This window comes from Bacillus sp. M5A3_1b (assembly GCF_053345335.1).
Genome location: NZ_JBKEZY010000011.1, coordinates 1 through 57,671 on the forward strand (window position 1 = coordinate 1; position 57,671 = coordinate 57,671).

The 57,671-nt window shown below is 34.5% G+C and carries 44 protein-coding genes, 11 tRNA genes and 3 pseudogenes (1 of these 58 running past the window's edge); 51 read left to right on the forward strand and 7 right to left on the reverse strand.

The window, feature by feature from the left end; all coding sequences use genetic code 11:
- Window positions 1–17: 17 nt before the first annotated feature.
- The 10 genes from ACLBWW_RS23695 to ACLBWW_RS23740 all read left to right on the forward strand — a co-directional run bounded on the left by ACLBWW_RS23695 (window position 18) and on the right by ACLBWW_RS23740 (window position 935).
- A tRNA-Asp gene (locus ACLBWW_RS23695) sits at window positions 18–93 on the forward strand.
- A 9-nt stretch (window positions 94–102) separates the two neighbouring features.
- Window positions 103–178 (forward strand) — tRNA-Phe (locus tag ACLBWW_RS23700).
- Window positions 179–196: 18 nt separating this feature from the next.
- Window positions 197–272 (forward strand) — tRNA-Thr (locus ACLBWW_RS23705).
- Window positions 273–282: 10 nt separating this feature from the next.
- A tRNA-Tyr gene (locus tag ACLBWW_RS23710) sits at window positions 283–366 on the forward strand.
- 7 nt (window positions 367–373) lie between these two features.
- Window positions 374–447 (forward strand) — tRNA-Trp (locus ACLBWW_RS23715).
- Window positions 448–466: 19 nt separating this feature from the next.
- Window positions 467–542 (forward strand) — tRNA-His (locus ACLBWW_RS23720).
- Between the two features lie 63 nt (window positions 543–605).
- Window positions 606–680: transfer RNA gene (locus ACLBWW_RS23725), tRNA-Gln, on the forward strand.
- A gap of 4 nt (window positions 681–684) precedes the next feature.
- Window positions 685–759 (forward strand) — tRNA-Gly (locus ACLBWW_RS23730).
- 14 nt (window positions 760–773) lie between these two features.
- Window positions 774–844 (forward strand) — tRNA-Cys (locus tag ACLBWW_RS23735).
- Window positions 845–853: 9 nt separating this feature from the next.
- Window positions 854–935: transfer RNA gene (locus ACLBWW_RS23740), tRNA-Leu, on the forward strand.
- Window positions 936–1,147: 212 nt separating this feature from the next.
- Here ACLBWW_RS23740 and ACLBWW_RS23745 read toward each other — a convergent pair.
- Window positions 1,148–1,468, reverse strand: a pseudogene (locus ACLBWW_RS23745) (DUF3884 family protein).
- A 350-nt stretch (window positions 1,469–1,818) separates the two neighbouring features.
- Here ACLBWW_RS23745 and ACLBWW_RS23750 point away from each other — a divergent pair.
- From ACLBWW_RS23750 to ACLBWW_RS23810, 13 genes are all read left to right on the forward strand, one after another.
- Window positions 1,819–2,538 (forward strand): YebC/PmpR family DNA-binding transcriptional regulator, encoded by a 720-nt coding sequence (locus ACLBWW_RS23750; protein WP_048541853.1) that lies wholly within the window; start codon window positions 1,819–1,821, stop codon window positions 2,536–2,538.
- 147 nt (window positions 2,539–2,685) lie between these two features.
- A complete protein-coding gene (locus tag ACLBWW_RS23755) occupies window positions 2,686–3,147 on the forward strand; it encodes an NUDIX hydrolase (RefSeq protein ID WP_048541851.1) in 462 nt (153 codons plus the stop codon).
- A 427-nt stretch (window positions 3,148–3,574) separates the two neighbouring features.
- Window positions 3,575–4,351, forward strand: a complete 777-nt coding sequence (locus ACLBWW_RS23760; protein ID WP_048541849.1) for a transglycosylase domain-containing protein — start codon at window positions 3,575–3,577, stop codon at window positions 4,349–4,351.
- Between the two features lie 188 nt (window positions 4,352–4,539).
- Window positions 4,540–5,190: a DsbA family protein gene (locus tag ACLBWW_RS23765; protein ID WP_000841323.1), complete on the forward strand. Its 651-nt coding sequence runs from the start codon at window positions 4,540–4,542 to the stop codon at window positions 5,188–5,190.
- 114 nt (window positions 5,191–5,304) lie between these two features.
- A tRNA-Gly gene (locus ACLBWW_RS23770) sits at window positions 5,305–5,378 on the forward strand.
- 198 nt (window positions 5,379–5,576) lie between these two features.
- Complete coding sequence (gene queG, locus ACLBWW_RS23775; protein WP_048541846.1) at window positions 5,577–6,719, forward strand: tRNA epoxyqueuosine(34) reductase QueG; 1,143 nt, start codon at window positions 5,577–5,579, stop codon at window positions 6,717–6,719.
- 44 nt (window positions 6,720–6,763) lie between these two features.
- Complete coding sequence (locus tag ACLBWW_RS23780; protein ID WP_048541844.1) at window positions 6,764–7,651, forward strand: amidase domain-containing protein; 888 nt, start codon at window positions 6,764–6,766, stop codon at window positions 7,649–7,651.
- 58 nt (window positions 7,652–7,709) lie between these two features.
- A complete protein-coding gene (gene trmL / locus ACLBWW_RS23785) occupies window positions 7,710–8,198 on the forward strand; it encodes a tRNA (uridine(34)/cytosine(34)/5-carboxymethylaminomethyluridine(34)-2'-O)-methyltransferase TrmL (RefSeq protein ID WP_000538149.1) in 489 nt (162 codons plus the stop codon).
- Between the two features lie 127 nt (window positions 8,199–8,325).
- Entirely contained in the window at window positions 8,326–10,395 is a 2,070-nt protein-coding gene (locus ACLBWW_RS23790) for a sensor domain-containing protein (protein WP_098132837.1), read from the forward strand.
- Window positions 10,396–10,787: 392 nt separating this feature from the next.
- A complete protein-coding gene (locus tag ACLBWW_RS23795) occupies window positions 10,788–12,683 on the forward strand; it encodes a PrkA family serine protein kinase (protein WP_000353275.1) in 1,896 nt (631 codons plus the stop codon).
- Between the two features lie 446 nt (window positions 12,684–13,129).
- Complete coding sequence (yhbH, locus tag ACLBWW_RS23800; protein WP_046957378.1) at window positions 13,130–14,305, forward strand: sporulation protein YhbH; 1,176 nt, start codon at window positions 13,130–13,132, stop codon at window positions 14,303–14,305.
- Window positions 14,306–14,434: 129 nt separating this feature from the next.
- A complete protein-coding gene (locus tag ACLBWW_RS23805) occupies window positions 14,435–17,425 on the forward strand; it encodes a leucine-rich repeat domain-containing protein (protein WP_447614278.1) in 2,991 nt (996 codons plus the stop codon).
- A 143-nt stretch (window positions 17,426–17,568) separates the two neighbouring features.
- Window positions 17,569–18,435 carry a GNAT family N-acetyltransferase gene (locus ACLBWW_RS23810; protein WP_048541583.1) on the forward strand — a complete coding sequence of 289 codons (867 nt, stop codon included), beginning with the start codon at window positions 17,569–17,571 and terminating at the stop codon, window positions 18,433–18,435.
- Between the two features lie 102 nt (window positions 18,436–18,537).
- Here ACLBWW_RS23810 and opuD read toward each other — a convergent pair whose 3' ends face one another.
- Window positions 18,538–20,088, reverse strand: coding sequence for a glycine betaine transporter OpuD (gene opuD, locus ACLBWW_RS23815; RefSeq protein WP_098641756.1), 1,551 nt, complete (start codon window positions 20,086–20,088; stop codon window positions 18,538–18,540).
- Between the two features lie 268 nt (window positions 20,089–20,356).
- Here opuD and colA point away from each other — a divergent pair, with 268 nt between their 5' ends.
- The 7 genes and pseudogenes from colA (at window position 20,357) to ACLBWW_RS23850 (ending at window position 30,499) form a co-directional block, all read left to right on the forward strand.
- Window positions 20,357–23,254, forward strand: a complete 2,898-nt coding sequence (gene colA, locus ACLBWW_RS23820) for a collagenase ColA (RefSeq protein ID WP_098641755.1) — start codon at window positions 20,357–20,359, stop codon at window positions 23,252–23,254.
- A gap of 399 nt (window positions 23,255–23,653) precedes the next feature.
- Window positions 23,654–24,202, forward strand: a complete 549-nt coding sequence (locus ACLBWW_RS23825; protein ID WP_048541589.1) for an NfeD family protein — start codon at window positions 23,654–23,656, stop codon at window positions 24,200–24,202.
- Between the two features lie 12 nt (window positions 24,203–24,214).
- Window positions 24,215–25,789 carry a flotillin family protein gene (locus tag ACLBWW_RS23830; protein WP_048541591.1) on the forward strand — a complete coding sequence of 525 codons (1,575 nt, stop codon included), beginning with the start codon at window positions 24,215–24,217 and terminating at the stop codon, window positions 25,787–25,789.
- Window positions 25,790–26,036: 247 nt separating this feature from the next.
- Window positions 26,037–27,071: pseudogene (locus ACLBWW_RS23835) on the forward strand (HAMP domain-containing protein); the annotation flags it as partial.
- 81 nt (window positions 27,072–27,152) lie between these two features.
- A complete protein-coding gene (locus ACLBWW_RS23840; RefSeq protein ID WP_438285517.1) occupies window positions 27,153–28,013 on the forward strand; it encodes a methyl-accepting chemotaxis protein in 861 nt (286 codons plus the stop codon).
- A 183-nt stretch (window positions 28,014–28,196) separates the two neighbouring features.
- Complete coding sequence (locus tag ACLBWW_RS23845) at window positions 28,197–29,807, forward strand: ATP-binding protein (RefSeq protein WP_088110137.1); 1,611 nt, start codon at window positions 28,197–28,199, stop codon at window positions 29,805–29,807.
- A complete protein-coding gene (locus ACLBWW_RS23850; RefSeq protein ID WP_048541596.1) occupies window positions 29,807–30,499 on the forward strand; it encodes a response regulator in 693 nt (230 codons plus the stop codon). Before ACLBWW_RS23845 ends, ACLBWW_RS23850 begins: the two co-directional genes overlap by 1 nt.
- Window positions 30,500–30,545: 46 nt before the next feature.
- Here the strand turns inward: ACLBWW_RS23850 and ACLBWW_RS23855 are convergent, their stop codons facing one another.
- On the reverse strand, window positions 30,546–31,850 hold the full coding sequence (locus tag ACLBWW_RS23855) for a CitMHS family transporter (protein WP_098221280.1): 1,305 nt from the start codon (window positions 31,848–31,850) through the stop codon (window positions 30,546–30,548).
- A gap of 254 nt (window positions 31,851–32,104) precedes the next feature.
- Here ACLBWW_RS23855 and ACLBWW_RS23860 point away from each other — a divergent pair, with 254 nt between their 5' ends.
- The 20 genes and pseudogenes from ACLBWW_RS23860 to ACLBWW_RS23955 all read left to right on the forward strand — a co-directional run bounded on the left by ACLBWW_RS23860 (window position 32,105) and on the right by ACLBWW_RS23955 (window position 52,600).
- Window positions 32,105–32,359, forward strand: a complete 255-nt coding sequence (locus tag ACLBWW_RS23860) for a hypothetical protein (protein WP_048541598.1) — start codon at window positions 32,105–32,107, stop codon at window positions 32,357–32,359.
- 131 nt (window positions 32,360–32,490) lie between these two features.
- Entirely contained in the window at window positions 32,491–32,994 is a 504-nt protein-coding gene (locus ACLBWW_RS23865; protein ID WP_048541600.1) for a nitrous oxide reductase accessory protein NosL, read from the forward strand.
- 439 nt (window positions 32,995–33,433) lie between these two features.
- The gene (locus tag ACLBWW_RS23870) at window positions 33,434–34,306 is read left to right on the forward strand and encodes an ankyrin repeat domain-containing protein (RefSeq protein ID WP_098047484.1); all 873 of its coding nucleotides are present in this window, start codon (window positions 33,434–33,436) and stop codon (window positions 34,304–34,306) included.
- Between the two features lie 163 nt (window positions 34,307–34,469).
- A complete protein-coding gene (locus ACLBWW_RS23875) occupies window positions 34,470–35,150 on the forward strand; it encodes a GNAT family N-acetyltransferase (RefSeq protein ID WP_048541602.1) in 681 nt (226 codons plus the stop codon).
- Window positions 35,151–35,457: 307 nt separating this feature from the next.
- Window positions 35,458–36,024 (forward strand): glycerol-3-phosphate responsive antiterminator, encoded by a 567-nt coding sequence (locus tag ACLBWW_RS23880; protein ID WP_447614279.1) that lies wholly within the window; start codon window positions 35,458–35,460, stop codon window positions 36,022–36,024.
- Window positions 36,021–37,118: an ABC transporter ATP-binding protein gene (locus ACLBWW_RS23885; RefSeq protein ID WP_141538758.1), complete on the forward strand. Its 1,098-nt coding sequence runs from the start codon at window positions 36,021–36,023 to the stop codon at window positions 37,116–37,118. Before ACLBWW_RS23880 ends, ACLBWW_RS23885 begins: the two co-directional genes overlap by 4 nt.
- Window positions 37,118–38,050, forward strand: a complete 933-nt coding sequence (locus tag ACLBWW_RS23890; RefSeq protein WP_048541607.1) for a carbohydrate ABC transporter permease — start codon at window positions 37,118–37,120, stop codon at window positions 38,048–38,050. The genes ACLBWW_RS23885 and ACLBWW_RS23890 overlap by 1 nt, the downstream gene beginning before the upstream one ends.
- A complete protein-coding gene (locus ACLBWW_RS23895; protein ID WP_048541609.1) occupies window positions 38,047–38,868 on the forward strand; it encodes a carbohydrate ABC transporter permease in 822 nt (273 codons plus the stop codon). The genes ACLBWW_RS23890 and ACLBWW_RS23895 overlap by 4 nt, the downstream gene beginning before the upstream one ends.
- A 21-nt stretch (window positions 38,869–38,889) precedes the next feature.
- Window positions 38,890–40,266, forward strand: coding sequence for an ABC transporter substrate-binding protein (locus tag ACLBWW_RS23900; protein ID WP_048541611.1), 1,377 nt, complete (start codon window positions 38,890–38,892; stop codon window positions 40,264–40,266).
- 419 nt (window positions 40,267–40,685) lie between these two features.
- Window positions 40,686–41,390: a metallophosphoesterase family protein gene (locus ACLBWW_RS23905; RefSeq protein WP_048541617.1), complete on the forward strand. Its 705-nt coding sequence runs from the start codon at window positions 40,686–40,688 to the stop codon at window positions 41,388–41,390.
- Between the two features lie 150 nt (window positions 41,391–41,540).
- Window positions 41,541–42,212 (forward strand): response regulator transcription factor, encoded by a 672-nt coding sequence (locus tag ACLBWW_RS23910; protein WP_001238626.1) that lies wholly within the window; start codon window positions 41,541–41,543, stop codon window positions 42,210–42,212.
- Window positions 42,209–43,459: a sensor histidine kinase gene (locus ACLBWW_RS23915; RefSeq protein WP_053078503.1), complete on the forward strand. Its 1,251-nt coding sequence runs from the start codon at window positions 42,209–42,211 to the stop codon at window positions 43,457–43,459. Before ACLBWW_RS23910 ends, ACLBWW_RS23915 begins: the two co-directional genes overlap by 4 nt.
- A gap of 207 nt (window positions 43,460–43,666) precedes the next feature.
- Window positions 43,667–44,488 carry a hypothetical protein gene (locus tag ACLBWW_RS23920; RefSeq protein WP_048541620.1) on the forward strand — a complete coding sequence of 274 codons (822 nt, stop codon included), beginning with the start codon at window positions 43,667–43,669 and terminating at the stop codon, window positions 44,486–44,488.
- Between the two features lie 13 nt (window positions 44,489–44,501).
- Window positions 44,502–45,251, forward strand: a complete 750-nt coding sequence (locus ACLBWW_RS23925; protein ID WP_116442942.1) for a C39 family peptidase — start codon at window positions 44,502–44,504, stop codon at window positions 45,249–45,251.
- A 281-nt stretch (window positions 45,252–45,532) separates the two neighbouring features.
- Window positions 45,533–46,546 (forward strand): annotated as a pseudogene (locus ACLBWW_RS23930) (HAMP domain-containing protein); the annotation flags it as partial.
- Window positions 46,547–46,666: 120 nt separating this feature from the next.
- Window positions 46,667–47,485, forward strand: coding sequence for a methyl-accepting chemotaxis protein (locus tag ACLBWW_RS23935; protein ID WP_447614286.1), 819 nt, complete (start codon window positions 46,667–46,669; stop codon window positions 47,483–47,485).
- Window positions 47,486–47,563: 78 nt separating this feature from the next.
- A complete protein-coding gene (locus ACLBWW_RS23940; RefSeq protein ID WP_048541627.1) occupies window positions 47,564–49,162 on the forward strand; it encodes a sensor histidine kinase in 1,599 nt (532 codons plus the stop codon).
- A 2-nt stretch (window positions 49,163–49,164) separates the two neighbouring features.
- Window positions 49,165–49,872, forward strand: a complete 708-nt coding sequence (locus tag ACLBWW_RS23945) for a response regulator (protein WP_048541629.1) — start codon at window positions 49,165–49,167, stop codon at window positions 49,870–49,872.
- Window positions 49,873–49,994: 122 nt separating this feature from the next.
- Window positions 49,995–51,341 (forward strand): 2-hydroxycarboxylate transporter family protein, encoded by a 1,347-nt coding sequence (locus ACLBWW_RS23950; protein WP_000512729.1) that lies wholly within the window; start codon window positions 49,995–49,997, stop codon window positions 51,339–51,341.
- 59 nt (window positions 51,342–51,400) lie between these two features.
- Window positions 51,401–52,600: an NAD(P)-dependent malic enzyme gene (locus ACLBWW_RS23955; RefSeq protein ID WP_048541630.1), complete on the forward strand. Its 1,200-nt coding sequence runs from the start codon at window positions 51,401–51,403 to the stop codon at window positions 52,598–52,600.
- 297 nt (window positions 52,601–52,897) lie between these two features.
- Here ACLBWW_RS23955 and ACLBWW_RS23960 read toward each other — a convergent pair whose 3' ends face one another.
- Window positions 52,898–53,422, reverse strand: coding sequence for a DUF4871 domain-containing protein (locus ACLBWW_RS23960; protein WP_048541631.1), 525 nt, complete (start codon window positions 53,420–53,422; stop codon window positions 52,898–52,900).
- Window positions 53,423–53,537: 115 nt separating this feature from the next.
- On the reverse strand, window positions 53,538–54,464 hold the full coding sequence (locus ACLBWW_RS23965) for a DMT family transporter (RefSeq protein WP_048541633.1): 927 nt from the start codon (window positions 54,462–54,464) through the stop codon (window positions 53,538–53,540).
- A 120-nt stretch (window positions 54,465–54,584) separates the two neighbouring features.
- Between ACLBWW_RS23965 and pdxR the strand changes: the two genes are divergently transcribed.
- Complete coding sequence (gene pdxR / locus ACLBWW_RS23970) at window positions 54,585–55,985, forward strand: MocR-like pyridoxine biosynthesis transcription factor PdxR (protein ID WP_048541634.1); 1,401 nt, start codon at window positions 54,585–54,587, stop codon at window positions 55,983–55,985.
- Window positions 55,986–56,017: 32 nt separating this feature from the next.
- Here pdxR and ACLBWW_RS23975 read toward each other — a convergent pair whose 3' ends face one another.
- Both ACLBWW_RS23975 and ACLBWW_RS23980 read right to left on the reverse strand, forming a co-directional pair.
- Entirely contained in the window at window positions 56,018–56,530 is a 513-nt protein-coding gene (locus ACLBWW_RS23975; protein WP_000351216.1) for a GNAT family N-acetyltransferase, read from the reverse strand.
- A 145-nt stretch (window positions 56,531–56,675) separates the two neighbouring features.
- Window positions 56,676–57,671 carry the 3' portion of a sensor histidine kinase gene (locus ACLBWW_RS23980; protein ID WP_048541636.1) on the reverse strand. 468 nt of this gene lie beyond the right edge of the window, so 996 of the gene's 1,464 nt are visible here — the last part of the coding sequence; its start codon lies off the right edge, out of view; it ends in the stop codon at window positions 56,676–56,678.

Consider the following 57,671-nt stretch of genomic DNA (forward strand, 5'->3'; position numbering starts at 1 on the left):
TGTCCCCGCAACCAAATGGTCCCGTGGTGTAGTGGTTAACATGCCTGCCTGTCACGCAGGAGATCGCCGGTTCGACCCCGGTCGGGACCGCCATTTTAATAAGGCTCGGTAGCTCAGTCGGTAGAGCAGAGGACTGAAAATCCTCGTGTCGGCGGTTCGATTCCGTCCCGAGCCACCATTTATCTTAATAATATACGCCGGCTTAGCTCAATTGGTAGAGCAACTGACTTGTAATCAGTAGGTTGGGGGTTCAAGTCCTCTAGCCGGCACCATGTAAGTTTCGGAGGGGTAGCGAAGTGGCTAAACGCGGCGGACTGTAAATCCGCTCCTTCGGGTTCGGCAGTTCGAATCTGCCCCCCTCCACCATTTACATAGGGGCATAGTTTAAAGGTAGAACTGAGGTCTCCAAAACCTCCAGTGTGGGTTCGATTCCTACTGCCCCTGCCAAATATATTTACACAACATGGCGGTTGTGGCGAAGTGGTTAACGCACCGGATTGTGGCTCCGGCATTCGTGGGTTCGATTCCCATCAGTCGCCCCATTTTTATTTTTAAAATTACAAATAATTTAATTGATACTTACATATAATTAAGTAAGAATTCGATGGGCTATAGCCAAGCGGTAAGGCAACGGACTTTGACTCCGTCATGCGCTGGTTCGAATCCAGCTAGCCCAGCCATTTTGCGGAAGTAGTTCAGTGGTAGAATACAACCTTGCCAAGGTTGGGGTCGCGGGTTCGAATCCCGTCTTCCGCTCCAATAAAATTTAACATGGCGGCATAGCCAAGTGGTAAGGCAGAGGTCTGCAAAACCTTTACCACCGGTTCAAATCCGGTTGCCGCCTTTCTTTTGTGCCGATGTGGCGGAATTGGCAGACGCGCACGACTCAAAATCGTGTTCCTTCGGGAGTGTCGGTTCGACCCCGACCATCGGTATCATGAACGGCGTAAAAAACTCTATACAATTAGTATAGAGTTTTTTTGTATTTTCTTTTCATTACATGACAAAATAAGCACAAAAAGTGTACGGTGAGTAAACTGCGAAACATTAAAATGATAAAAACAAACATTCATTTTTATCATTTTAATTGCGGTATTCTATAAAATTCCAGCAAAATATTGTATATACAATATTCCCTTCGAGCACTCTAGAGAGAACTTCTCCATCCCGGTGACATGAAGTTAAATCCGACACCACCAGTAGATATTAGTACATTATCAACTGTTAACTTTGTAATTTCTAAAAACTTCTTTTCAAACTCTTCTCTGTTGTACTTGTACATAGTTAAGTGGCACGACCACATTGGCGTTGAAGTACTCAACTAGTCCCCTAATTCTTTTAATTGAGGAAACGACTCAAATTGAATTGGTTGATCTAATTTCATGAATCTCACTTGATAGATAGTTGGGTTTAACTTCTCTCTTATTCCTTTCAGACCATGTGCTTTTTTCTCATGTGAATGTGTCATAATTCTCCCTCCATCTTTATTCAAATTTTTTCCTTTTTTATTATACAACAATAGAAAGTAGTTATGGGAATATTATGGAAATATGTATCGGCGATATAAAAAGACTCTAACATTTCTGTTAGATTCTTTTTTGTTAAATTATACTATGTGCTTCTAAAATTCGTAATAAATGTAGAAATTCATGTATAATATAACTTGTCGAAAGAACAAAATGATAGTAATTTATATTATGTCTGTAATATGAATCAAAAATGAACTTTTTATATTTCTTTTAAAAATGTGTTGAATACACATTATATTTCATATTAATATTTTTATGTAGATTTAAAACGGGAAAGAGAGTGGAAAGTATGGGTCGTAAGTGGAATAATATTAAAGAAAAAAAAGCATCAAAAGATGCAAATACAAGCCGTATATACGCGAAATTTGGACGTGAGATTTATGTGGCAGCAAAACAAGGCGAGCCAGATCCAGAATCAAACCAAGCGCTTAGAGTTGTATTAGAACGTGCGAAAACATACAACGTTCCAAGAACAATTATTGATCGTGCAGTTGAAAAGGCAAAAGGCGGTTCAGAAGAAAATTATGACGAGCTTCGTTATGAAGGATTCGGACCAAACGGATCTATGGTAATTGTAGATACACTTACAAATAACGTAAACCGTACTGCAGCAGATGTACGAGCTGCATTTAGCAAAAACAGTGGTAACATGGGTGTAAACGGTTCTGTAGCTTACATGTTTGATGCGACAGCTGTTATCGGTCTTGAAGGTAAAACATCAGATGAAGTTCTTGAAATTTTAATGGAAGCAGATGTGGATGCACGTGACATTCTAGAAGAAGAAGATTCTGTTATCGTGTATGCTGAACCAGATCAATTCCATGCAGTACAATCCGCACTTAAAGATGCTGGTGTTGAAGAATTCACAGTTGCAGAATTAACAATGCTTGCACAAAGTGATGTAGAACTTCCTGAAGATGCTCAAGTACAATTTGAAAAAATGGTTGATGCATTAGAAGATTTAGAAGATGTGCAACAAGTTTACCACAACGTAGACTTAGGAGAATAATACGATAGAAGCCCCTGTTCATTTAACGGATAGGGGCTTTTTTTATGAAGTTAATTAAGTTGATGAATTAGTAAAGGTATTTTGTTTTAGACAGGGAATATGCTTATAGGGATATGTGAAATATTCATTATTGCTAGGAGGCTTAATATGGAACATGAAACACCAAAGCATATCGTTGCTGTAGCAGGTTATTTAACAAATGAAAAAGACGAAGTGTTATTGGCTAAAGTACATTGGCGATCGGATACGTGGGAGTTGCCAGGAGGACAGGTGGAAGAAGGAGAAGCGCTCGATCAAGCTGTTTGTAGGGAAATAAAAGAGGAAACAGGATTAACGGTGAAACCTATCGGTATTACAGGAGTTTATTATAATGCTTCCATGCACATTCTAGGTGTTGTTTTTAAAGTGGCATACGTGAGTGGTGAAATACAAATTCAGCCTGAAGAAATACAAGAGGCTAAATTTGTTGCTTTAAATGAAGAGAATATAGATGAGTATATAACGCGTCCTCATATGAAATCCAGAACGCTTGATGCGATGAGAGCAACACATTGTATTCCGTACGAAACGTGGGAAGTGCAGCCGTATAATTTAATAGGTAGATTGTAAAGAAAAGAGTAGCCGGTTTGAGATACAATCAAATCACTACTCTTTTTTGTATACTGTTTAAGAAAAAGGTCAAAATAATAATAGTGCTACTATTGATTTAAGGAACGTTTGTTCTGTATAATGTATGATATATTGTATACATTTAGATTACTAGATACTTACAAATATATATTTTTGTAGATGATATAATGAAAATAGGATGTTTTAATAGGGAAGTATAGGCTTAAGGTATACTCTGTTATTGGTTTAGCATAATCTATATTCAATATTTCAGATGAATAGTAGATAAAAAAGGACTGTGATACAATACTTTTTTATACCTTACAATGATGTAAGGTACGTGTAAGAGAAATCGATGGGATATTTTTTTGCAACAAGGTATTCTTAAAGTAAGAGTTATACGCTGTGTGGAAAAGAGGTGTTTAAGATGAAAGAACGAGTATTATCTAGGGTGAACTATCATCAAAAAGTTGCATTAAATCCAATGACTAAATTCTTTTATAAAGCCATTATTTTATTATTATTGTTAAGTTGTACGTTATTATTCATTGGAAATGTAATGATCGAGCAAAGTGATATTAGTAAATTACATGTACCTGCTAAGTTAGAGGTGCCAGAATCATTAACACATGCATTTATTGCGACAGAAGATAAAAGGTTTTATCATCATAACGGTTTAGATTATATAGCGATTGTCAGAGCGTCTGTTGAGAATATAAAAGCTGGTGGTGTTGTGCAAGGCGGAAGCACAATTACACAACAGTTATCCAAAAATGCTTTTTTAACGAATGAACGTACATTTTCTCGTAAGTGGAAAGAAATTTTTTATACGAAAAAAATTGAACGTACATTTACGAAGGATGAAATTTTAAAATTGTATGTAAGTAATATTTATTACGGAGAAGGAGCATGGGGAATTGAAAAAGCAGCAAACCTTTACTTCGGTAAAAAGGTGAGCCAATTAACGTTGGCTGAAAGTGCAATGATGGCTGCTGTAGTAAAGGCACCCGCTTATTACTCACCTGCACAAAATTATGATAAGGCCGTAGAGAGACGAAATGTCGTTTTAAGATTAATGGAGAAAGAAGGCTATATCAATCATAATGAGTATGTGCAAGCAGTTAGTGAGAAGTTAGTAATTCGTCATGATATAAAAACAGAGCAGTCGATGTTAAAGAGTGCTCGTGAAAAAGCAGTAAGCTAAAGGAAGTTCCTACATAGGAGCTTCCTTTTTTTGAATAAATTGTGACAAATTGTGACACAATATCGTCACAATTATTGTGTTTTTGTAATTTATGTGAGCGTGTTCATTGCGTGACATATATAAGTGTTGATATTATGTGTATTGTGTACAATGCTGTATACAGAATATGAATTTAAAGAGGAATGTATATGAAATCAAATAAACTCATGGCTCTTGGTGTAGTTTTTTCTATCGCAGTATTGATTGTAATCGGAACAATTGCGTATAGCATCATAAATGACAAAAAAGATAAAGGGAATGAGATGTTTGCTTATTCCACACAACAATCTTTAGGGAAAGATGATGCCCCAGTTAAGGTAGTTGAATTTGGAGACTTCAAATGTCCTGCTTGTCGTACTTGGGATGTAACAGTATTACCACGATTAAAAGAAGAGTATATCGATAAAGGTAAAGTGCAGTTATACTTTATTAACTTCCCATTTATCGGAAAAGACTCTGATTTAGGTGCAGCAGCTGGTGAAGCAATTTATAAACAAGATCAAGATTCATTCTGGATTTTCTATGATGAGATTTATCAAAGTCAAAAGAAAGACACGGAAGAATGGATTACAGAAGAATTACTTCTTAACATTGTGAAAGAGAAGCTTCCGAAAGTTGATGTAGAACAATTTAAGAAAGATTTACACAGTAAAGAAATAAAAGAAAAAGTACGTAAAGATTCAGATCGTGCTCAAAAATTAAAAGTTCAAGGTGCTCCTTCAGTATATATAAACGGAAATCTTGCCAACCCTGATTTCGATAGTATGAAGAAGGCGATTGATAAAGAATTGAAAAAGTGATGAGATACTCATCACTTTTTCGACTTTTTTCGATAAAATTCTTGCTTCCGTTTTTTTTACATGCTATACTACTTTACATAAGTTATTCTAATATCTTATATTTATTTCATATTTGCGGGTGTAGTTTAGTGGTAAAACAAGAGCCTTCCAAGCTCTGGTCGAGAGTTCGATTCTCTTCACCCGCTCCAAATTTTATTAAATGTTTTTCTATAAATTGTGATCAACGCAGTGTTTCGTTTCTAAGATAAACGAGGCATTGCGTTTTTTAATGTTTGGAAAACGTAATTGTATGCGAAAATAGAAGTAAAGAATAGTATTCCAAAAGTGAATTGCTAACCAATAGATCGTTACATAAAGGATGGATCCATCTGAGGAGGCGATTAGGAATGGATTTTGAACAATTAAAGCAAGATGTCATTGCGTATAGTAAAACAATTGGTATAGATAAAATAGGCTTTGCTAGTGCCTCACCATTTGAGGAATTAAAGCAGAGGTTAATCCAGCAACAACAATTAAATTATCAATCGGGATTTGAAGAGTCTGATATAGAAAAGAGAACGAACCCACAGCTTCTACTACCTGGTGCAAAATCAATTATTGCGATTGCATTAGCGTATCCTTCAAAATTAAAAAATGCACCATTAAGTAAGCGCGGAGAACGCCGCGGTATTTTTTGTCGTGCCTCTTGGGGACAAGATTATCATCTTGTTTTACGAGATCGTTTGCAAAAATTAGAAGCATATTTAATTGAAAAACTTCCCGATATAGAAGTTAAGTCAATGGTTGATACGGGTGAATTAAGTGATCGAGCTGTTTCGGAGCGTGCCGGTATTGGATGGAGTGGTAAGAATTGCGCTATTATTACACCTGAATTTGGTTCGTATGTATATTTAGGAGAAATAATTACAAACGTTCCCTTCCCACCAGATCAGCCGATAGAAGATCAATGTGGAAGTTGTACAAAATGTATTGATGTTTGTCCTACAGGCGCTTTAATACAAGGAGGACAGTTAGATTCGAAGAAATGTATTGCATTTTTAACACAAACGAAAGGATTCCTACCGGAAGAATACCGCGACAAAATAGGAAATCGTATTTATGGATGTGATACATGTCAGACTGTTTGTCCGAAAAATAAAGGAATGGATTTTCATAATCATCCTGAGATGGAACCAGATCCTGAGTTAGTTAAGCCGTTATTAACACCACTTTTAACAATTAGCAATCGTGATTTTAAAGAGAAATATGGAATTATGTCTGGTTCATGGAGAGGTAAAAAGCCGTTGCAACGAAATGCAATTTTGGCACTTGCGCATTTTAAAGAGGCATCAGCAATTCCAGATTTAATTGGTGTTATGAAAGACGATCCAAGACCAGTACTTCGCGGAACAGCAGCATGGGCACTTGGGAAAATTGGTGGAGATGGCGTGGGCGAAGCTATTGAAAAAGCGATGCAACGTGAGAAAGATGAAGAGGTTCTTCATGAAATGAATCGCGGACTTGAATTGTTAGCGCAGAAAAAAGAGTAGATAATATCTCCCTTCTTCATATTGTAATATGGGAGGGAGACGAAATGGTCGTAAAAATAAATATTGAAAAGCAAGTACAACAATTTTTAGCATATGTAACAGAGAAACGAACAAATGTAGATGGTATTGCTGAAGATTTATTACAAATAGCACAGAGAAAGAAAGAATTGTTTCAAAAGCGTAATGCAGAGATAGTGAAAGCAACTGCGGATGTTTCTTTCATGAGACAATTAAATAATAGCAATCATCAAGAAATTGATTATCAAATACATTTTAAATATTTAATTAAGCATAAAGAATTATTTTATATCGAAGAGGAACAACTAAAGCGAAGAGTTTGTTTAAATAATAGCCGGGTAATAGGTGATTATGCTATTGAAGTACCAGAAGCAGTTGGAATGAGTGAGACGTTAGAAAGAGAAGTTACAAAAGAGAAGTATGGTTCTTATCAGTATAACCGTTTAGAGGCAGTTAAATATGCAGAGCGTTGGTGGGATGATAGAAACCCTGTATATCGTAATTTCCCTGATAATTGTACGAATTTTATTTCTCAATGTCTTCATACTGGAGAAGTACCAATGAATGGATACCCTAATATTCGCAAAGGATGGTGGCAAAGGGAGAATCAGTGGAGTTGGAGCTGGGCTGTCGCACACTCTTTTTATTGGTATTTGTCAGGTGCTACAACTGGGCTTCGAGCAGAAGCAGTAGAAAGACCAGAGGACCTTATTCTTGGTGATGTCATCGCTTATGATTTCGAGGATGATGGTAGGTGGAATCATACGACGATTGTAGTAGCCAAAGACGCAGATGGTATGCCACTTGTGAATGCACATTCAGCGAATAGCCGTCGGCGTTATTGGAACTATGAAGATTCTAGTAAATATACACCACAAATGAAATATAAATTCTTTCATATTATTAATGGGTAGAGATTTTTCGCTCAAGTGGTATAATACGTAGTAGACAAAAAACAGAGGTGAATATCGCGTGGGAGTACATGTTGTTTTATATCAACCAGAAATTCCAGCAAATACAGGGAATATTGCTCGTACTTGTGCAGCAACTGGAACAGAATTACATTTGATTAGACCGCTTGGATTTTCAACGGATGATAAAATGTTAAAGCGTGCAGGATTAGATTATTGGCAGCACGTGAAAGTTACGTATTATGATTCAATTGAAGAATTTTATGAGAAAAATAAAGACGGTGAATTCTTCTATTTAACAAAGTATGGCGAGAAAGCTCATACAGCATTTGATTATAGCAAACGTGAGAAGGATTATTATTTTGTATTTGGAAGAGAAACAAACGGCTTACCAGCTAATGTAATTGAAGAAAATTTCGATCATTGTTTACGTATTCCAATGACTGATAAAGTGCGCTCATTAAATTTATCTAATACAGCAGCTATTTTAATTTATGAAGCATTCCGTCAACAAAATTATCCGGGATTAGATTTAGAAATTGTTTATTAAAAGTCGCCATATGGCGACTTTTTTTCTAAAAATAAAAATAATATGTAATCATACATTTAAAAAAGGGTACATATTCATATAGAATGGGATATATGAATAAAAATAGATTAGACGGGTTGAGATAAATATGAAGGAACAATATAATAATCAAAATACCTTTTTAAGTATGATAGATATGGATTTAATAAGAAGAGGACTATTACATGCCATTCAAGATTTAGTATTTATTGTGAAAGTTATGGATGAGGAAACCTTTACATATATTTATGTAAATAAGATAGGTATGGATTATGCGAAGCTAGGCGCAGAATGTTATGGAAAAACGTTTGCTGAAGTATTATCAGAAGATACGGCGGAAATATTGCAAGTGCAATATGCAAAAGTAGCGAGCGAAGCGAAAGCACATACCTTTTGTGATGTAGTTAGTTTACCAAAGGGTGAGTTACATTATGAATCTTCACTTAATCCTGTATTCGACGAAGAAGGAGTATGTCAGTTTATTATTTGTATTACGAGGGATATCACAGCTCAGATTGAGGAAAAGGCAGAGATAGAGGAAAAACAAATGTTGTTTAAGTCGTTATTAGAATATAATAATGACTCCATTATATCTATGGATTCTATAGGTAGAATTACATATGCAAATCCAGCAACGTATGAAATATTTGGATATCGATATGAAGAATTACATAATAAATTTATTTTTGAATTTATTAATAAAGAATATGAAAAAGATTTTCAAATTATATTTAAAGAAGCCCTGCAAGGAAGGGCAAAACAAATTGTTTCAAAGAAATATGTTCATAAAGAAGGGTACGAGCTCTATATTTCTTTGAGAACTATTCCGATTATTGTGAACACCGAAATTGTTGGGGTATATATTGTTACGAGGGATGTTACAAGACAAGTATTGAATGAAATGCGAACAGAATATTTAGCTTATTATGACCAATTAACAGGATTAATGAATAGAATTTCATGTGCAAATAAGTTAAATGTTTTTTTAAATGATAATACAGAGTTTGCGCTTGTTTTTATAGATTTAGATGAATTTCACCTTATTAATGATACTTTTGGTCATAAAGAAGGAGATAAAGTATTACAAAAAGTTACAGAATGTTTAAGCAGTTTTCCAATAGACGGTATGCACTTATTTAGAGAACACGATGATCAATTTGTTATGTTGATAGAAAATATAACGAAAGAACGTGTAGAGATAGTTGCAAAAAGCATACTAAAAAAGATTAGTGAACATTTTGTAATCGAAGAAGAGGACGTCTATTTAAGTGCGTCAATCGGAATTGTAATGGCTCCAACAGATGGAGAGGATGAAAAAATATTATTCCAAAGAGTTGATGCTGCTTTGGAAAAAGCAAAAGAAAAAGGAAAAGGGCATTATCAGTTTTATTGCAGTGGATTAGATTGTGAGCGTGAACAAAGATTTATAATAGAAAACCAATTGCATCGTGCTATAGAAAAAAATGAATTCTGCTTGTATTATCAGCCACAAATGAATATTGAAACGAAAAAAATAGCGAGTATGGAAGCTTTAATAAGGTGGGAGAATAAAGAATTGGGATTTGTCTCTCCCAATCAATTTATTCCGCTAGCAGAAAGAACAGGATTTATTATTAAGCTTGATGAGTGGGTAGTAAATGAAGTGTGTCGGCAAATACGTGAATGGTTAAATAAAGGATATGAAGTTGTCCCGATTGCAGTTAATATTTCAGCCAGGCACTTTCGCTCGATTATATTAATAGAGATGATTACACGGGCGTTACATAAGTACAATGTACCAGTTCATCTATTAGCGATAGAGGTTACAGAAGGAGCCCTTATGCATAAAGACATATCGAAAAGGGTATTGCTACAATTAAAAGAACAAAATTTAAAGATTCATTTAGATGATTTTGGGACGGGATATTCATCTTTAAGTTATTTAAAAACGTACCCAATTGATACGTTGAAAATCGATCGTTCTTTTATGGAAGGTATACATGTGGATGAACGTGATACGAATATTACAGCTGCAATTATTCATTTAGCTCATACTTTGGAATTGAATGTAATTGCAGAAGGAGTAGAAAAAGCGGAACAAATACAATTTTTGAAGGAAAAGAATGTGAAGTTTGTGCAAGGTTATTATTATAGCCGACCTTTATCAAAATATGATGTGGAAAATGTGTATTATAAATGATTGATAAAAAAAGTGATGTGCTAAGAAGCACATCACTTTTTTTGTGTACCAGGTTTATCATTGTAACCAGATGTGAAAATAGCTGTAAGAAATGTGAGTGATACACCTAAAATTAATAATAATTTCATACTAATATCCCTCCTATTTTTCAGTTTACGAATCTTAAATATGAATCAAAATGTATGTAAGGTTCTTGGAAGAAAAGAATTTATTTAAAACGAATAGAGGTGTAAAAACTTTAATACCTATATTATACAGAATTTTCTTTGAATTTTGGAGAGAATTTTATAGCACTACTGTATATTTCATTTTGATTTAAAGAATGTTTAAGGACATCCTAGCATACCTTTTATAATAATCCGATTGAACAAGGAGATGGGGGAGGAGCTATAATGGATATTCTAAAAAAGATTGAACAGCATCGAGCAGCAGAAGAACGGTTACAATGGGAAGGTACGTTTGCGGAGTATTTAGAGCTTGTGAAGGAAAGACCATGGGTGGCTCAAACAGCACACTCTCGCATTTACAATATGATAAAAGATGCTGGAATCGAAGAAGTAGATGGTAGAAGAAAGTATAACTTCTTTAGTAATCAGCTATTTGGATTAGAGGATGCTTTAGAACGTCTTGTGGAGGAATATTTTCATCCATCTGCAAAACGATTAGATGTTAGAAAACGTATTTTATTATTAATGGGTCCTGTTAGTGGAGGGAAATCAACATTAGTTACGATGTTGAAACGGGGATTAGAAACATATTCACGAACAGATCGAGGAGCAATTTTTGCAATTAAAGGCTGCCCAATGCATGAAGATCCACTTCATTTAATTCCGCATCATTTACGGGATGATTTCTTTGGTGAGTATGGAGTTAGAATTGAAGGGAATTTATCGCCACTAAACGTAATGCGTCTAGAGCAAGAATATGGTTCAAGAATTGAGGATGTAGTTGTAGAGCGTATTTTCTTCTCGGAAGATCGCCGTACAGGGATTGGTACATTTAGCCCGTCTGATCCTAAATCACAAGATATCGCCGATTTAACAGGTAGTCTGGACTTTTCAACAATCGCAGAATATGGTTCAGAATCAGATCCACGAGCGTATCGCTTCGATGGAGAATTGAATAAGGCAAACCGTGGGATGATGGAATTCCAAGAGATGCTAAAATGCGACGAGAAGTTTTTATGGCATTTATTATCGCTTACGCAAGAAGGGAATTTCAAAGCGGGAAGATTTGCGCTTATTTCAGCAGATGAATTAATTGTAGCGCATACGAATGAAACAGAGTATCGCTCATTTATAGCAAACAAGAAAAATGAAGCATTGCACTCAAGAATTATTGTAATGCCAGTTCCATACAATTTACGAGTGAGTGAAGAAGAACATATTTATGAAAAAATGATTCGTGAAAGTGATGTATCCAATGTGCATATTGCACCGCACACACTTCGCGTTGCAGCAATGTTTACGATTTTAACTCGTTTAAAAGATCCGAAGCGTCCAGATATTGATTTAATTAAAAAGATGCGTTTATATGATGGAGAAACGGTAGAAGGTTATAATGCGATTGATGTAGAGGAACTGCAACGTGAATATCAAGATGAAGGTATGAGAGGTATTGACCCTCGTTATGTTATTAACCGAATTTCCTCTACAATTATTCGAAAAGAGGTACCATCTATTAACGCATTAGATGTACTTAGATCGCTCAAAGACGGGTTGGATCAGCATCCGTCAATTAGTAATGAAGATCGAGAGCGTTATATGAATTTCATCTCATTAGCGAGAAAAGAATATGATGAAATTGCGAAGAAAGAAGTACAAAAAGCATTCGTGTATTCATATGAAGAATCAGCGAAGACACTTATGGATAATTACTTAGATAACGTTGAAGCATATTGCAATAAGTCGAAATTACGTGATCCATTAACAGGTGAAGAAATGAGTCCAGATGAAAAGCTAATGCGCTCAATTGAAGAGCAAATTGGAATTTCAGAAAATGCTAAGAAAGCATTCCGTGAAGAAATTTTAATTCGCATTTCTGCTTATGCGCGTAAAGGAAAACGCTTTGATTATAATTCACATGAGCGTCTTCGTGAAGCGATTCAGAAAAAATTATTTGCTGATTTAAAAGATATAGTGAAAATTACAACATCCACGAAAACGCCAGACGAAAATCAGCTTAAGAAAATCAATGATGTTGTTGCACGCTTAATTGATGAGCACGGCTATAATTCTTCATCTGCGAATGAATTATTACGCTATGTAGGTAGTCTGCTAAACCGATAGTTTGATAACAAAACGCTGTCTCTTGTATTTTGCGGGACAGCGTTTTATTATCCATTTATATGTGTAAAGTGTCATACCTTGTCCAAATGTAATAAATTAAGATGCAATTTCATGAATTTATTGTCAATTATTTTTACAATATGCATATGATAGAGTAACCAACCATTCATACGAAAAAAGCCAACACAATACAATATGTTGCAAAGTGTAAATGTGTGCAACTATGCATTGTGTTTCTTTCTTATCAACGGCTGAATATTTCTTTCTAGTATGTGAGTGGTAAAATTTTGTTTAGGATGCTCGGAGTATTATATGAAAAACGTTATATATGTTTATGGGATGAATTTCGATGGGCAGTTATCTTTCATTCTAGCTTGCACAGTATAAAACAAAATTTCTAGCTTACTGTTCATAGGGGAAGACAATTACAGTAAGGAGGGAAAGAAATGGGTGAAGAAAACCAACCAAATTATACGATTTCACAGGAAAACTGGTCCCTCCATCGCAAAGGATATGACGACCAACAACGCCATCAAGAAAAAGTACAAGAGGCAATTAAGAATAATTTACCCGATCTTGTAACAGAAGAAAGCATAGTTATGTCTAATGGTAAGGATGTTGTAAAAATACCGATTCGTTCTTTAGATGAATATAAGATTAGGTACAATTATGATAAAAACAAACACGTTGGGCAAGGAAATGGTGACAGCAAAGTTGGTGATGTCGTTGCGAGAGATGGATCAGGTGGTCAAAAGCAAAAAGGACCAGGAAAAGGGCAAGGAGCAGGGGACGCGGCTGGAGAAGATTATTATGAAGCTGAAGTCTCTATTTTAGAATTAGAGCAAGCATTTTTCAAAGAGTTAGAGCTGCCTAATTTAAAGAGAAAAGAAATAGATGAAAACCGGATTGAACATGTTGAATTTAATGACATTAGAAAGACTGGATTATGGGGAAATATCGATAAGAAACGAACGATGATATCCGCATATAAACGAAATGCGATGCGTGGTAAAGCCTCTTTTCATCCGATTCACCAAGAAGATTTAAAGTTCCGTACTTGGAATGAAGTATTAAAGCCAGATTCAAAAGCTGTTGTATTAGCGATGATGGATACGAGTGGATCGATGGGAATATGGGAAAAATATATGGCACGTAGCTTCTTTTTCTGGATGACGCGATTTCTACGAACGAAGTATGAAACAGTAGATATTGAGTTTATTGCCCATCATACGGAGGCAAAAGTAGTTCCAGAGGAAGAGTTTTTCTCAAAAGGAGAAAGTGGCGGAACGATATGTTCTTCTGTATATAAAAAAGCACTCGAGCTAATTGATAATAAATACTCACCAGACCGCTATAATATTTATCCATTCCATTTTTCAGACGGTGATAATTTAACATCAGATAATGCTAGATGTGTAAAGCTTGTCGAAGAGTTAATGAAGAAGTGTAATATGTTTGGATATGGGGAAGTGAACCAGTACAACCGCCATAGTACCCTCATGTCAGCCTATAAAAATATTAAGGATGAGAATTTTAGATATTATATTTTAAAGCAAAAAGCAGACGTATTCCATGCGATGAAGAGCTTTTTTAAAGAAGAAACCGGAGAAAAAATGGCATAACCCCCTTAAAAAGGGGTTATTTTTTTGTTAACTTTTTATTTTTTTATTTGACAATGATAATGAAAATCATTATCATTTATTCGAGATATGATTACATTAAGATTTATATATTTTGGAGGAGATGTAAAGTTGAAAAAAAATAAAAGAAAACATATAAATGCGATGATTATCGCTGCGGCGTTATCACTTCCATTTGCTACGTATTCAACGCCTGCTTTAGCGGCAGTAGCAATTGAGGCGAATAAAGCGGGGCATACTTTAGAAGATGGTACATATGATGCCATAATTAAAGCGTATAAAGATAAAACGAATGAAGAGTCTATGGCAGCTGTTTATATAAAAGATCCGAAATTAACAATTGAGAATGGAAAGAAAATTGTAACCGCGACGTTAAGTGATAGTGATTTCTTTCAATATTTGAAAACGGAAGATAGTCATACTCCTGGTGTATTCCATGATGTGAAAGTAATATCAGAAGATAAAAAGAAAAACGGAACGAAGGTTATTCAATTTGAAGTTGGAGAATTGGGAAAAAGATATAATATGCAAATGCATATTTATATTCCAACAATGGCCTATGATAATAAATATCAAGTGCAGTTTGAAGTGAATACTTTAAATTTAGAAAATAATGTTCCAGAAGAGAAGAAGGAAAATAATGAAGAGCAAAAGGAAGATACGAAAAATATAATAGCCGATAACCAATTGAAGCAATACATTAATAAAAATATTTTAGGGCGTAAAGATATTAATGCGTCAATAACGAAAGTTGATGCACTACAAATTAAAGAACTAGCGGTATATGCTGGGAAAGGTATTAATAATTTAGCTGGTTTAGAGCATATGGTAAATTTGGAAACCTTTAGATTGTATGAATCTGAAGTGAGTGATTTATCGCCAATTGCTAATTTGAATAATTTGAAGTCTTTAGATCTTTTCTCTAATCGAATTGGAAATATTGAGCCAATTGCTGGGCTGAATAAAATTCAATCTCTTTCTTTAAGAGATAATAAAATTATTGATTTAAATCCATTAAGTAACTTGAAAAAAGTTAGAACATTAGATTTAGTCGGTAATAAGATTGAAGATATTAAACCATTATTTACAATGGGGTCTCTAGGTAAGTTGTATTTAGCTAATAATAATATTAGCGATTTAACAGGAATTGAACAGTTAAATAAAGTAAAAGAATTATGGATTGGAAATAATAACATTACTAATCTTGAATCTATTAGTAAAATGGAGAGCCTTACTCAGCTTGCAGTGAGAGATGCAGAAATTAAAGATATTACACCGCTAGCTAAAATGAAAAACTTACAATCACTTGATTTAGAAGAGAATTATATTTCTGATGTGTCACCACTTAGTGAACTAACTAATTTATATGAACTTAATTTAAGTGCAAATGAAATTTCTGATGTAAGACCTATTCAAGAGTTTGGAAAGCGTTTTGTAGTTAAAGTTCATAGACAAAAAGTATTTTTAAATGAAGGAGTAATAAATGAAAAAATTAAGATTCCTGTATATGATTTAAACGGCGAACCACTCCAAAATATTAGATGGATAAGTGAGGGGGGAACACATAATAATGGTTTTGTAAAATGGGAAAATTCTGGAGAGAAAGTATACGAGTTCAATTTAGAAACAGGTTCTTCTAAGAATAAAGTACATTTTAATGGAACAGTTATTCAAAAAATAAGTGCTAAGCAAGCAGATGTAAGTGCTATTCCAGATAAAAAACTAAGAGAGTATATTAATAAACATAGTTTAGGTAGAACAGACTTGAATACTCCTATCACGAAAGAAGATTTATTAAAGGTTAAAACATTAAAGATAATGGATGGACAGAACAATGGAATAACAGATTTATCTGGATTAGAGTATATGGAAAATTTAGAAGATCTGACATTGGAAAAGTTTGAGTTGAAAAACATAGAATTTATCTCGAATTTGAAAAACTTGAAGTCAGTGGATTTATCGAATAATAAAATAGAAAATTTAGAGCCGTTAGCTAAGTTGGAAAAGCTTGTAGTATTAAATATAAGCAACAATAACAACCCAAATATAAAACCATTATTTACATTAAATTCATTGAAGAAGTTAAATGTTTCAGCCAATAAAATTAATAATGAATCTCTTCAAGGTATACAGCAATTCAAAAATTTAGGGATACTAATAATAAATAATAATGACATTAGTAGCTTGGAAGAAATTAGTGGGATAACTAAAATGGATGAATTGGAAATTAAAGGTAATAAAATAGTGGATGTAACTCCATTAACTAAAGCTAAAGAATTAAGATTTTTAGATTTGTCAGATAATAAAATTAAAGATATAACAGTTTTTAGTTCTGTGTTAGAACTTTTTAAATTAAAACTGGCTGGAAATGAAATTCGTGATATAAAACCAATTATTCAATTATCTCAGGGGATTACAATTGATCTTAGAAGACAAAAAATTATGCTAGAAGATGCTCAAGTGAATCAAGAAGTGAAAATTCCTGTTTCTGATGTGGAAGATAATCCTCTTGAGGATATTACACTGAAAAGTGAAGGCGGAACATTCAATGAAGAAGAAGGGACAATTGTGTGGAGTACTCCAGGAGAGAAAAAATATGAGTTTGCTTTTGATGGAACGAGTTATTATGGGCTTGGCATATGGTTCAGCGGTGAAGTAACTCAAAATATTGTAGAAAAAATTGAGTCGCCGGAAACGGAAGTAGAAAAGCCGAAAGAAGAGACAAGTAAGCCAGAAGCGGAAGTAGAAAAGCCGAAAGAAGAGACAAGTAAGCCAGAAGCGGAAGTAGAAAAGCCGAAAGAAGAGGTAAGTAAGCTAGAAGCCAATGTTGAGAAACAAACAGAAGGCTCAAATGAACTAGAAACAGCTACTGTTCAGAAAAATAAAGCGGTACAAGAACCTGCACAAGCACAAGAAGTAGTGAATCAACTAGCGAAAGAAAATGTGTCAAATAAACAAGTTCATAGTAAAAAAGAAGAAAGTAAGAAATCTTTAGCAGCAACAGGTGGCCAAGAAAGTAATGTATCTCTATTTGGTGGCTTAGCATTAGTTTTATCTGCACTGAGTATGTTTGTGTTTAGAAAAAATATATTTAAAAAATAAATAACGTTTTATTTTGTTATATGATTTTTTAGAAGGTGTTATCATAGCGATTTCATTTTGAAATGTGCTTATGATAACGCCTTTTTATGGTAGAAGGATATGAATGGAAAAAGTGTAAATATATTAGAGAAGGAGGAGAGGGTATGCATATTAGTTCTATGTTAAAAATTGAAGAGATTGCATTATTTATTGCAAGTATGAATAAGGATGCTATTCATCATGTTGGTTATTGTGGAGATGAGAAAAAGGAGGTGTTACATACGATTCTTCATGATTTTTCTGATATAGGATGGGAAAGATCTTTTGTTGTTACTTATGAGGACAATAAAATAATTGGTGTATTGGGATTGGATGTGGATGAAGTAAAGAAGTGTGCAGAAATATGGGGACCGTTTATTAAAGCAGAGAATTGGGAAGAAATTGCTTTACATATGTGGAAGGAACTTATAGAAAAGGTACCGTTTCATATTGAAAAATTTTCTGGTTTTTATCACGTGGAAAATAATAATTGTGCTCGTTTAATGAAGGATTTACATGCTAAAGAACAAGAGCGACATAGTATTTTTAGGCTAAGTAATAGTGGTGTGAAACAACATACTATATGTAATGTGGAAGAAGCTTTACCAAAAGTATTTGAGCAGTTTATCTCTTTACACAATCATATTTTTCCTAATACATATTATGAAGGGTATGAAATTATTGAACGTTTAAGCAATACGAATAAATTATTTGTAAGTATGAAGAATGACAGGTTAGAAGGTTATGTATATGTTGAAGTAAATCCGGAGTTTCACGAAGCGAATATTGAATTTATTGCAACCGCTGAAAATAGTAGAAGAAAAGGTGTCGGAGAGCGGTTATTACAAGGGGTAATTCAGTATATTTTCTCCTTCCAAGAGATGAAAGAGATAGAACTATGTTTGAATACGAATAATGATCGTGCGATGAAGTTGTACAAGAAAGTAGGTTTTGAGGAGAAGGCATGTTTACAACACTATATAATAGAGTAAAAAACCGATTCATATGAAAATGATATTTCATATGAATCGGTTTTATTAATCTACTTTTTCCTCATTCATCACGGATTTAGAAAAAATTTGAGGTGCTAATCGTTACATAACCTTCTTTATTTTTTGCGGAACTTCTTTTGCTTGTAAATTAACATCTTCTTTTCGAAGCTCCTTAAAGAGCGAAATGACCATAAGAACGACTACGATAGAAAATGGTAGCGCAGCAATTATAGCTGCTATTTGCAGCGCATTTAATCCTCCAGCTTGTAATAAAATAGCAGCAATTATCGCGATTGTTAATCCCCATATAAGTTTTAAACTATTTTTCGGTGATAAGCTTCCGTTACTCGTTTGCATTGAAATAACAAATGTTGCCGAGTCAGCAGAAGTAACGAAAAATGTGGCTACTAAAATTAACCCGATAATTGTTAAAAATGTAGAGAACGGTAGGTGTGAAATAACAGCAAATAATCCAATCTCTGTACCATTTTTTGCGATTTCATCAGCTATACCAAGCGATTGGAACATTTCCATATGGATAGCGGTACCGCCAAATACTGCAAACCAAAATGTACAGATAAGAGTTGGGACTAATACAACTCCAATAATAAATTCTTTTATTGTGCGCCCTTTAGAAATACGAGCGATGAATGTACCGACGAATGGAGACCAAGAGATCCACCATCCCCAATAGAAAATAGTCCAGTTTTCAATCCAAGAAGAAGATTTTTCATTAAATGCTCCTAAATTTAATCCCATACTAGGTAAAGCTCCGATATAAGAACCGAGTGTAGATGTGAAATATTTCATAATAAATACAGTTGGTCCTAAAAGTAAAAAGGAGACGAGTAATATACCTGCAAGAGAGAAATTTAAGTTACTCAAATATTTAATCCCACGATCTAAGCCTGTTTGTGCACTTGTTAAATATAAAACAGCGAAGATGGCGATAAGTACGAGTTGTGTAAGTACAGTGTTATGAATAGAAGGGAATAAATAGCTTAATCCTCCGGCGATTTGTTGAGCACCAATCCCAACAGATGGCACAATACCGAATACTGTGGCTAAAACAGCCAAAATATCGACTGTTTTTCCGATAGGAGAATTTTTCGATCGATTAAATAATGGAGTAACTGTAGCTCCAATTGTGCTACCTTTTTGTTTGCGGAATGTGAAATATGCAATTGTTAAAGCAACCATCGCGTATAGTGACCACGGAAAGAGTCCCCAGTGGAAAAATGAATATTGCATAGCGAGTTTGGCGCTTTCCTCTGTACCTGCTTTTCCTGTTAATGGATCTGTAAAATGTGAAATCGGTTCAGTGATTCCATAAAAGAGCAGTCCAATTCCCATTCCTGCTCCAAACAACATGGATAGCCAAGATGGATAACTATACTGTGGTTTTTCTCCATCTTTACCAAGACGAATAGAACCGTACTTAGAAAATGCTAAATAAGTGGCTAAAATAATCATTGCGGTCATAAGTAGAGAGTAAAACCATCCAAATTTATTGAGGATAAATGAGTTTAACGAAGATGTAACACTTTGTAAATCATAGCCTTGTATCCAACTTGCTGGGGTAATTCCCCATATGATGAATAATGTTGTTAGCAAGATGGAGATATAAAATACACTGTTTTCTTTTTTTATCATAGAATCCCACCTTTGTTTAATAAAGTTAACAATTATATTAACTATAACAATTAAAAGGTTAATTGTCAAAAAATTCTATTTTTATCTTGTGTAAAAGGACAGTTTAATCGCTATGGATTCATAATTATTGGAGGTTAGATAAAGGTAAGTCTGTTCACGATATGTACAAAATATAGGAAGAAATAATATGAAATATTGCATTTTATATTATTGTATCTAGATTTTATGTTAAATTCTTCAAGGGAATATATAAATAGGGGGCAATGATATGAACAAGAAATCAAAGATTAATAAAGTGATGCTTAGTATTAGTACAATGGCGCTATCGTTAGGAGCAATTCAAACGAATGTATCAGCAGAAGAAAAGGTGCCATACAATGTATTGCATTCGAAACCAGTTGGAATTGAAAAACCAGTAGATGAGATTGGACATGTTTCTAAAGTAGAGGAAACATTATCGTTTCAAGAACGGTTAAAAGTAGGAGACTTTTCGCAGCGACCAGCATCTATTATGAAGAGCTCAGAAATAAAGCAAATGAAAGAAAGTTATTCAATGGCTGATTTAAACAAAATGAATAATCAAGAATTAGTTGAAACGCTAGGAAGTATTAAATGGAATCAAATTACAGACTTATTCCAGTTCAATGAAGATGCAAAGGCTTTTTATAAAGATAAAGGGAAAATGCAAGCAATTATAGACGAATTAGCTCATCGAGGTAGTACGTTTACGAAAGATGATTCAAAAGGAATTCAAACGTTTACGGAAGTATTACGTTCAGCTTTTTATCTTGCATTTTACAATAATGAATTAAGCGATTTAAATGAGAGAAGCTTCCAGGATAAATGTTTACCTGCTTTAAAAGCAATTGCAACCAATCCAAACTTTAAGCTTGGTACATATGAGCAAGATGCAGTCGTATCTGCATACGGTAAATTAATTAGTAATGCTTCAAGTGATGTGGAAACAGTTCAATACGCATCGAATATTTTAAAACAATACAATGATAATCTTCATACGTATGTAGACGATCGTATGAAAGGGCAAGCTGTATACGATATGATGCAAGGTATTGATTATGATATGCAATCTTATTTATTTGAAACTCGTAAAGAGGCAAAAGATACAATGTGGTATGGGAAAGTAGATGGATTTATTAATGAAATAAATCGTATCGCTCTTCTAAATGAAGTAACACCAGAAAATAAGTGGCTCGTTAATAATGGAATTTATTTTGCTAGTCGTTTAGGGAAGTTTCATAGTAATCCAACTAAAGGTTTAGAGGTTGTTACACAAGCAATGCATATGTACCCGCGTTTAAGTGAGCCGTATTTTGTTGCAGTAGAACAAATTACGACAAATTATAACGGAAAAGATTATAGCGGTAATACGGTAGATTTAGAGACGATACGTAAAGAAGGAAAAGAACAGTACTTACCAAAAACGTATACATTCGACGATGGATCTATCGTATTTAAAACAGGAGATAAAGTATCAGAAGAAAAAATTAAGAGACTATACTGGGCTGCAAAGGAAGTAAAAGCACAGTATCATCGTGTAATTGGGAATGACAAAGCATTAGAGCCAGGTAATGCAGACGACGTATTAACGATAGTAATCTATAATACTCCAGACGAATATCAGTTAAACAGACAATTGTATGGGTATGAAACAAACAACGGTGGAATTTATATTGAAGAAACAGGAACATTCTTTACATATGAGCGTACACCAGAACAAAGTATTTATAGTTTAGAAGAGCTGTTCCGTCATGAGTTTACTCATTATCTTCAAGGGAGATTTGAAGTGCCAGGTTTATTTGGAAGAGGAGATATGTATCAAAATGAGAGATTAACTTGGTTCCAAGAAGGAAATGCAGAATTTTTCGCAGGATCTACTCGTACAAAGAATGTAGTGCCGAGAAAGAGCATCATTAGTGGATTATCATCTGATCCTGCAAGCCGTTATACAGCAGAGCGCACATTATTTGCTAAATATGGTTCTTGGGATTTCTATAATTACTCGTTTGCATTGCAATCTTATTTATATACACATCAATTTGAAACATTTGATAAAATTCAAGATTTAATTCGTGCAAATGACGTGAAAAATTATGATGCCTATCGTGAGAATTTAAGTAAAGATACTAAACTAAATAAAGAGTATCAAGAGTATATGCAACAGCTAATTGATAATCAAGAGAAATATAATGTACCGGAAGTAGCAGAGGATTATTTAGCTGAACATGCACCAAAATCGTTAAGAGCAGTAGAGAAAGAAATTAGTGATACGTTGCCGATGAAAGGGGCAAAAATGACAAAACATAGCTCCCAATTCTTTAATACATTTACATTAGAAGGTACATTTACAGGTAGTGTAACGAAAGGTGAGTCAGAAGACTGGAATGAAATGAGTAAACGAGTAAATGAGGCACTAGAACAACTGGCGCAAAAAGAATGGAGTGGCTACAAAACTGTTACAGCATACTTCGTCAATTATCGTGTGAATAGTTCAAATGAATTTGAATATGATGTAGTCTTCCATGGTATCGCAAAAGATGATGGAGAAAATAAAGCTCCAACGGTTAATATAAATGGACCTTATAATGGGCTTGTAAAAGAAGGAATTCAATTTAAAAGTGATGGCTCAAATGATGAAGATGGAAAAATTGTTTCTTATTTATGGGAATTTGGAGATGGTAGCACAAGTGCAGAAGTTAATCCAATACATGCATATGAAAGAGAAGGAATTTATAAAGTAGCGTTAAGAGTAAAAGATGATAAAGGCAAAGAGAGCAGAAACGAAACCACTGTTACGATTAAAGATGGAAGTTTAACAGAATTAGAACCAAATAATCGTCCAGAGGAAGCGAATCGTATTGGGCTAAACACTACTATAAAAGGTAGCCTTATCGGTGGAGATCATACCGATGTTTATACATTTAATGTAGCATCAACGAAAAATATCGATATTTCCGTTTTAAATGAGTATGGAATCGGGATGACATGGGTGCTTCACCATGAATCAGATATGCAAAATTATGCCGCTTACGGTCAAGCTAATGGAAATCATATAGAGGCAAAATTTAATGCAAAACCAGGTAAGTATTATTTGTATGTATATAAATATGATAATGGCGATGGAACGTACGAATTATCAGTAAAGTGAAACTTTAATCAGTAGGGGTTCTGTTCATCCCTCACTGATTATTAGCCCTCACCAATCGGGCATTAACGGGCAGTTGATCTCCCACCTAACTTCCGCGCATTCGCCGAATTTTGAAGGGGGAGTCTTACTGCCCGTTAATGCGGGATAAAATAAGTGCTTTTCCAATGTATGTTTAACTTTACTTTTTGTGGAAAATAGTATATTATATAGATATATAATATATCGGTTATTTACTAGGAGGAGCCTGTCACAATAGGTTTCTCCTGTTCTTTTTTATGGGCCTGTCTTACAGGCTTTTCTTTAAAGGGTAAATAACTGAAAATTAAGAACTATAATCTTTGAAAGAGGTGGGGCATACACATAACAAAAAAGGGATTGTTTAAGAGAGGGGGATAAGAAATGGCTTTGTTTGGTTATCCACTTGAAACAATTTATTTATACGGATTTATTATTGCTACTATACTCACTGTTATTTATATCTTTTTTGGAGATATATTTGAATCCATATTTAGTTTCGGAGGCGGATCTGTATCCGTTGTTACTTTATTACTTAGTTTTTTCGCCATGTTATGTGGACTTAGTTATATAGGAGAATATTTATTTTCCTTTAATAGCATTCTTATTTTCGGGTCTGCATTTGCTATATCCTTTATTGGTGTTTTCATAATGAAAATATTAATTTTAAAGCCGATTGCAGAAGCAGAACAAAACACTGTGCAGCGCATGGATGAATTTATTGGTTGTAAGGGAGAGGTCATTACAACAATTCCTACAGAAGGATTTGGAGAAGTATTAATCTCCTCCCAATTTGGAAGTAATGCAATTCCAGCTAAAACAATTGGGAAAAAAGATATTTCACAAGGAACTGAAGTTATTATCGAGGGAGTCCAAGATGGTGTTCTGCTTGTACAGAACATCGCTTATTCTTTAAAGAAACCAAAATTATAAGGGGGAATTTACATGACGATTCCATTAATTATCGGTGGAGTATTACTCGCAATTTTAATTCTACTCATTTTAGTATTCATTACAAAGTATCGAACAGTTGGACCAGATGAAGCATTAATTGTTACTGGAAACTGGCTTGGTGGTGGGAAAAATGTAGTTACCACTGATGATGGAAAGAAGATTAAGATTATTCGTGGCGGCGGTACTTTCGTAGTTCCGATTATGCAAAGAGCAGAGCCTTTAAGTCTATTAAACTACAAATTAGAAGTGGGAACACGTGATACGTATACGAAACAAGGTGTACCGATTACAGTAAATGGTGTTTCTATTATTAAAGTAGGGTCTACCATTGAAGAAGTTTCTACAGCAGCTGAACAATATTTAGGAAAAGAAACAGAAGAGTTGAAAATAGAAGCAAAAGAAGTTTTAGAAGGGCATCTACGTGCTATTTTATCTTCTATGACAGTAGAAGATGCCTATAGTAATAGAGAGCAATTTGCTCAAAAGGTACATGAAGTAGCTTCTACAGATTTAAAGAAGATGGGACTTCGCATCGTTTCCTTTACAATTAAAGAAATCATGGATAAGAACGGTTACTTAGATGCACTTGGTCAGCCACAAATTGCGATGGTTAAGCGTGATGCAACAGTTGCAAATGCAGAGCGTGAAAAAGAGGCGCGAATTGAAAAAGCTCGTGCTGAGAAAGAAGCGAAAGAAGCTGAGTATCAACGTGATGCACAAATCGCTGAAGCTGAAAAACATAAAGAGTTAAAAGTACAATCTTATAAGAGAGACCAAGAACAAGCTCGCGCAGATGCAGATCTTTCCTATGAATTACAACAAGCAAAAGCGCAACAAGGTGTTACAGAAGAGCAAATGCGCGTTAAAATCATTGAGCGTGAAAAGCAAATTGAATTAGAAGAAAAAGAGATTGCGCGTCGTGAAAAGCAATATGATGCAGAAGTAAAGAAAAAGGCAGATGCAGATCGCTATGCTGTTGAACAATCAGCAGAAGCAGAAAAAGTAAAACAAATGAAAAAAGCAGATGCAGATCAATATAAAATTGAAGCGGAAGCAAGAGCACGTGCAGAAGAAGTTCGTGTAGAAGGTTTAGCGAAGGCGGAAATCGAAAAAGCGCAAGGTCAAGCAAAAGCAGAAGTACAAAAAGCACAAGGTACAGCGGAAGCAGATGTTATCAGATTAAAAGGTTTGGCAGAAGCGGAAGCGAAACAAAAAATTGCAGAGGCATTTGAGCTATATGGTCAAGCGGCAATTATGGATATGGTTCTTAAAATGCTTCCAAGTTATGCGAAGGAAATTGCAAGCCCGCTTAGCAACATTGATAAGATTACAGTTGTCGATACAGGCGGTGGTGGTAAAAATAGCGGCGCCGGAAAAGTTGCAGGTTATGCGACTGATTTAATGGCAACGATGCAAGAAACATTAAAAGCGTCTTCTGGCATTGATTTAAAAGAGCTATTAGAAGGATTTGCAGGAAAAGGAGCGGTACAACAATTATCAAACGATAAACCTGTTGTATCCGTAGTAGAAGACGAGAAAAAAGAAGTAGAAAAAGATAAAGAATAGTAAAGTGGGAAGAACCTCTAGTAAGTAAGATACTAGAGGTTCTTCTGTGAATTGTAATATTTCGAATAATATACATTTTTATATATTGTTTTAATTATTTAATTTATATAGAATGAAAAAGGTATGTATCAACTCTTCAATAGAGAAAGAGATAGAGAGTCACATTGATACATTTGAATCGTATGATTTATATAAAGAAATTAAATGTAAAACAATTACATTTAAAACGGTATGGAGGGGTAGAAATATGTTTCAAGGAAAATTAAGAAGTAGTAGTTTAAAAGCAAAGTTACTTGTGTCATTTGTTATCATTTTAATTCTTCCAAGTATTGTAATTGGTTGGACGTCTTATCAGCAAGCGAAGACAAACTTTAATGAGACGATTTCACAATCGGCGAAAGATAATATAAAAATATTGGATAATGTAATTAATAAGGAATTGGATAGTAAAAAAGTAGATGCAGTTTATTTTACAAAATTATTTACACAATCAAGTTACCAAACGGATCAAATACAAAATATCCAAAATAAACTAGAAGAATATAATAAGTTACATCCAGAACTGGAAGCCATCTATACTGGATCCAGCAATGGGCAATTTATTCAATCACCGTCTATTCAAATGCCAGAAGGATATAATCCTACAGAAAGAGATTGGTATAAAGAGGCAGTGAAAAAAAGTGGAGAAGTAATTATTACAGCTCCATATAAATCAAAAACGACAGGAAATATTGTTATTACAATAGCAAAACAAAATGAGGATAAGAGCGGTGTTCTCGGTATTGATTTAATTATTAATGATATCGTAAATACTTCAAAGATGGTTAATATCGGTAAAAAGGGATATGTAGCAATTTTTGATCAAGATAAAAATGTGGTAGCGCATCCAACGATGAAGCCGGGGGATAAGGTAGAAGAGAAGCTCGAAAAAGAGTTGTACAAACAAGAAACAGGTGATTTTAATTTCACATTAGATGGTGAAGATCGTCATATCACTTTTAAAACAAATAAGATAACTGGATGGAAAATAGCAGGAATTATGCCTTCAAACGAAATTATTGAAGCAGCTGAACCTATTTTCTATAAAACGATAACTGTTATTGGTATTTCATTAATAATTGGCGGGATTTTAATTTACTTCATAATTGCTTCTATTATTAACCCGTTAAAACAACTTGTTATATCATCGAAAAAGATTAGTGAAGGCGATTTAACAGAATCAATTACAGTTCATTCTAAAGATGAAATTGGACAGCTAGGAGAAAGCTTTAACGAGATGGCAGCATCATTACAGAATGTCATTTCCAATATAAATACTTCAGCAGGTCATGTAGCGGCATCTTCAGAAGAATTAACAGCTAGTATGAAGCAGACGAGTGAAGCAACGGAACAAATTACACAAGCGATAGAGCAAGTGTCGAGTGGAGCGGAAATACAAACGAAAGAAGTTGAAGAAGGCGCAACATTATTAGAAGAAGTTACAGAAGGAATTCAACGTGTGGCAGACAGTTCTTCATTAGTATCCACAGCATCTATGTATACGAAGAAAAAGGCTGAAGATGGTGGGAAGTTAGTTGAACAAACGGTGAATCAAATGCAATTAATCCATGAGTCTGTTTCACAATCAGATAAAGTTATTGTTTTGCTAGATGATAAGTCGAAACAAATTGGAGCAATCCTTGAGGTAATTCAACATATTGCAGAGCAGACAAATTTATTAGCATTAAATGCTGCAATTGAGGCTGCGAGAGCTGGAGAACAAGGAAGAGGATTTGCAATTGTAGCAGATGAAGTGCGAAAGTTAGCAGAACAATCAGGACAGTCTTCTACGGAAATTGGAAAACTAGTAAAAGAGATACAATTTGACATAAAAGAAACAGTAAGCTCTATGAAGCAAGTTGGAACAGAAGTACAATCAGGGCTTGAAGTTGCAAATGAAACGAAGCAAAGCTTTGTTGAAATATTGAAGTCTACAGATGATACAGTTGAACAAATTGATAGTATGGTAGAAGTAGCGAAGCAAATGACAGTAGATGCAAAACAAGTCAGTGCATCTATTAATGAAATTGCAGCTACGATTGAAGAAAATGCAGCAAGCGTTCAAAATATTGCTGGTTCTTCAGAAGAACAATTAGCTTCAGTAGATGAAATCAATGCAGCGGCAGTTCATTTATCGCAAATGGCAGAAGAATTACAAGAGATGATTGGGAAATTTAAAGTGTAATAAAAAAGAAACGAGGTAGTAATTGTACCTCGTTTCTTTTGTTATCCCGCTATTTGTGGGTTGATTAAAGTTTCAGTTTATGAAGATAAAAAATAAAGAAATATAGAGTAACCGTGTTATGATTAGGTAAAATTATAAAAGACTGTATTTTCGTTAAATTCTATCTTTAATTATGTTAGGGGAATGGTTTTGAAATTTAAAAAGTTAAAACTACAACCGAGAATTACAATAACAATTAGTACACTTATTCTAGTCGTACTTCTATTAACAAGTTATTTATTTTATTACATATTGTCTGAAACGGTAGAAGAGCAAATTGGGAAACGGGCTTTGCATGTTGCGAAAACAGTTGCTGCTATACCTGAAATAACGGAAGCTTTTCAAAAAGAAAATCCAGCTTCTATTATTCAACCAATTGCAGAAAAAATTCGAATTGATACAGATGCTGATTTTATTGTAGTTGGAAACAAAGAGGGGATTCGATATGCACATCCTAAGCGAGATAAAATAGGAGAAGCAATGGTTGGTGGAGATAATAAAGGAGTTCTATTAGAAGGAAAATCTTATATTTCGAAAGCAACTGGATCATTAGGTCCTTCATTACGCGGCAAAGTTCCAATCCGCAATCAGGAAAATGAAATTATAGGCGTGGTGTCTGTTGGATTTTCAATGAATGATATTCATGGAGCGGTAGAAGTATATGGAAAGCGTGTATTTTGGATTACAGTAATAGGTCTTTTAATCGGGATAATTGGTTCTATATATTTAGCCGGAAGTATAAAAAGAATGATGTTTGGGATGGAGCCAGAAGAAATTTCAGCTTTATATGAAGAGCATAGTACAGTGATTCAATCTGTACGTGAAGGGATTATTGTAATTGATCACAATGGCATGATTAGTTTAGTCAATCAAGCGGCTTATGATATTCTTTCGCTAGATAAACAACGAAATATTATTGGAGAATTCATTTTAAATGTAATTCCTAATTCAACGATACTAGATGTATTTCAAACTGGTGAAGAACAGTTTGATCGTCAATTAAATATAAAAGGGCAGGCTGTTATTGCGAACCGTCTACCTATTAAAGTAAAGAATAAAGTAACTGGCGTTGTATCGAGTTTACGTTTGAAATCTGAAATGGATCAGTTAACAGCAGAGTTATCTCAGACGAAGCAATATACAGAGGCATTACGAGCGCAAACGCATGAATATAACAATTTGTTGTATACGCTTTCAGGTCTTATCCAGTTAGAATCATATGAAGATGCTTTAGAGCTTATTCATATGGAAACAGCGGTATATCAAGATTTTGTTCAATTTATTATGAAGCGAATTCAAAATCCATGGTTAGGTGGAATTTTAATTGGATTCTATAATAGAGCGCGAGAGTTAAAGATTGATTTTATGCTAGATCGAGAAAGTAGCTTAGATAAATTAAGCCCGCACATTGAGAGTAATTACGTCGTTTCTATTTTAGGAAATTTAATTACGAATGCATTTGAAGCAATTGAAAGAAATGAAGAGAATGATAAGAAGGTAAGGATGTTTGTAACTGATATTGGAGAAGAGATAGTAATTGAAGTGGAAGATTCAGGACAAGGGATTCATGATGAAGTCATTACTAGCATATTTTATAAAGGCTTCTCGACGAAAGAAGGCGGGAAACGAGGATATGGATTAGCAAAAGTGAAAGAGTTAGTAGAAGATTTAAATGGAAGTATTGCAATCGAAAAAGGGGATTTAGGTGGTGCATTATTTATTATTGCATTACCAAAAGAGAGAGGCGAATTGTAATGGGTGAGGAGATTGAAGTATTGATTGTAGAAGATGATATTCGAATTGCGGACATTCATCGTCGTTTTACTGAAAAGGTTGAGGGGTTTAAAGTAATTGGAACAGCAACGACTGGGGAACAAGCGAAAGAATGGTTAGATCTTGTGAAACCACAGCTCGTTTTATTAGACGTGTACTTACCTGATATGCAAGGTACGGAACTTGTTACGTATATTAGGCATAATTTACATGATACAGATATTATTATGATTACAGCTGCATCGGAAACAGATGTAGTGAGGCATGCTTTACGAGGTGGAGTAACAGATTATATCGTAAAGCCACTTATGTTTGATCGATTTAAGGCAAGTTTGGAAAATTACCAAAAAAAGCTTGTGCAGTTAAAGAAAAATAATCCGTTATCTATAGAACAAATTGAACATTTATGGTCTCAAAGAGGCGTAAAGGGAAATGAAATAGAATATGCTCCGAAAGGTATAGACCCCTTAACTTTAGCAAAAATAAAAAAGCATATGTTAACAGTGAATGAAGAAGGAATTACAGCAGAAATGTTAAGTGCGATGGTAGGAGTAAGTAGGTCGACAGCGAGGCGCTATTTAGAGTATTTAATATCTGGAAAGAAAGTTCATGCGGAGCTTATATATGGGAGTGTAGGGAGACCAGAAAGAAGGTATTTTCTTGTTTCTTCATAACAAAAAAACAGTAGAGAATTACATTTCTTCTACTGTTTTTTACGTCTTATATTGGAATAATTCCGATTACAATTCCCGTAATTAACATCACCATTGTCGTTCCAACAGCCCAAAGTAACGTAAAGCGTTGATGTTCACCAAAATCAACTTTGGCCATTCCGACTAATAAATAAGTGGAAGCGACGAGAGGACTTAATAAGTGAACAGGTTGCCCGAGTAATGAAGCGCGTCCCATTTCAGCTGCACTAATTCCGTAAGCAGCGGCAGCTTTCGTTAAAATAGGTAATACCCCGAAGTAAAATGCATCATTGGACATGAAAAATGTGAACGGCATACTAAGAAGAGCTGTAATAATCGGTAGTTGTGGTCCAAGTGCGTCTGGTATAAGAGTGACTACACTTTGAGCCATTGCATCTACCATTTTTGTTCCTGATAAAATACCAGTGAAAATTCCAGCGGCAAATACGAGAGAAACAACGGCTAATACGTTTCCTGCGTGAGAAGCAATACGTTCTTTCTGTTGTTCTAAGTTCGGATAGTTAAGCATAACAGCAATGGCGAAAGCGATTGTAAATAAAACAGGTAACGGCATAACTTCTAGTATGAGACAGACAAGTAAGGTAACAGTTAATAAAAAGTTAATCCATAGAAGTTTAGGGCGTTTATGAACGGCAGCTTCTACTGTGGCAGCTTGCTCATCCATCGTTTGCATTTGTTTTAAGTATTGTACATCCATAATTCCTAATCGTTTTCTTTCTTTTTTGCCAAGATAGTAAGCAACGAAAACGACCCAAATTGCACCAGCGATCATTCCTGGTATAAGTGGTGTAAAGAGCTCTGATGCGTCTAGTCCAAGAGCACTCATAACCCGAGCTGTCGGTCCGCCCCACGGTGTAAGATTTGTCACTCCTGCTCCTAACATAACAACCCCAGCTAATATAAGTGGATTCATTCCAAGGCGTTTATATAATGGGTACATTGCGGAAACCGTAATCATATACGTTGTTGTTCCATCCCCATCTAATGAAACGATAATAGTAAGAATCGCTGTACCAACAACAATTTTTAAAGGATCTCCTTTTACAAATTTCAAAATCCTACTAATGACAGGATCGAATAAACCGCTATCAATCATAATTCCAAAATACAAAATAGCAAACATAAGCATAATACCAGTAGGTGCTAGTTTTTGAATTCCTTCTAACATCATAGGTCCCATATTTGCATAAAAACCTCCAATTAATGCGAAAGTAATTGGAATTAATATTAATGCTACTAGTGCTGACATACGTTTCGTCATAATTAAAAACATAAAGACAAATACCATCGAAAATCCAAGTAGTGCTAACATGTAATCTCCCCCTCAAGAATGATTGCGCTTTCAAAATGTAACGAAAATTCAGAAAAAAGTGTTTTTTATTTATCATAAAAGCATTCATTCAAATGGTAAATAATTTGAAAAATAACATCATTAGAAGCATAATTTTTATTTTGGTCATTTTGTTCACGGTAGTTAATTTGAATTTTTAAAAAGTAAGCTGCTTTCCGTAAGAATGGTAGAATAAGATGAAAATATTGAAGTGTGAAATAGGGAGTAGATTTTATATGAAAACGAGAATTGAAGAGATTTATAGTTCTTATGAAGGAAAAGTAGAAGAGATTTTTGTTAATGAATCTTCTTACGTATATGAGTGGGAAAATTTAATGATGATCCGAAAAAATAACGGTGAGCTTGAAAAAGTTGCGGTCGGTATTAGTGGAAATATAAGCTTAGTAAATGTAGTTGTTGGTCAGCAAATTAATACAGATACATTATTAGTTAAGTTAGAAGACGATTTATTAATTACAGGTTGTGAATGATGAGAGATGTGTAGAAATGGCTACACATCTTTTTTGGTCTTTATATTACAAAAAGTACATTATTTTTTCACAAATCTCACACAACTTTTTGATATGCTCCTTGTGGAAGATACGGTTAGGGAGGAAGTAAAATGAGAACAAAGTATGTGACACTTGCTATATGCTTATTCTTTGTCTTTACAATAGTAGGATGTGGTAAGAAACAAGCAGAGGCTGTAGCAATTGATGAGAAACAAGATAAGTGTGATATTTGCCAAATTGGGGTAATGGATAATCAATTTGCAACAGAAGTCATTTTAGAAAATGGAAAAGCGTTAAAGTTTGATGATATCGGTTGTATGTATAAATGGATGGAGATTAATCCAGGTGAAAAGACGAAAGAAAAATTTGTTCGAGATTATGATTCGAAAGAATGGATTTCGTTAGAAGATGCGACTTACGTATATGATAAAACAATAACGACACCGATGGCTTATAATGTTATTTCATTTGAAAATAAAAAGGATGCAGAAAACTTTGTGTCTAACTATAAAGGGAAAGTTCTTTCATATAAAGAGCTAGCAGAGCATAAATGGGAAATGAATAAAGAGATGATGGGGAACCCGAAAAAGGGAAATCACGGTGGTCATCATTAATACTAAAAAAGACAACTACATAAGTTGTCTTTTTTAGTATTACTCAGGTGCAAATATAGAAAAGGTGTAAAAATTTTAGAAGAACGGTTACAATAGAATATAGTAACCTAAAGCAATCATTTATCCCGCATTAACGGGCAGTAAGACCCCCGTCTCAAAATTCAGTGAAAGCAAAGAAGTTAGGTGGGGATCAACTGCTCGTAAAAGCCCGATTGGTTCAACTAATAATTAGTGGTGGATGAACACCCCCCCACTAATTAAAGTTTCACTTTATGTACTTTTTAGAAATGTATACAAATGCGGTAAAATCGTGCTAAACTAATTGCTTCATAATGTTAATGATGAGGCCATCAGGCACATCATTCCAATAGGTTGAGAAACATAGTATAGGTTTTAAGATAATCCGATTAAAGAAGGAATATAAAGGGCTTATGGATAAATGTACTCAAGAAGAGTTATTGTATGTGATGGAGGAATGGTTAAGAAAACATTATCTTTCATAGGAGCTGTAGTTGTGAGAAAACAAAAAATTTTATTATGTATGTTATTAGGACTTTTAATGACGGTAGTGGCTTGCGATAAGCAAGAGGAGCCAGAATCGAAACCGGTTCATGTGAAAAACGAAAAGAAAAAAGAAAAGCATAAAGAACAGGAAGAACCTAAAGAAGAAAAAAGTATAAATTTAATGGACAAACAATTGCTACTTTCTGCGACTCTTGGAGACACGGAAACAGCTATGAAGCTGATTCAAGATGGAGCCAATATAAACGTAGAAGGTGACAACGGAGAAACTCCTATCCTTGCAGCAACGTATCAAAATCATGTAGAGACAGTTAAAGCGTTAATTGATGCAGGTGCTAATATTGAAAGGAAAGATGAGAAACAAAGTAATCCATTTCTTTATGCAAGTAGAGAAGGATATACAGACATTGTAAAGCTACTAATTAATGCAGGGGTTAATACGAAAGAAACTACTAAATCAGGTGGAACAGCACTCATTTCTGCATCTGAACGTGGCCATGTAGAGGTCGTAAAAGAGTTATTAGAGCATACAGATATTGATGTGAACTATAGAAATGATCGTGGTGGAACAGCTGTAGTAGAAGCAATCGTATTAGGAAATGGTAGTGAAAATCATAAGAAAGTAATTCAAATGCTTATTGACCACGGGGCAGATGTAAATATGGCCAATAAGGAAAATATTACGCCACTTCAATATGCTGAAAAAAGAGGTTTTAAAGATATTGCAAATATGTTGAGGTTAGCTGGAGCGAATGAAGTCGTACAGCCACAACCACAACCGGTGGAATAACAAGATAAAGAAATAAAAAGTACGAAATAATCTCATTTAGATAGACAGAATGAAGAAGTCATTTAGTATGATGGATTCAGTAATGTGTATTTGAATGGGATTTTTGTTTTGTGCATGAAAAATAGATTATGAATGGTATATGGAGTAACTAAGGAGGATATAAATGAGGCTCTCAGAACTTGATTTAATAGCAATTCAGGTAGAGGTTTTATTTGTTCATAATCAAGTAGGGAAAATGAAATATGTAAATGAACAAGGAAATCCGAAAGCACCCCGCTTTTTTCTTGGCAGAACTCGTGAAGGGAGTATAACGAGATATCATTGTGATCTGGATGATGAAAAGGTAGGTAAGATTGAGAAATTAATTCGAGAACCTTCAAATCATATAGAGATAGCAAAGATCATTGATGTATTAAATGAAGAAAAAACAGTGAAAAATATTTGGATAGGCCCTGCTTTCATGTTCTCTAATAATTTACATAAGCCAACTAGAACAATACAGATAACAGAGAAGAATAAAGAGCTTTTGCGAGAAAATTTTCCTAATTTAATAGAACAGATGGAATGGAGGCAACCTTACTTTGCAATTGTAAAAAATGAAAAGGTAGTTTCTATATGTTGCAGTGCTAGGAGTACGCCTGTAGCTGCTGAGGCGAGTGTGGAAACTTTAGCGGAGTTTCAAGGGAATGGATATGGTACTGATGTTGTTACAGCCTGGGCGATATCAATACAAGAAGAAAAACGCATTCCACTTTATAGTACTTCTTGGGATAATTATGCTTCACAAGCAGTTGCGAGAAAACTAAAACTGATTAACTATGGAATGAATTTGCATATCACTTAAATTTAAAAAATAGTTGTTTGCTGTTGGGGTTCATTCGTATATTTAGATTATTGTTAAAAAAGTATGATGAATATTAACATTCGATTAACACCTAATTAACAATCTATCAAAACTGACTTAATAAATGCGTAATATAGTAAAGGTAACAAAATAACTAGGGTAGAGAACATTTGAGAACACCCGCTTACATATAACGTGCCACTTTCTTAGGTGTGCTCTATTTCCTAGAGTTCAAATAAGGAGAAAGGTGTTCTATGTAAGTAGGTGTTTTTAGTTTGGATAAAAATAGAAAAGCTAGGTGGAACAAATGTTTAAAGAACCTTATATTGCGATGATAAAAGATTGGAAAGGGTACAAAACATACAAAAAATTACCGAAAACAGTTTTTCTTATGACTGGTTCAATGCTGGATTTACCAGAGCGTGTATATGAATTACAGAAGCATGGACATGATGTATTTCTTCATTTTGATTTTATACAAGGTTTAAATACAAATACAGAGGAAGCTCTTTTGTATATTCAAGATGTTATCGGGGCGCAGGGTATTATTTCAACAAAAGGTTCGACAATTCGAAATGCTAATAAAATTGGATTAAAAACGATTCAACGCATTTTTATTGTTGATACTTTATCTCTTACAAAATCAATTGAGAATTGTAAAACGACTAAACCGAATGCGGTAGAGATTATGCCTGGTATTATGCCTTCCATTATTAAGCAGTTAGCAGAAGAAATAGAATTTCCTATTATTGCAGGCGGACTGATTCAAACACGAGAAGATGCGGAAATTGCTATTCGTGCAGGAGCAAGTGCAATTTCAACGAGTCATTATGAAGTATGGATACACGAAGAAAAAAGGAGTGCAATCTTGTGATTGAATTGAAAAATGTTTCAAAGGTGTATAAAAATGCGGAAGAGACAGCGGTTAAAGGTGTATCGGTTCACATTAAAAAGGGCGAGTTTTTTGTTTTAGTTGGACCTTCAGGATGTGGGAAAAGTACACTATTACGAATGATTGCTGGCTTAGAAGAGATTTCTTCGGGGGATTTAATTATTAATGAACATGTTGCAAATGATTTAGAGCCGAAAGACCGTAATCTATCAATGGTATTTCAAAATTATGCATTATATCCACACTTATCTGTAGAAGAAAACATTTTATTTGGGCTTAAGGTAAGAAAAGTACAAAAAGAAGAGCGACAAAAGCGATTAATGGAAGCTATTGAAATGGTAGGACTGAAAGAGTATGTGAAAATGAAGCCAGGTCAATTATCAGGCGGACAAAGGCAACGTGTTGCGCTTGCCAGGGCGATCGTAAGTCAAGCGCCGATCTGTTTAATGGATGAACCACTTTCAAATTTAGATGCGAAATTACGTGCGCAAATGAGGATTGAAATTAGAGAAATTCAGCAACGTCTAGGAATTACAATGATTTATGTTACTCACGATCAAATAGAAGCGATGACTATGGGAGATCGTATCATGGTCTTAAATAAAGGAAGCATACAGCAAGTTGGAACACCGCTTGGTATATATAACGAACCAGCGAATGAATTTGTTGCAAGCTTTATAGGGTCTCCTTCGATGAATATAAATGATGGAGAAATGGACAAAGAAAAAGGTGTATTACATATAGGGCAATTGCAAATTCCATTATCTAATGGACTGTTAAAGCAATTACCAGAAGGAACAATTCGAATAGGCATGCGTCCTGAACATATTGAACTGTCTGAGGAAGGGCAAGAAGTCACGTTACAATCTGTAGAAGTATTAGGGAACGAATCTATATTAAATTTCGCGGTAAATGGAATAACCTGGAGTGCAAAAGTCATTGGACAGCTACTCCTGAACAAAGGTGACAAAGTAAAATTATTATTCTCGCAAGATAAGTTATGCTTCTTTCACCAAAATACGAATGAACGATTAAAAGTGGTAGCTGAAGAAGAGTTGAAAGTGGTGGCGAAATAATGATTGAGGTAGGCAAGTTACCAGCACAAGCAAAAGTGTCAAAAAAGAAGAGTTTATGGAGTAAAACGAAAGATTTAAGAATAGGATTATTATTTTTGGCGCCATCTATTTTACTATTTTCGATTTTTCTTTTTTATCCATTATTTAGGACGATTTACTATAGCTTTTATTTAACAGATATACACGGAGAAGCTAATCTTTTTGTTGGCTTAGAAAATTATCAATACTTATTTTCTGATCCTGCTTTCTACAAAAGCATAAAGTCAACTTTATTATTTGTTGTATATACAGTGCCTACGAGTATTATATTCGCTTTATTTCTTGCATTGATTGCAAATGGAAAAGTAAGAGGTATTGGGTTATTCCGTGTGTTATTTTCTTCCACTATGGGAATATCAGTAGCTGCTAGTGCGGTGATTTGGCTATTTTTATTTCATCCAAGTGTCGGGCTATTTAATAATATATTAGCCTCTATGAATCTACCTGCAATCGCATGGTTAACGAGTCCAGATTGGGCATTGTTCTCTGTATCGGTTACAACGGTTTGGGTGAATACAGGATTTGCATTTTTAGTTATATTAGGTGGTTTACAAAATATTGATACGTCTTTATATGAGAGTGCATCTATAGATGGCGCTAGCTATTTATATAAGCTTCGCCGTGTTACATTACCGATGCTATCACCAACTTTATTTTTTATCGTGACAGTAACGTTAATTAGTGCGTTCCAAAGCTTTGGACAAATTGATATTTTAACGCACGGTGGACCAAATGATGCAACGAATTTAATTGTGTACTCGATTTATAAAGAGGCGTTTGTGAATCATCAATTTGGAACAGCAAGTGCACAAGCGATGATATTATTCGTTTTCATTTTTATTGCTACATTGATTCAATTCAAGTTTGCTGAGAGAAAGGTGCATTATAAATGATCGTTAAACAGTGGAAACAAAATTTCCTATTATACATGCTGCTCATTATTAGTGCAGTAATGGTGTTTTTTCCTGTACTGTATGCATTTTTAATAAGCTTTATGACACCAGATGATATTCAAATGAGAAGGCTATTTCCGACCCAATTTACTTTCGATAATTTTATTAATATTTTTCAAAAAGTACCGCTTTTTACATACTTGTACAACAGTTTAATTGTATCGACGATTGTTATGATTGGACAACTTATCGTATCCAGTTTAGCAGCTTATGCTTTTGTTTTTCTTCAGTTTAAAGGGAGAAACGTAATTTTCTTCCTGTTTATTTCAACGATGCTTATTCCGTGGGAAGCAACGATGGTACCGAACTTTTTAACGATTCAAAACTTCGGTTGGATCAATAGCTTTGCTGGGATGACAGTGCCGTTTTTTGCAACAGCTTTCGGTATTTTCTTACTACGTCAACATTTTATGACACTTCCGAATGAACTGAAGGAAGCAGCTTTTATTGAAGGGATTGGAAATGTAAGGTTTTTATTCAGCGTTGTAATTCCATATTGTAAAACGAGTTTTATTACGCTTGGAGTATATAGTTTTTTAACAACATGGAATATGTACTTATGGCCACTCTTAGTGACCACTGATGAAAAAGTAAGAACAGTTCAAATTGGTGTAAAGCAGCTTCAGTCTCAAGAAGTTGCAACTGATTGGGGAAGCGTAATGGCCGGTGTTACGGTTATTGTCATTCCAACACTGATTTTACTATTTGTAGGGCAAAAGCAATTACAACAAGGATTAACAAAAGGTGCAATTAAATAACTAAGAGAAGGTGAGATTAAAATGAGTTTAGTAAAAAAAGGTGCTGCTCTATTAATGGCAGCAACAATGGCATTATCTAGTGCCGCTTGTTCAAGTAGTAAAACGGAGGGGAAATCTGAAGCGCAGGCAAAAGTAGCACCAGTTGAAAAAAATGGTGATAAGACTGTAATTCGTTTTTGGCATGCGATGGGTGGAAAAACACAAGGCGTACTAGATGGGCTTGTTGCAGACTATAATAAATCACAGAATAAATACGAGATAAAGGCAGAGTTCCAAGGGACATATGAAGAGTCTTTAACGAAATTTAGAACGATGTCTGCTACGAAAGAAGCGCCAGCTCTTGTTCAGTCGAGTGAAATTACAACAAAATATATGATTGATAGCAAAAAGATTACGCCAATTGATAGTTGGATAAAAAAAGATAAGTATGATACTTCAAAGTTGGAAAAAGCAATTACAAATTATTATTCAGTTGATGGAAAAATGTATTCTATGCCATTTAATTCATCTACACCAGTATTAATTTATAATAAAGATGCTTTTGCAAAGGCGGGATTAGATCCAGAGAAAGCCCCACAAACATATGCGGAATTACAAGAAGCAGCGAAAAAGTTAACGATTAAAGAAGGCGGAAATGTAAAACAGTATGGATTCTCCATGCTGAATTATGGTTGGTTCTTTGAAGAATTGTTAGCGACACAAGGTGCTTTATATGTCGATAGCGAAAACGGCCGCAAAGATGCTGCAAAGAAGGCGGTATTTAACGGTAAAGAAGGACAGAAAGTATTTGGAATGTTAGATGATTTAAATAAAGCTGGCGCACTTGGAAAGTATGGAGCAAGTTGGGATGATATTCGTGCTGCGTTCCAATCTGGACAAGTTGCTATGTATTTAGATTCTTCAGCTGGTGTTCGCGACTTAATTGATGCATCTAAGTTTAATGTAGGTGTTTCATATATTCCGTATCCAGAGGATTCGAAACAAAATGGTGTTGTTATTGGCGGAGCATCATTATGGATGACGAATATGGTTTCAGAAGAAACGCAACAAGGTGCTTGGGACTTTATGAAATATTTAACGAAGCCAGACGTACAAGCAAAATGGCATACTGCAACAGGTTATTTCTCTATTAATCCAGATGCATACAATGAACCATTGGTAAAAGAGCAATATGAAAAATATCCACAGCTAAAAGTAACAGTGGAACAATTACAAGCGACGAAGCAATCTCCAGCAACTCAAGGGGCTTTAATTAGTGTATTCCCAGAATCACGAGATGCAGTTGTAAAAGCATTAGAAGCAATGTATGACGGGAAGAATAGTAAAGAAGCATTAGATGAAGCTGCCAAAGCAACTGATAGAGCAATTAGTATTTCAGCTCGTACGAGTCAAAAATAAGAAAAAGCCGTATCCCGAAAAAGGATACGGCTTTTTTTACAAGGAGATAAGGGATCAAGAAAATGAAGAAGTCTTATCTCTTTTATATGAGTAAAGGGTCTAGAATGAATCTTGTCCTTTTCATTATTTATTTAACTCCATTGCAACTTGTTTGCCATTTACGAAAACCACTGCCACCGCTACTACAACTTCCATCACTTTTTTCATGTCTCATCTCTCCTTGTTTTTTGTTTCATTTCTTACTTTTAGTATAAGGAAATCTAGCACTTGCAACTATCGAATTGGATGACAAGAGACTTACATTGTTGTAAGGACAATCGTTTTATTTGTAATAAATGTGATTTTGAACATGTATTCAGAAATTTCTGTTGTTTTGAACTATAATTAAAAAGAGAGTGGTTTAGAAAGAAGGGGATCATATGAAAAGGATTCTTGTTATTAGTGATATTCATGGAGAAATAGAAAAGTTCGAACGGTTATTGGAAGAAGCTCAATATGATGTAAGACAGGATCAATTAATTTTACTGGGAGATTATGTAGATCGTGGTCCAAACGCGCGTGCTGTAATTGAAAAGGTAAAAGAGTTAAAAGAAGAGGGAGCCCTCATTCTAAAGGGCAATCATGAAGATATGATGATTAAGGCATTAACGACTGATGAGCAACGTTCATGGAATCATTGGGTAAAAAGGAATGGTGGAGATAAGACTTTATACAGTTATGGATTTGTAGAAAAAGATATTGTGGTTAATGAGGAAGCCTTCCAAAAACCGATTTTACAATCGCATGTTTTAGAGGAACATGTAAAGTTTATTCAAGAATTAGATCATTACATTGAAACAGAAGAATATATATTTGTACATGCCGGTGTTGAGCCATTGAAGCAGGTTTCGGAATGTGAATCCTATACGTTAATGTGGATTCGTAATGAATTTCATAATGGGTATAGTGGTGAAAAGGTTGTTGTATTTGGTCATACGGAAACAAAAACGCTTCATGGTAGTGAGAATTGCGGCGTGTATTTTGGGAGTAATCGTATTATAGGGATTGATGGCGGTGCTGTATATGGTGGTCAGTTAAATTGTTTAGAATTGCCGAGTAAAAAGGTATACGTAGTAAAAAGTTGAAAGAGATAAGGGGAATCTTATTTCTTTCAATTTTTTATTAAGAAAAATTTAAGGAAGAATTTTTATAATAAATCTTTCAAATTTTATATTGAGAAAAACGTTAAAATATAATTATAAATAGAAATGAACAATATGGTGGAAGGTGAGAATATGCGCTTACTCGTAGTAGAAGATAATGCTTCTTTATTAGAGTCTATTGTCCAAATATTACGCGATGAATTTGAAGTAGATACAGCATTGAATGGGGAAGATGGATTATTTCTAGCGTTACAAAATATATATGATGCGATTTTACTTGATGTGATGATGCCAGAAATGGACGGTTTTGAAGTAATTCAAAAAATACGTGATGAAAAAATTGAAACACCAGTCCTATTTTTGACAGCGAGAGACTCTTTAGAAGATCGCGTGAAAGGCTTAGACTTTGGTGGGGATGACTATATCGTTAAGCCATTTCAGGCTCCAGAGTTAAAAGCGAGAATTCGTGCTTTATTACGACGAAGCGGTAGTTTAACAACAAAGCAGACTATTCGTTATAAAGGGATTGAACTGTTCGGAAAAGATAAAGACGTTCAAGTAGATGGACAAAGTATGAAGTTAACATTAAAACAATATGAGCTTTTGGAGTACCTTGTTCAAAATAGCGGAAAGATTTTAATGCGTGAACAAATTTTTGATCGTGTTTGGGGATTTGATTCAGATACGACAGTAGCAATTGTAGAAGTGTATGTACATCATTTACGTAAAAAATTAGAGCCATTCGGTTATCAGAAAGATATTCAAACTGTTCGAGGTATTGGATATATATTAAAAGAACAATGAAAAAGGGAAGCATGTTTCAGAAAACACGCATTCGATTGACTATATTGAATTCATTAGTATTTATTATCTTGATAGGTGTATTAGGCAGTATCATTTATTCATACACATATAATCGTATTTATAATGAAGTAGATAAATCGATAGGAAAATCCGTTCAGCATAGAAAGAATTCAGATGATAAAAAACTACTTAAAAAAATTAGGGGATATCCTCCGATTGGAGATCCAAGGATAACGGAGTTAATTTGGGTTGGAAACACAGTGGAGATAGGTATTGAAAACGGCAAACGCCGTTTTATCTTTGAAGATAATTTGGAAAAGTTTTCTCCAAAGAAATTAGGAACTTTGCAAGATATAGAAGTGCAAGGGCAATATTTTAGAACGTTTGCATTTCAACAAGATACAAAAATAGTTCAAATTGTACGCGATATAACAGCTGAAAAAGAAATGTTACATACTTTATTTTTAATTCTTGCTATAGGTTGTAGCGTAGGAAGTTTATGTGCAGTAGGAATTGGTTTTTTCTTAGCGGGCAGGGCACTTATACCTATTCAAAATTCATGGGAGAAGCAGCAGCAGTTCGTTTCGGATGCATCGCATGAATTAAGGACACCACTTGCGGTTATTCAATCAAAAACGGATGTGTTATTCCAGTCACCATCTGCGACAATAGAAGAAAAAGCGATGGATATTTCTACGATTTCAAAGGAGTGTAGACGGTTATCTAAGCTTGTAACTAATTTATTATTGTTAGCACGTTCGGATTCTAATCAAATTGAGATGGATAAGAAAATATTTGAAATGGATAAATTGTTAGAAGAAATAGTAGATCCATATAAGGAAATTGCTTCATATCAAGAAAAAGAGATGATATTGAAAGTAGAACATGACATATCATTTATGGGTGATAGAGAGAGAATTCATCAAATGATGGTCATATTGTTAGATAATGCGATGAAGTATACAAATGGGGGCGGGCATATTCAAATCGATTGTACGCAAACGAGCAGCTCAATTCGTATACGGGTGAAAGATGACGGGATAGGGGTTAAAGATGAGGACATCCCAAAATTATTTGATCGTTTTTATCAAGGTGATAAAGCGAGAAGTGCGTCAGAAGGAGCGGGATTAGGCCTTTCAATCGCAAATTGGATTGTAGAAAAGCATTATGGGAAAATATTAGTAGATAGCAAATGGGGAGAGGGTACTTGTTTTGAAGTGAATTTCCCTAAAAACCAAAGAATATAAGTGAGAAGACGATCTTGTTTTTACAAGGTCGTCTTTTTTTTAAGGGAAAGTTAAGAAACTATTTATAACATGTATGATATACACAAAGTTCGCCCTATGAAGAAGCGATTATAAAAAGGTATTTGAGCAGATTATATCGATCATAATGTTATTTCGATTATGTATAGGGAATGATGGAAAAGAAAGTGTAAGAGGGAGGAATTAATTTTGAAAAAGAAAATGATGACGGTATTCACTATTGGAGTAATGAGCTTAAGCATATTAGGGGGTGCCTCTCCTTCTGAAACATCACAAGGAAAGACAAATTACACGCAGCGCAGTAAAGAACAATTAAATAATGGGAAGATACATGCGGTGCATACAGAAGAAAAGGCGGAGAATCTAGGTATTGAAACGGAAGGGAAAGAACAAATTACGCTAGAAAAAGAAATTCATGAGACGGAAGTAGGAAGAGAAGCTGAACAGTTAGGAATTTCGATTGAAAGAAAAGACGTTGGAACTCTTTCAGAAGAAATCTATGAAACAAAAGTGAAGCAAGAAGCGTTAAAGCTAGGCATATCTATAGAAAATACAACGATTGTAAATTTAATTAATCAAATTAATACGATTAAAATTAATGATGAAGCGGATAAATTAGGCATTTCGACAAATGGAAAAGAAATAGAAGACATTGCGGAAGAAATCTATGGAACGAAAGTAAGAGAGGAAGCAGGGAAGTTAGGTATTTCACAAAAAGGAAAAGAGATAGAAACGTTAGCGCAAGAAGTATACGAACAAAAAGTGCAGGAAGAAGCAAAAAAATATCATATTGATTTGTATGGTAAAGATATATATCAAGTATTAAGCGAAATTAATGAACAAAAAGTGTTACAAATGGCAGATGAGCTTAATATGGATAAAACGAATATGAACGTTCAAGAATTAGCAGAAAAAATTAAAAAAGATCAGCCTGAAAAAGGAAAAGAACTAAATTTTGTACCGGTGATTCGCACGGATGCTGACGCGTTTTATTCTTATTTAACGAACTAAAAAGGGCGTGAGAGTGATACGGAGATGGAAGTGGTATATATGTATGGCTTTACTAGCTATAGCAGTATGGAATGTATATAAAAATGGCATTACAAAGTATGTGGAGAAGTTAACATTCTTCAATATACAAAGCGGAAAAGAAGCAGATTTTAGTAATAATGATGAAAAGGTCATCTTATCGAATGTACCTTTAATTCAGCAATTACCAGAGCTAGATAGAGGCTGTGAAGTGACTAGCTTAGCGATGATGTTACAATATGCAGGCATTACGGTGGATAAGATGCAATTAGCAAATGAAATAAAGAAAGTTGATTTTATGAACGATGGTGTACGTGGGAATCCGAATGAAGGATTTGTAGGGAATATTTATACCTTTTCTGAATCTGGATATGGTGTATATCACGGACCACTTTTTCAATTAGCGAAAAAGTATTTACCTAATAAAGCTGTGGACTTAACAGGGAAGAGTATAGAAGAACTTTATAAGAGTGTAAAATCAGGACAACCGGTAGTTATGATTACGAATGCAACATTTGCGCCATTAGATGAAGATGAATTTACTACATGGGAAACAAATAGCGGAGATGTTTCTATTACGTATAATGAACATTGTGTAGTACTGATTGGATACGATGAAGAATTTGTATATATTCGGGATCCTCTCGAGGATAGCCTAGATGTAAAAGTGCCGAGAGGAAAATTTGAAAAGGCATGGATGCAAATGGGGAGTCAGGCGATTAGTTATGTGAAAAGCTCTAAATGAATTAGTAAGGAAATAGATGTAAGGAACTGTAAGAGGAGTTTTTGTGGGTATCTTTGTTAAGAAATAAGAGAACTTCAGCTTATTATATAAGCTGAGGTTCTCTTATTTTTTATGATTAAATATTTAGAAGTAGTGAATATGTAAAAATGCATAATTGACAAAAAAATTACATGTTATCATTATATATTGTTTTATATATGTTACTTGTATAAAATTACACAAGTATCCACATTACATAAAGGAGGATTATTATGCAAAAAATATTTAACTGGGTTAAATGTATGAGTATTAAGAAAAAATTAATCATTTCATTTTTTCTTATTTTAACTATACCAGGACTTATTATCGGTGGTGTTTCATATCAAACTGCCAAAACAAATTTTGAACAACAAATTACAGGTAAAGCAAAGGAGAATATTTCAGTTTTAAATACTGTTATTTCTCAAAATATAGAAGAGAAATTTGTTGATGCGGCGTACTTTGCAGACATTTTAACAGAGGATACATATCCAAACGGACAAGAAGAAATAGTAAGAACGAAGTTAACGCAATATATAAAACTTCATCCAGAAGTAGAAGGTATTTATATTGGAACACAGGCAGGAAAGTTTATAAGAGAACCATTTATCCAAATGGCTGAGGGGTATAATCCAACAGATAGATCTTGGTATAAAGAAGCACATGAAAATAAAGGGAAAGTAATTGTTACTGCACCATATCAATCAGCATCTACTAAAAATATGGTAGTGACAATTGCTAAAGAAGTAAAAGATGGTAAAGGTGTTATAGGAATTAACTTAAATTTAGATAACATCTTAAAAATTTCCAAAATGATTAACATTGGTGAAAAAGGTTATGCAGTTATTCTAGATCAAAATAAGCAAATTGTTAGTCATCCATCTAGAAAACCAGGTGCAAAAGTTACTGATCCGTGGATTAAACCAATTTATGAAGAAAAACAAGGAAATGTGTCTTATACAGAACAAGGTGATAAAAAGAATTTAATCTTTGCAACAAATGAGAAAACAGGATGGAAAGTAGTCGGGGTTATGTTCGACGAAGAAATTACCGAAGCTGCGAATCCAGTGTTTTATAAGACTTTGATTGTCATTGCTATAGCTATTGTATTTGGTAGTGTATTAATTTATTTCATTACAAAGTCTATTACAAGACCATTAAGAAAAATAGCTGACTCGGCACATAAAATTAGTAAGGGAGATTTGACAGAGAAAATTACAATCCATTCCAAGGATGATATAGGGAAATTAGGGAATTCATTTAATGAAATGTCTGCCTCTTTACAAGATGTGATTACTCAAATTAGTTTTTCAGCAGAACATGTCGCTGCATCGGCTGAAGAGTTAACAGCGAGCGTACAGCAAGCAAATGATGCGACAGATCAAATTACAATTGCAATGGAGCAAGTATCAGGTGGAGCTGAATCACAAAGTCAAGGTGTTGAAGAAGGTGCGGCTACATTACAACAAGTAAATACAGCAATTCAAGATGTAACTGGAAGCGCGGAATCAATTTCTATCTCCTCATTACATGCGAGAGAAAGAGCTGAAGAAGGGGAAGAATTGGTTGAACAAACAGAAAAACAAATGCAGTCTATTTCTAAATCGGTATCCGAGTCAGATGCTATTATTAAACTTCTTGATGAGAAATCAAAGCAGGTAGGAGCTATTTCTGAAGCGATTCAAAACATCGCTACTCAAACGAACTTATTAGCTTTAAATGCGGCTATTGAAGCGGCTAGAGCAGGTGAACAGGGCCGAGGGTTTGCTATTGTAGCTGATGAGGTTAGAAAATTAGCGGAGCAATCAGGAGAATCATCTGGAGAGATTGCAAATTTAATTGCAGAAATTAAGGCGGATATTGAACATACTGTTAAGGCGATGGATAATGTGAATGGAGAGGTCCAACAAGGCCTTGATGTTGTAACAAAAACGAAAGCAAGTTTTACGGAAATTTTAAGTTCTACTACACATATTGTTTCTCAAGTTAATCAAATGGTAGAAACAACGAAGAGAATTGCTGGAGATGCAAATGAAGTGACAAATGCTATTGATGAAATTGCAGCGGCTGCCGAAGAAAATACAGCTAGTATGCAAAGTGTTGCTGCTTCAACAGAAGAACAAGTGAATTCAATGGAAGAAATTAGTTCAGCTTCGCAAAACTTAGCTGGGATGGCCGAAGAACTACAAGCGATGACTAGTAAATTTAAAGTATAATAACAGCAGATAAGTAAGGTGATATTATTTTCACCTTACTTATTTTTCTATTCAGCAATTAGGGGAGTCATTAACGGGATGAAAAAAAGAAAAAGACTATGGAATTTATGGAAAACGATTACATTGTTAGTTTGTACAGTTGTAATTTTTTCTTTACTTGTGACAGATATATTAATTAGTCATAATGTAGAACGGACGACGGAGGATAGCCAAGCAGAGAAAGCAAAAACAATTGCACACATTGTGGCGAATGATTCAATTGTAATCGATGGTTTGATTGGGAAGGCAGATACTTCTGCAATCCAAACGTATACAAATAGAATATTAAAAAACACAGGTGTTCAATTCATTGTAGTTATGGACATGAATGGAATAAGAAAATCACATCCAAATCCTCAAAAAATAGGCTATCACTTTATTGGGGGAGATGAAGGGCCTGCATTGAAAGGAAAGGAACATGTATCGCTGGCAGAAGGAACTTTAGGTATTTCAATGCGAGTGTTTGTACCTATATTTTCTGAAACAGGTGAACAACTTGGAGCGGTGGCCGTTGGTATTTCAGCAGATAATGTAAAAGAGAGAGTTAAGGAAAGTAGACATATCATTTATATTGGTGTCGGAGTAGGAGTACTAGTCGGAATTATAGGAGCAATATTGCTAGCTAGACATATAAAGAAAAGTTTATTCGGTCTTGAACCTCACAGGATAGCAAAAATTCTTGAAGAAAGAAATACGATGCTACAATCTGTAAGGGAAGGTATTATTGCTGTAGATAAAGAAGCCAATGTAACTTTAATAAATAATGAGGCAAAACGATTGTTTAAGAAAAGTGGACTTGAAGAAGATTTTATCGGTAAAGATGTTGAGTTGTATATGCCTAATTCACGTATAAAAGAAGTATTACAAACGGGAGAGGTACAATTAAACGAAGAACAAAATATTTATGGAATTACGATTGTGACGAATCGTGTCCCTTTATATGTAAAAGGAGAAATAGTTGGTGCAATTGCAACATTTCGTGATAAAACAGAGATTAGAAAATTAGCAGAAGAATTAACTGGTATTAGACTATATGCGGAAGCATTACGGGCACAATCGCATGAGTTTATGAATAAAATGCATGTCGTATTAGGGCTTACACACATGAAGCAGTATGAAGAATTACAGAAGTATATAAGCGGTATGGTATCAGAGCATCAATATGAAATTGGTGGGGTTATGAAAAGAATAAAAAGTCCAGTATTTGCTGGTTTTTTACTTGGGAAACTTAGCTATGCTAGAGAGAAAAATATAAAATTAATCATAAGTGAAGATTCTTACATGCCGGAAATGGATGATGAAAGTATTACTCATGAACTGATTACGATTGTCGGAAATTTAATTGATAATGCATTAGAGGCAGTGACGAATTGTGAAAAGAAGCAAGTTGAAGTTGAGATACAATATGGGGATACATTAACGATTACAGTACAAGATACGGGAAAAGGTATACCAGAAGAAGAAATAGGGGCATTATTTACGAAAGGTTATTCCACAAAGGGAGATAACCGTGGTTATGGTTTGTATCTTGTAAAAGAAAGTATACAGCGAATAAATGGGGAAATTCATATGCATTCATTAGTAGGAAAGGGAACAACGATAACAATTGAAATACCTAAAGGTAGGGATGAGAGGTAAATATGATTAAAGTTTTAATTGTAGAAGATGACCCGATGGTAGCAATGTTAAATACGCATTATTTAGAGCAAGTAGGAGGGTTTGAACTTGTTCAAGCAGTTAACTCCGTTAAAGAAGCGATAGAAGTATTAGAGGAATCACGAGTAGATTTAGTATTACTTGATATTTTTATGCCAGAAGAAACTGGATTTGAGCTTTTAATGTATATTCGGAACCAAGAAAAAGAAATCGATATTATGATGATTTCAGCTGTACATGATATGGGGAGTATTAAAAAAGCATTACAATATGGTGTAGTAGATTATTTAATTAAACCATTTACATTTGAACGATTTAAAAAGGCGTTAACTATATATCGAGAAAAGCTTACTTTCATGAAAGAACAACAAAAAATTAGTCAATCGGAATTAGATTCGTTAATTTTGCAAAAAGAAAAAAGAGAGCCTACTGTCACTAAAGAGCTTCCGAAAGGATTAACGAAGCAAACGATGCAATTAATTTGGCAGAAGATCGAGTCGCTGAATGGACGAGCGTTTACAACAGATGAAATGGCGCAATTAGTTGGAGTTTCAAGAGTTTCTATTCGAAAGTATGTAATGTTTTTGACTGAAATTGGAGTATTAGAAAACGAAATGGTGTATCAACATGTAGGAAGACCAGTGAGTAAATTAAGATGTATTGACAAAAATAAAATAGAGTTTTACGTATAAGCGACTTATTATAAGTCGCTTATACTTTTTTTAATTACAAAATCAATTACAAAACTTACAAAAACTATTTTTACTATTGAAAGCGTTTTAATATTGTTATTAAGAAAACAAGGAGGTGCCATATGGGAATTCAAAAGAATGTGGAAGCGGTATCATTCTCTGGAGGAAATGAAGTACAAAGAGAATCTTTCGCTTCTAAAATTATGAATGTAAAAATCGGTGTTATACCTTTACCGTTATATGTAGTATTGGCTGCTATTATTTATGGGGCATCTGTATATAATAAATTGCCAGCAGATATGATTGGTGGATTTGCAGTTATTATGATTATGGGTATTTTCTTAGGTGACATTGGAATGAGAATTCCAATTTTAAAAAATATCGGCGGTCCGGCAATACTTTCATTATTTATTCCATCATTACTTGTATTTTTTAACTGGATGAATCCAGCTTCAATGGAAGCTGCGACTATGTTAATGAAAAAATCGAACTTTTTATATTTATATATTTCTTGTTTAGTAGTCGGAAGTATTTTAGGAATGAATCGTAAAGTGTTAGTACAAGGTTTCGTTCGTATGTTTATACCTTTAGTAGTAGGGACGTTAGCTTCGGTAGCAGTAGGATTATTAGTCGGTTCACTATTTGGATTTGAAATGAAGCAAACATTCTTCTTTATCATCGTACCAATTGTGAGTGGTGGTATTGGGGAAGGGATTTTACCATTGTCGCTAGCTTATAGTGATATTTTAAATGAATCATCAGCAACGTTTGTATCACAACTTATTCCAGCGGCTATTATTGGAAATATGTTCGCAATCGTGAGTGCAGGGTATATGAAGCGTTTAGGTGAGAAGAAACCGGAGCTTAGTGGTAACGGTGTATTAGTGAAAACAGACAATCAAGCAGAGCTATTAAAAGAACAAAATACAGAGAAGCCAATTGACTTCTCATTAATGGGAGCAGGTTTATTAATTGCGTGTACGTTCTTCATCTTCGGAGGATTTGCTTCTAAGTTCATCGGTATTCCTGGGGCAATCATTATGATTTTCTCAGCAGCACTTGTGAAATACTTTAAATTAATGCCGGCAAAAATGGAGCAAGGAGCATTCCATTTATATAAATTCATTTCGAAGAATTTAACTTGGCCGTTAATGGTTGGACTAGGATTGCTATATATTCCGTTAAAAGACGTAGCAGCAGTTCTTTCAGTAGGATATGTTGTTGTGTGCGCATCAGTTGTTCTTACAATGGTAGCATCAGGTTTTCTTGTAGGGAAAGTGATGAAAATGTATCCAGTTGAATCAGCAATTGTAACGGGATGTCATAGTGGTTTAGGTGGAACTGGAGATGTTGCTATTTTATCAGCTTCAAATCGTATGGAATTAATGCCGTTTGCTCAAATTTCAACACGTTTAGGCGGGGCAGCAATGGTTGTAACAGCGACAATTTTATTGAAAATGTTTTCATGATCAAACAAGCTAGCTATATTCATATAGCTAGCTTGTCAATTTAAGGGGAGATTATAAGTATGTTAGATAATCAAATTAATGAAAGATCATTGTTACTGCATAAAGAATTAGTAGGGAAAATTGAAATTACAAGTAAAGTAGAAGTAAATTCAGCGGATGATTTAAGCCTGACATATACACCAGGTGTAGCGGAGTCTTGCAAAGCAATTGCGGCGGATGAAGAAACAGTGTATGACTATACGGCACGCGGTAATATGGTGGCAGTTATCTCAGATGGAACAGCGGTACTTGGTTTAGGGAATATTGGACCGAAAGCAGCTATGCCTGTTATGGAAGGGAAGAGTATTTTATTTAAGAAATTTGCGAATGTAGATGCTTTCCCGTTATGTTTAGGTACGACTGATGTGGATGAAATCGTTACTCTTGTGAAAAATTTAGAGCCTACGTTTGCAGGAATTAACTTAGAAGATATTGCGGCACCACGTTGTTTTGAAATTGAAAAGCGATTAAAAGCAGAAACAAATATTCCTGTATTCCATGATGATCAACATGGGACCGCTATTGTCGTCTTAGCAGCTGTTATTAATGCATTAAAAGTTGTTAGCAAACAAATGGATCATGTGAAAATTGTTATTAACGGTGCGGGTTCGGCAGGAATTGCAATTGGAAAATTATTATTAAAAGCTGGTGCAAAGCGCATTACGTTAGTTAGCTTAGAAGGTATTGTTTGTGAAGGTGAATCATGGATGAACGAAGCACAAATTGAAGTTTCCAAAAAGACAAATCGAGAATATGTGCGTGGAACGTTAAAAGAAGCGATTCATCAAGCTGATATTTTTATTGGCGTATCTGCTCCTAACGTATTAACGAAAGAACTTGTACAAACGATGAATGAGAAAGCAATTGTGTTTGCTATGGCGAATCCAATTCCAGAAATCTTCCCAGAGGATGCATTAGAGGCTGGGGCAGCTGTAGTAGGAACCGGACGCTCGGATTATGCGAATCAAGTAAATAATGTATTGGCGTTCCCAGGGATATTCCGTGGTGCGTTAGATGTGCGCGCGACTGATATTACAGAAGAGATGAAATTAGCGGCAGCATATGGGATCGCTAACATCATTACGGACGAAGAACGTAATGCGAATTATGTAATCCCGAATCCGTTAGATAAAAGAGTTGTTCCAAGTGTTGCGGAAGCTGTAGCGAAAGCGGCCATTGATTCAGGTGTGGCGCAAATTATGAAAATACCAAGTTATTAATAGCTAAAAGCAGTGCCTAAAAAGGCACTGCTTTTTTGAGATAAGAAATCAAAATAATGAAGAAGTGTAAAATTATTTATTTGTGTGTCTTCACTATTTATTTAATTCCATTGCAACTTGTTTACCATTTACTAAAACCTCAGTTACTGCTACGATTACTTCTATCATTTTTTTCATCTCTCATCTCTCCTCGTGTCATTTCTTACTTTAAGTATAAGAGAAGAGAGATACTTCAACTATCGAAGTACATGACGTAGAAATTACATTGTTGTAAGAAAGTGTTTTAGTTTTGTCACTTTACTCAGCGGTAATTAAAAACTGATCATAATATTTTTCATTCACATATATATTTAATACCCATAATCCAGATGAAGGTAGTGACATAGTGAGAGGGAGTTCGTTTGTAGTAGAATCAATTGTATTTGAAGTAGTCCAAGTTGGTTTGGAAGTTTCTTGTTGAAAGAGTACGGGTGTTGGAGTTATTGATCCTTGTTTTAGTGCAATAATAGATAGTTTTCCAGTTGGCATTTCAGGATCTAAAAAGTACCACATTATTTCATTTTTTTCATTTGCGATAATAGGACTATCAGCCATTGCGATTTTTTCTTCGATGCCTTTTAAAGGTATTTTTTCTTGTATGAAGGAGGGTGTTTCTTCCCAATTTACATCTTTTAAAACGCTAAGATGAAAGAAGGAAGGTGCATTAACTTGAGTGGATGACGTTGCGATGGCTTCTTTTTTAGGTGCTTCTGAATCAGGTTGCGCTTGTGTGCATCCAGCGATGAGAAAAGACAAAAGTAGCATAGTTCCGATTTTTTTCATGGTGTCACACTCCTAAATTTTATTATTAGTGTAATTGTATTTGCTAGAAAGCGGGACAATTCCTTTAAAGTATAAAAAGAGGTCGTAAGTTTTGTACGACCTCTTTTGACATTTTCTATATTTGTTCAGTTGAAAAGGTAGGTTCATTCTCTTTTTGTGGCATCGTTAAGAAAATAACAGAAAAAACGATACATACGCCGCCTAATAATTGATATGCTCCAAAGGATTCATTTAGCCAAGCGATTGAAACGATGGCAGCTACAAGTGGTTCAATGCTAGATAAAATGCTCGTTTCTGTTGCTGCTAAATATTTCAGACTACCGATATAAAGGAGGAAAGAAAGAGTGCCACTTATGATGATAAGAATAAGCATAGAAAAAGTTCTTGATGTAAAAGTTTGTGAAAGCTGACTCCATTCAAACGAGCGATTACAAATAACCAGGGCAATACCGCCAATTAACATTCCCCAGCCAATTACTACAGTTGTTCCGCATTCTTTAATAAGAGAGGCTGGATGAAGGGTATAAAATGCAAATCCAATTGCAGTTAATAGACCAAAAATAATGGCTTCTTTTGATAAAACAATATTTTCAATTGAACCATTTGTAATAATAAAGTATGTCCCCGTTAGTGCTGTTATAATTGCGAGCAGTTGCATAGACGCTGGGAATTTTTTTTGTCCAAATGCGACATAAATGGTAATAAGAACAGGGCCAAGAAATTGAAATAATGTCGCTGTAACGGCGTTACTAATATGAACTGTTTCAATAAAGGCGTATTGCGCACCAAGCATGCCGAGAATAGAGAAAATAATAAGTTGTATAGAATATCTAGGGTGTTTCCAAATTTGAAATATGTTTTGTTTCTTTATAAGTAAGAAAGACAAAATAAATATTCCTGCAAGCAACAAGCGAATTGTTAAAAAATCAATTGAGGATACATTAGTATGCTGAAATAGCCACTGAATCATTGGACCAGATAATCCCCATAATGTAGCCCCTATAATAATCATAATGAGTCCGATACGTCTACCATTGTTCATTATCATGTTTCTCCTCTCCGGTATTTGATTTTTTATGTGTGACATGATAAAAGGAATTATATATAAAATCTGATACTGTAAAAAGTATCAGATTTTAGTTTTATTAAGGGGTCAGATATTATGTTAGAATTAACGCCTAATTTAAATGTGAATAGTAAAAGAGCATTGTACATGCAATTGTATGAGTATATAAAAAAAGAGATTAAAGATGGAACGATTCCGGCTTTAACAAAATTACCTGCAAAAAGAAAGCTGGCGAGCTATTTAAAAGTGAGTAAGAATACAGTAGAAGCGGCTTACGAGCAATTACTTGCAGAAGGTTATATTGAGTCAGCATCGAGAAAAGGTTATTTTGTATGTAAAATTGAACGAATGATTTATGTAGAAGGAAGTGAAGCGAAAGTAGAAGAAGTACCGTTTCGGGAGGAGAACTATACATTTGATTTCACCCAAACAGGGGTTGATACGAATACGTTTCCATTCACTACGTACCGCAAGCTTATAAATGATGTATGGCAACCACATAATAATGAGTTGCTTTTTCTTGGACACCCTCAAGGGGAATTGAGCTTAAGGGAGGAAATTGCGAACTATTTGTATGAATCTAGAGGTGTACGTTGCTCAGCTAGTCAAATTGTATTAGGGGCGGGAACACAAATATTAGTGAAGTTACTTTTTCAATTGTTGAAGGGAAGTAATTATGCTGTTGAAAATCCAGGTTATCATAGGAAAATGGTCGTTTTTGAACAGGGAGAAAAGAAGGTTCAAATATTGTCTTTAGATAGGGACGGAATTTGTATGGCAGATTTAGAAAATAGTGATGCAAATGTTGTATTTGTAACTCCTTCTCATCAATTCCCATATGGAATGATTATGCCTATTACGAGAAGGACGCAGCTTTTACAATGGGCAAAGAAAGAAGAAGACAGATATATTATTGAAGATGATTACGATAGTGAATTTCGTTATTCAGGAAAGCCAATTCCGGCACTACAAGGGTTAGATACAGATGGGAAAGTTATTTATATGGGGACACTATCAAAAGCTTTGTTGCCCTCATTACGGATGAGTTATATAGTATTACCGAAGAATGTAATTGAAAAATATCAAAAGGAATATTTGTTTTATACACAAAGTGTTTCAAGAATGGACCAAGAAGTGATTAGAAAGTTTTTAAATGAAGGCTATTGGGAAAAACATATTCATAAAATGCGCGTCGTCTACCGGAAAAAGAGGGATCGACTTGTTTTTGAAATAGAGAAGTATTTCTCTAATCGTGTTGAAGTGATAGGAGAAGATTCTGGATTACACATTTTATTAAAAGTGCATAATGGAATGCGAGAAGAAGAACTAATTAAAGAAGCTGCAAAATATAGTATTAAAATATATCCTGTTTCTACGTACTATAAAGACGGTACTGCGCCTGAAAATGTAGTTTTACTTGGGTTTGCAATTTTATCAGAAGACGAAATTGCGAAAGCGGTTCAATTATTACATAAGGCATGGTATACAAGAAAGTAAAAAACATCCTCCAGGCATGAGGATGTTTTTTATTATTTATTTTCATCTAAGAATAAGACCATATGCTCTTCGTCCCAATATTGTCCGTTATATTTTAATGAACGCTCTTGTACACCGAATGTTTTAAATCCTAATGATTCATAAAGTTTTTTTGCTCCATCGTTGCCAACAACAACATCAAGCATAACTTGTTCTACTTCTAAAGATTTAGCAAGTTCAAGACATTCTTTAATAAGTGCTTTTCCTGCTCCAAGTCCGCGTGCTTTTGGAGACACATATACAGAACCGATTTTAGCTTTATGTTCTTGTTTTACATATGGTTTCGTTTCCAGTGTTGCAACCCCGATTAATTGTCCATCTTTAAATGCACCTAGCGTATAGTTTTCATCTTGTGCTAATTTTTGTGCTTTATATTCAATCGCACACTCTTTATTAATAATATCTTCATAAGAAGAGCTGAAAGCTTCAGGATTTTGCTTTAATCCTTCTACACGAAGTTCTAAGTAAATTTCAGCTTCGTCTTTTGTTAATACATGGATATCCAATTGTATCACCCTCCAAATCTTTGCAAATGTACCTTTATTTTATATTGAAATAAGAATAATTTCAAAAGCTTAGCTTATATGAGCTGATTTTATGAACAAAATAACACCAGTAGTGTTTACTACTACTGGTGTTTTCACACGCATCTTATTCAAAAGGTAGCTCGATTATAAAGTTTGTTCCTACTCCTAATTGGCTTGTTACTAGGATGGAACCGTTATGCAATTCTACAATTTCTTTTGCAACAGCTAGCCCGATGCCTTTTCCACCAGTAGCTCTCGTTCTGGATTTATCAACACGATAAAAACGATCAAAAATATGCGGGATATCTTCTTCAGGAATACCTTCGCCTTCATCGGCTACACTTATTATAAAAGAATCTGTTTCTGTGAGCACGCGTATCGTAATAGTTGTGTTTTCTGGCGAATGTTGATAAGCATTGTGTAATAAATTTAACATAACTTGTTCCATACGTCTTTCGTCTATGCAAACTTCTAAATCATCTTTGCAATATACATGGAGTTGCATTTGTTTATTTGTTAATGTTGTTTTTGTTTTTTCAACCATTCGTTCTAAAAATGGTTGAAGAATCACTTTTTGTTTTTTTATAACAAACTGGTGTTGTTCTAATTGCACTAACATAAATAAATCTTGGACGAGATCGGTTACACTATCTGTTTCATCCTCAATGATTTGTAAGTATTCTTCACGCTCTTCTTTCGTTAAAGAGTCTCTCTTTGCAACCTTCGCATAACCTTTCATATAGGTCAATGGAGTTAATAGTTCATGGGCAACACTAGCGAGAAATTCATTACGTTCTTTTTTCATATAAGTCAGTTCACTGGATAAATCTTCAATCGTTTTTGCTAAGCTTCCAAGTTCATCATTCCGTTTAATACCTAATTGAATTGGTGTATTTAATTTTGATATTTTTTCTGTCGCCCTCTTCATTTTTATAAGTGGTTCTGTAATAACGCGCGAAAAAACAAAGACAGAAATAGTAGTCAAAATAATTGTCAAAACACCAATGATAAGAAATTGTTTCATGAGTTTAAGTAACATATTCTCTAAGAAGGATGTTTTTAATAACATATATAACTTCCCTTGAAACTCTGCTGTGTTAAGTGGGCTTACCGTTGTGAT

What these genes read in the sequence shown, in the direction of transcription:
- ACLBWW_RS23790 (WP_098132837.1), top strand. Translation starts at nt 8,326, where the DNA reads ATGAAGGAACAATATAATAATCAAAATACCTTTTTAAGTATGATAGAT.
- ACLBWW_RS23750 (WP_048541853.1), top strand. Translation starts at nt 1,819, where the DNA reads ATGGGTCGTAAGTGGAATAATATTAAAGAAAAAAAAGCATCAAAAGAT.
- ACLBWW_RS23880 (WP_447614279.1), top strand. Translation starts at nt 35,458, where the DNA reads ATGTTTAAAGAACCTTATATTGCGATGATAAAAGATTGGAAAGGGTAC.
- ACLBWW_RS23860 (WP_048541598.1), top strand. Translation starts at nt 32,105, where the DNA reads ATGAAAACGAGAATTGAAGAGATTTATAGTTCTTATGAAGGAAAAGTA.
- ACLBWW_RS23755 (WP_048541851.1), top strand. Translation starts at nt 2,686, where the DNA reads ATGGAACATGAAACACCAAAGCATATCGTTGCTGTAGCAGGTTATTTA.
- ACLBWW_RS23905 (WP_048541617.1), top strand. Translation starts at nt 40,686, where the DNA reads ATGAAAAGGATTCTTGTTATTAGTGATATTCATGGAGAAATAGAAAAG.
- ACLBWW_RS23965 (WP_048541633.1), bottom strand. Translation starts at nt 54,464, where the DNA reads ATGAACAATGGTAGACGTATCGGACTCATTATGATTATTATAGGGGCT.
- ACLBWW_RS23940 (WP_048541627.1), top strand. Translation starts at nt 47,564, where the DNA reads ATGAAAAAAAGAAAAAGACTATGGAATTTATGGAAAACGATTACATTG.
- ACLBWW_RS23825 (WP_048541589.1), top strand. Translation starts at nt 23,654, where the DNA reads ATGGCTTTGTTTGGTTATCCACTTGAAACAATTTATTTATACGGATTT.
- ACLBWW_RS23900 (WP_048541611.1), top strand. Translation starts at nt 38,890, where the DNA reads ATGAGTTTAGTAAAAAAAGGTGCTGCTCTATTAATGGCAGCAACAATG.
- ACLBWW_RS23890 (WP_048541607.1), top strand. Translation starts at nt 37,118, where the DNA reads ATGATTGAGGTAGGCAAGTTACCAGCACAAGCAAAAGTGTCAAAAAAG.
- ACLBWW_RS23845 (WP_088110137.1), top strand. Translation starts at nt 28,197, where the DNA reads ATGGTTTTGAAATTTAAAAAGTTAAAACTACAACCGAGAATTACAATA.
- ACLBWW_RS23915 (WP_053078503.1), top strand. Translation starts at nt 42,209, where the DNA reads ATGAAAAAGGGAAGCATGTTTCAGAAAACACGCATTCGATTGACTATA.
- ACLBWW_RS23955 (WP_048541630.1), top strand. Translation starts at nt 51,401, where the DNA reads ATGTTAGATAATCAAATTAATGAAAGATCATTGTTACTGCATAAAGAA.
- pdxR (WP_048541634.1), top strand. Translation starts at nt 54,585, where the DNA reads ATGTTAGAATTAACGCCTAATTTAAATGTGAATAGTAAAAGAGCATTG.
- ACLBWW_RS23850 (WP_048541596.1), top strand. Translation starts at nt 29,807, where the DNA reads ATGGGTGAGGAGATTGAAGTATTGATTGTAGAAGATGATATTCGAATT.
- queG (WP_048541846.1), top strand. Translation starts at nt 5,577, where the DNA reads ATGGATTTTGAACAATTAAAGCAAGATGTCATTGCGTATAGTAAAACA.
- ACLBWW_RS23780 (WP_048541844.1), top strand. Translation starts at nt 6,764, where the DNA reads ATGGTCGTAAAAATAAATATTGAAAAGCAAGTACAACAATTTTTAGCA.
- ACLBWW_RS23795 (WP_000353275.1), top strand. Translation starts at nt 10,788, where the DNA reads ATGGATATTCTAAAAAAGATTGAACAGCATCGAGCAGCAGAAGAACGG.
- yhbH (WP_046957378.1), top strand. Translation starts at nt 13,130, where the DNA reads ATGGGTGAAGAAAACCAACCAAATTATACGATTTCACAGGAAAACTGG.
- ACLBWW_RS23950 (WP_000512729.1), top strand. Translation starts at nt 49,995, where the DNA reads ATGGGAATTCAAAAGAATGTGGAAGCGGTATCATTCTCTGGAGGAAAT.
- ACLBWW_RS23855 (WP_098221280.1), bottom strand. Translation starts at nt 31,850, where the DNA reads ATGTTAGCACTACTTGGATTTTCGATGGTATTTGTCTTTATGTTTTTA.
- ACLBWW_RS23840 (WP_438285517.1), top strand. Translation starts at nt 27,153, where the DNA reads ATGAAGCAGACGAGTGAAGCAACGGAACAAATTACACAAGCGATAGAG.
- ACLBWW_RS23895 (WP_048541609.1), top strand. Translation starts at nt 38,047, where the DNA reads ATGATCGTTAAACAGTGGAAACAAAATTTCCTATTATACATGCTGCTC.
- ACLBWW_RS23875 (WP_048541602.1), top strand. Translation starts at nt 34,470, where the DNA reads ATGAGGCTCTCAGAACTTGATTTAATAGCAATTCAGGTAGAGGTTTTA.
- ACLBWW_RS23935 (WP_447614286.1), top strand. Translation starts at nt 46,667, where the DNA reads ATGGAGCAAGTATCAGGTGGAGCTGAATCACAAAGTCAAGGTGTTGAA.
- ACLBWW_RS23810 (WP_048541583.1), top strand. Translation starts at nt 17,569, where the DNA reads ATGCATATTAGTTCTATGTTAAAAATTGAAGAGATTGCATTATTTATT.
- colA (WP_098641755.1), top strand. Translation starts at nt 20,357, where the DNA reads ATGAACAAGAAATCAAAGATTAATAAAGTGATGCTTAGTATTAGTACA.
- ACLBWW_RS23830 (WP_048541591.1), top strand. Translation starts at nt 24,215, where the DNA reads ATGACGATTCCATTAATTATCGGTGGAGTATTACTCGCAATTTTAATT.
- ACLBWW_RS23960 (WP_048541631.1), bottom strand. Translation starts at nt 53,422, where the DNA reads ATGAAAAAAATCGGAACTATGCTACTTTTGTCTTTTCTCATCGCTGGA.
- ACLBWW_RS23865 (WP_048541600.1), top strand. Translation starts at nt 32,491, where the DNA reads ATGAGAACAAAGTATGTGACACTTGCTATATGCTTATTCTTTGTCTTT.
- ACLBWW_RS23760 (WP_048541849.1), top strand. Translation starts at nt 3,575, where the DNA reads ATGAAAGAACGAGTATTATCTAGGGTGAACTATCATCAAAAAGTTGCA.
- ACLBWW_RS23765 (WP_000841323.1), top strand. Translation starts at nt 4,540, where the DNA reads ATGAAATCAAATAAACTCATGGCTCTTGGTGTAGTTTTTTCTATCGCA.
- ACLBWW_RS23910 (WP_001238626.1), top strand. Translation starts at nt 41,541, where the DNA reads ATGCGCTTACTCGTAGTAGAAGATAATGCTTCTTTATTAGAGTCTATT.
- ACLBWW_RS23870 (WP_098047484.1), top strand. Translation starts at nt 33,434, where the DNA reads ATGTACTCAAGAAGAGTTATTGTATGTGATGGAGGAATGGTTAAGAAA.
- ACLBWW_RS23945 (WP_048541629.1), top strand. Translation starts at nt 49,165, where the DNA reads ATGATTAAAGTTTTAATTGTAGAAGATGACCCGATGGTAGCAATGTTA.
- opuD (WP_098641756.1), bottom strand. Translation starts at nt 20,088, where the DNA reads ATGATAAAAAAAGAAAACAGTGTATTTTATATCTCCATCTTGCTAACA.